Origin of the sequence: Cyanobium sp. NS01, assembly GCF_014280235.1 — a bacterium.
Classification (GTDB): domain Bacteria; phylum Cyanobacteriota; class Cyanobacteriia; order PCC-6307; family Cyanobiaceae; genus NIES-981.
This window is the reverse complement of record NZ_CP047940.1, coordinates 440,987-496,762: the sequence shown is the minus strand read 5'-3', so window position 1 is coordinate 496,762 and position 55,776 is coordinate 440,987. Positions and strand designations below refer to the sequence as shown.

Below are 55,776 nucleotides of genomic sequence, written 5' to 3'. Positions count from 1 at the left end.
TCTACGAGGGCGCTGAAGAGAAGCTCAAGCAGCTCGGCACCGGCCTGCTGGAGAAGCTGGGCATCGGCGGCAGCAGCTGGGAGCAGGAGGAGCGGGAGCGCTTCCGCGGCACCATGGTGCCCGTGGAGAACCAGCTGGCCCCAGGCGTGCCCGCCGCCCAGGAGCAGCGCCGCATCCAGCCCGCCAGCAGCCAGGCCTTCGTGCCCGAAGCTGAGCTGGATTACGTGGAAGTGGAACAGCGCCGCGATCGGGCCCCCCTGCGCCAGCGTCGCTACCTCGACGACGACCTGCTCGATTCCGAACCGGAGCGAAGGCCGCTCACCAGAAGGGAGCTCGACGAGCCCCTGGATCGCGAGCCCGAACCGCTGCAGGACCCCTATGGGCGCGAGGCGCGCCGCGAGCGCGGCTACGGCGCCCCCCGCCGCCGGCCGGCCCCACCCAGCAGTTCCGAGGTCCTGGACGTGGATGCCGAAGACCTCGACGATCCCTGGTGATACGGCTGCTTTGGTGAGAGGCCTGCTGTCAGTCAGTCGGCCTTGAAGCTGAGCGAGGCCGAGTTGACGCAGTAGCGCTGACCCGTGGGGGCAGGCCCGTCATCGAACACGTGTCCCAGGTGGGCATCGCAGTTGGCGCAGCGGATCTCGGCGCGCACCATGCCGTGGCTGCGGTCGATCAGGGTGGTGATCGCGCCGGGCTTCACCCCATCCCAGAAGCTGGGCCAGCCGGTGCCCGAATCGAATTTGCTGGCGCTGCTGAACAGTTCGGCGTCGCAGCAGACGCAGTGGTACATCCCCTGGCCCTTGTGGTTCCAGTAGGCACCGCTGAAGGGCCGTTCGGTGCCGCCCTGGCGCGCCACCCGGAACTGCTCGGGGGTGAGGCTCTGGCGCCACACCTCCTCACTGGTGGTGCGGGCCAGGCCACTCTCCACGCCGCAGGCGGAGGACTGGGGATCAGGGATGGCCGCCATGGGAACCACGCAAGGGAGCCCAACCCTAGGAATCGGGCTGGGAGCCCGGCAGCCCCGGCGGCAACAGCTCCAGCACCAGGTCGGCCAGGGAGGCCACCGCCCCGGGGCGTCCGCGCAGCTGGGCCAGCTCGTGCCGCATGGCCGCCAGCCGCGCCGGGGAGGCCAGCCAGTCGGCGGCCTCGGCAGCGATCTGCGCCGGCGTGATCGGCCCCACCCGCTCAGGCACCACCAGCCGCCCGGCCGCGATGTTGGGGGAAGCCAGGAAGCCGCGCTGACGCAGGCGCCAGAGGCTGAGCAGCGTTCCCAGCAGCGGGCGCAGCAGCGGCAGCCGTGCCAGCAGCCCCGCCAGGCCATCCCAGGCCTGCATCACGCCGAGGTGCTGGGTGGGCACCAGCACCAGCATCGGCACCGCCAGGGCAGCCAGTTCCGCCGTGTTGGCCCCCACCGTGGTGAGCGCCAGGCAGCACTGGCTGAGGCTGGTGTGGGCCGGGCTCTGGCGCTCCAGGCGGATGCGGGTGCCGGCGGCCGTGATCAGGGCATCGCCCTCCAGGCTGAGGCTGGGCGGGCCGCCGCGGTAGGCCGCCGCGATCGGATTGGCCGGGCTGGCATGGCGCAACAGCCCCTCCACGCCGATCGTGGGGGCCAGGGGGAGCAGGAAGCGGCAGTCGGGCTGCAGCGCCGCCAGGCGATCAGCCGTGTCCAGCAGGAAGGGCACACCCACCTGCAGCTTGGCGGGCTTGGAACCGGGCAGCAGGGCCACCCAGTGGCCCGGCGGCAGGGGAGCGTCGCTGCGGGCACTCTCGGAGAGGTCCGCCATCAGGTCCCCCACCACGCTGCAGCGGGAGCGCCAGCGCCTGGGCAGCCGGTCCGCGGCGCGGGGGCCCATGGCGGCAATGCGGTCGTTCCAGCGGGGCCAGCGGGCCACCCACTCCGCATAGGTGAGATGGCGATAACCGAGGCGGGCCGAGAGCAGAACACTCCAGAACTGATCCCCCCCCAGAAACACCACCACCCCCTGGCGGGGCCAGGGGCCGAAGCGCCGGGGCCGCAGCAGCAGGCTCCAGAAGCGCCGTGCCGGCAGCGTGCGCTCGAACAGTCCCCAGCTGGCCGCGGCCCGGTGCTCCGTGCCGGTGCCATTGGGACACGGCACCAGCACCAGGTGAAGCCCGCAGAAAGGCTTGGGGCCCGCGGAGCCCAGGCCCAGGCGGCGGTGCAGGTGCTGGGCCAGGGGCCTCACCCAGGTGCTCAGCTCACCGGGGCCGTTGCTGACCAGCACGATGGCAGCGGCGGCAGTCCCAGGGGGGGTGACGGGCGCCGCAGTGGCCCTGGCCACAGGCAGGAGAAGAAAAATGCGGATGGCGAGACTTGAACTCGCAAGGCCGAAGCCACACGCCCCTCAAACGTGCGTGTCTACCAATTCCACCACATCCGCTTGATGCCACCAAAGGTTGGGCTGGGCCCATCCCGGTGCTGCGACGAACCGAGCCGGCCCATCGGCCCAGCACAATACCTAACGCTCCTCCCCGCGCCCGCCAGGGAATGCCGCAGTGAGCGCTGATACAGTCCGCCCTGGCCTGTACCAGCTGAGCGGCGGCGGATGTCCATCGGCAAAGTGCTGATCGCCAACCGCGGCGAGATCGCCCTCCGCATCCTGCGCAGCTGTCGGGAACTTGGCATTGCCACCGTGGCGGTGTACAGCACCGTGGACCGCAACGCCCTGCACGTGCAGCTGGCCGATGAGGCCGTGTGCGTGGGTGAGGCACCGAGCTCCAAGAGCTACCTGAACATCCCGAACATCCTGGCGGCCGCCACCTCCCGCGGCGCCGATGCGATCCATCCCGGCTACGGCTTTCTGGCCGAGAACGACCGCTTCGCCGAGATCTGCGCCGACCACGGCCTCACCTTTGTGGGCCCCTCCCCCGAAGCGATCCGCTCGATGGGCGATAAGTCCACCGCCAAGATCACCATGCAGTCGGTGGGAGTGCCCACCATCCCCGGCAGTGAGGGCCTGCTGGAGCACCCTCGCCAGGCCGCCGAACTGGCCGAGGCCATGGGCTATCCGGTGATGATCAAGGCCACCGCCGGCGGTGGCGGCCGGGGCATGCGCCTGGTGCCGGACGCCGATCAGCTCGAGAGCCTGTTCAAGGCCGCCCAGGGGGAAGCGGAGGCCGCCTTCGGCAATCCGGGCCTCTACATGGAGAAATTCATCGACCGCCCCCGGCATGTGGAGGTGCAGGTGCTGGCCGATCGCCACGGCAACGTGGTGCATCTGGGGGAGCGCGACTGCTCGATCCAGCGCCGCCACCAGAAGCTGCTGGAGGAGTCGCCCAGCGTGGCCATCGATGCCGAGCTGCGCCGTGAGATGGGGGAGGCAGCCGTGAATGCGGCCCGCACCATCGGCTACGAGGGGGCCGGCACGGTGGAGTTCCTGGTGGATCGCGCCGGCCGCTTCTATTTCATGGAGATGAACACCAGGATCCAGGTGGAGCATCCCGTCACCGAAGTGGTGACCGGCGTGGATCTGATCGCCGAGCAGCTGCGCATCGCCGGTGGGGAGCCGATCTCCGTGAAACAGGAAGACATCAGCCTGCGGGGCCATGCCATTGAGGTGCGCATCAACGCCGAGGACCCGCGCCAGAACTTCCGGCCCGCTCCGGGGCGCATCACCGGCTGGCTGCCGCCTGGAGGCCCTGGCGTGCGGGTCGACAGCCACGTCTACACCGGCTACGAGATCCCCCCCTTCTACGACTCCCTGATCGGCAAATTGATCGTGTGGGGGGTCGACCGCGACCACGCCCTGCGGCGCCTGCGCCGGGCCCTTTCAGAGTGCGCCGTCACCGGAATCCCCACCACCATCGAGTTTCACCTGCAGCTGCTGGATCGGCCTGAGTTCCAGAGCGGTGACGTGCACACCAAGTTCGTGGAGCAGGAGATGCTGCCGATGGTCTGAGGCCCGCTCAGGCCACGGCGCTGGCATGGCGCATCGCCTGGGTCACCAGACCCTGCTGACCCACCAGCAGCTCCCGCACCAGGCTGATCAGACCCACCCACACCACCGGCGTCACATCCACCCCGCCGATCGGCTGGATCAGACGCCTGGTGGCCGCCAGCAACGGCTCGGTGGGGGCCCCGATCAGCCGCATCGCCCCCTGGCTGAGGTCCACCTGGGGATACCAGGTGAGCACGATGCGGAACAGGAACAGCAGCGTCCAGAGCGCCAGCGACAGGCCCAGAAGCAGGTGGGCCCAGGCCAGGGGGGAAGCGGGTAAGGCCGTCACAAAGCTCTAAGCAGCGGTGAGCTGAGCGTAGGAACTTGCGGTCACTGCTTAGGATTCCGCCACGCCCGAAGCCATTGCCCGGCCCCGCCCCATGACCCCTTCCCTCGCCAACTTCCTCAGCAGCCTCGCCTGGGGCGCGGTGATCGTGGTGGTGCCCATCTCGATCGCCCTGGTGCTGATCAGCCAGACGGACCAGGTCGATCGTCGCTCCTGAGGCCCGCCTGGCCGAAGCAGATGCTCCCAGGGGGGGCCTGATCCTGGCCAACTGCCTAGAGTGATGCGCAGCACCTGGGTGAGACTTCGTGGTCAATGCCAGCCTTAACTGGGCCAGCATCGTCGGCATTGTGCTGGCGGTGGGTGGCGCGCTGCTCTATTTCATGCGCAGCTTCAAGCCGGCCCTCGCTCGCGACTACGACGTGTTCTTCGCCGCCGTGGGCCTGCTCTGCGGCGGCATCCTCTTCTTTCAGGGCTGGCGGCTGGATCCGATCCTGCAGTTCGGCCAGTTCCTGCTGGCCGGCACCACGGTGTTCTTCGCCTACGAAAGTGTGAGGCTGCGCGGCGTGACCACCGAACAGGCCCGCCGCTCCTCCTATTTCGACGACGACGAACCTCCGGTGCCGGCCGGGCCCTACCGCCCCCGCATGGGAGGGCGTCCCTGGGACGACCCCGACGCTGAGCGCTTTGATGAACCAGAGCCGGTACGCCGCCGCATCCCGAACCGGGAGGCGGAGGACGACCTCTACAAGATGCGCCGCTCCAGCCGGGCGGCCATCCCCGAACGGGCGGCCAGCAGGCGTGGTGAAGGCCTCCGCTCCGAGGGCCCTCGCCCTGAAGCCGGCCGCTCCGAACCCGAGGCCTGGGATACCCGGGAACCCGCCGGGGAGCGCAGCCGCTACAGCGCCGGCGGTGGCAGGCCCGCCACCGATTTCGGGGCACGCCGCCGCGATCGCGACGCCATGAGCGAGCCCCGGCGGGGCTCCAGGCCCGTACCCACAGCCGAGCCCTCGCTCCGCTCCAGCCGCCGTCCCGCCGCGGGGGGCCCCAGCCCCGCCCCAGCCGCCGCATCTGAGCGGCCGGGGATTCCGCAAGGCTCGCCGATCCGCTCCAGCAGCGCCGCTGCCGGGCCGGCCGCCAGTGACATCAGCGACGCCGACTTCAGCCCGATGCGCTCCCGGCAGGCCCCGACGGCGGGCCCCAGGGCAGGCGCACCCAGCGACTCCAGGCCACGGGACAACGCCTCCCGATTTGACGACTGATCCCCTACCGACACCATCACTGAATCCGTGCGCCAGCTCTGGGTCGGGGTCTTGGTGGTGGTGCTCAACCTTGGGCTGGGCGGCTGCAGCGGTGGCTGGTTCGGCCGCCGGCCGGCCTCCCCAACCGGCTTCGGGGCCCAGGGCAACCGCCTGGATCCAGCCCTGAGCGGCAATGGCCGCTATCTGGCCTCGGTGCTGGAGCATCAGGGTCGCGCCAGGGTGGTGCTGCAGGAGCAGCCCGGGGGCCGGGTGCTGCCGCTGCGCCATCTGCGCGGCCGCGAACCCCACAGCTCCCCTTCGCTGAGCTGGAATGGCCGCTATATGGCTGTGCTGGTGCAGCAGGGCCCGCGGCGGGTGGCCCTGCTGGAAGACCGCCTCACCGGACGCCTGGTGCGGCTGCCGCTGCCGGCCAACGCCGCGCCGGTGCGACTGAGCCTCGCCCCCGATGCCAGCCGCCTGGCCCTGCAGCTGGTGCGGCAGGGGCGCTGGCAGGTGGAAGTGCTGGAGCTGGGCGGTGTGATTGAGCCAGACCTCCCGGGTGGCAGCCCGGCGGTCGGGGGCGGGGCGGATTCGCAGAACCCCGGCGGAGGCGGCTGAGCCCATGGCACGCGGGCTCCTGCTGATGCTGCTGGCGGTGGTGCTGGTGGGCTGCCTTGGGCCCCAGCCCCGGCCAGACAACAGCCTGAATCGCCAGCTCGAGCAACTGGGCACCAGCCGTGACCCCTCCCTGAGCGGCCCCTGGCTGGCCCTGATCAACGGCGAGGGGGGCAGGGAACGGGTCAGCCTGATCGACCTGCGCAACCGGCGTCCGGTACCTCTGCCGGGGCTCAACCGGCCGGATACCCAGCCGATCAGCGTGTCGGTGGATGGCCGCGGCGAGCAGCTGGCCCTGGTGCGCCAGCTGGAGGGCCGCACCGAGCTGGTGCTCTACCGCCGCTCCAGCCAGAGCCTTCGGCTGATTGCCATGGCCCCCGCCGGGGTGCCTCGCCAGGTGCAGATCCGTGCCGATGGCCGTGAACTGGCGGTGCAGGTGAGCCGCAGCGGGCTGTGGCAGGTGGACCTGATCCAGCTGCCCTGACGGGCCAGGGATGGGGCGGCAACGGCTGGGCCCTCAGGGCACCAGGCCGGCCCAGTGCAGGAAGGTGTCGCCACTGAGGGCCTCAATGATCAGCACAGCCACAAAGCCGAGCATGGCGAAGCGGCCGTTGACCCGCTCGGCGTAGGCACTCCAGCCGAAGGCGGGCACATCGGAGCTGGTGGCGCTGGTGGCGTTGGCGGCGCTGGGGGCTGGGCTGGCGGCGCTGCCGCTGGCACTGTCTTCTGGGGTGGTCATCCTTTTGAGGTGCTCATCGACGCGGGCCGGACATCAGGCTCCGCTCGCAGGCTGGCCCACGTCATAGCCGGCCGCCGGCAACAGCCGCCAGTTGCCCTGGCCATCGAGCTCCAGCACGGTGTCGTGGAAGGCCGTGAGCGTGGGACGGTGACCGACACTCACGAAGGCCATCTCCCGTTCCAGCAGCAGGTCGTAGAGGTGGCGCTCGGTGGCCACATCCAGGGCGCTGGTGGCCTCATCCAGCACCACGAAGCGCGGACTGTTCAGCAGCAGACGGGCAAAGCCAAGCCGCTGCTGCTCACCCAGGGACAGCAGCCGTGGCCAGTCCTGCTTGATGTCGAGGTCGGGGTAGCGGTGCACCAGCTCCGGCAGGCGCACCTCATCGAGCACATGCCGCAGCTGTTCGTCGCTGAAGCGATTCGCCGGCAGGGGGTAGCAGAGCTGCTCCCGCAGGCTGCCGAGCAGCATGTAGGGCTTCTGGGGGATGAACAGGAGATCCCCTTCCTTAGGACGCTGCACCGTGCCGGCCCCAGGGGGCCACAGCCCACTCACCAGGCGCAGGAAGGAGGTCTTGCCGCAGCCGGAAGGGCCCACCACCAGCAGGCGCTGATGGCGATCCACCTCCAGGCTCAGGTCGTGGATCAGGGTGCGGCCCGTGCCGGGGGGCACCAGGTCCACATGGCTCACCAGGATGGAGTCGCCAGGGACGCCCTGCCCGGTCAGGAACTCCCCGGTGAAGGTGGTCGCCATGGCACCACTGATCTCCTCCACCTTTCCCTGGAACCCCTCCAGCCGGCTGATCGAGGCGGAGAAAGAGGCCAGCCTGTCGATGTTGTTGACGATGTAGCTGACCGAGAACAGCACCTGCGAAAAGGCAATGCTCGCCTGGCCAAACACGCCGAAGTCCACCTCCCGGGCGAAGTAGATCGGAGCGATCACCAGCCAGGGGAGGAAGCGGGAGAAGTAATCGTAGGAGCGCTGGATCACACTGATGAGTGCTTCCCAGATGATCAGGCGGTTGTAATTGCGAATGGCGCCACCCAGCCGCCGCTCGGCCTCCCTCGATTCCTGCTTCTCTCCGCGGTAGAAGGCAATCGATTCGGCATTGTCTCGAATGTGAACCAGGCCGTAGCGGAAGTCGGCCTCCAGTTTCAACTGCTGAAAGTTCAAGGCCACCAGTTTTCGGCTGGCAAACACGATCACCGCCGTGCCGCCCACCGAGTAGATCAACAACCACAGCGCCAGCTGGGAGCTGATGCTCCACAGCACCACAATGAAGCTGAAGAAGGTGAGCAGGGCCGACATCACCTCAACCGTCACACTCAGGCTGGTGGTAGTAAAGCTGGCGGTGTCCTGGGAGATCCGTTGGTCAGGATTGTCAATATCTTCAGCAGACTCATCATTCGGATTGAGCAGGTAATAGGCCCGATTCGAGAGATAACGATTCAGCAGCCTGCCGCTCAGCCATTCACGCCATAGCAGGCCAAGCCTGGGAATGAGATAGCTCTGCATCGCCCTGATCGGCAAGGCGAGCACCAGGCAGAAGGCGTAGATTCCAACAATTTTCCAGAAGTTTTCCTGGTCATAGCCCACCAGGGCATTGTCCACATTGCGGGCAATGAAGCTGATGCCAACGTTGATGCCATTGATCACAAGGATCAACAGGATGATGATGCCAAGCAGCACCCAGGGCAACCAGCGCCCCTGACGCAGCTTGCTGCGGAAGGCGCCGAAGCAGCCCAGGCCGGCGGCCATGGTCACCATCACGGCCGGACCGAAGGGACTGCGCCACAGCGACGCCACCTGCTCGGGCACGCCCGGCAGGAAGCGACTGCGCAGCTCGGGAATCAGGGCACCCGTGAGGGCCACGGTGCCGGTGAGCAGCAGCAGGGTGAGGCCGACGACCACGGCGACCAGGGCCACCACCAGCAGCAGAAACTGCCAGCTGCGCGTCTCCTCCACCGGCAGGAAGTAGGGCTGCGCCAACCGTTGCAGCCGGCCCAGCTGAAGGCGAAGAGCCTGGAAGGGTTTCATGGAGGTGCACAGATCTCCGAATTGTGCCTGGTGCCAGGGCTCAGCCGGGAGGCCAGGCGAGGGGCCGCCCCCCGATCACGTGCACATGGAGATGAAACACGGTCTGGCCGGCTTCCGGCCCGCTGTTGATCACGGTGCGAAAGCCCGTGAGCCCCTGCTGCCGCGCCACCCTGGCCGCCACCACCAACAGGTGCCCCAGCAGCGGGGCGTCCTCGGCCTCAGCCGAGGCCAGCGAGACGATCGGCTGGCGGGGAATCACCAGCACGTGCACGGGCGCCTGGGGGGACACGTCGCGAAAGGCCAGGCACAGGGCGTCGTCGTAGACGGCGTCACAGGGAATCTCGCCCCGCAGGATGCGGCCGAAGATCGTGTCGGCCACGGGCTCGGCCGAACTGGCGCTCTGGGAGGGCGGATGGGACACCGGTGGCACTGCCGTTCAGTTGATCCAAGGCGATGTTGGCACGCTGCAGCAGCGCGGCGCTGCGGGGCCTGGAGGCCCGGCAGGTGACCGTGGAGGTGGACATCGGGCCCGGGCTGCCGGCGCTCCAGATGGTGGGCCTGGCCGACGCCGCCGTGCAGGAATCGCGGGAACGGGTGCGTTCGGCCCTCCGCCACAGCGGCTTTCGGGTGCCCCTGAGCCGCGTGGTGGTGAACCTGGCGCCAGCCGATCTGCCGAAACAGGGGCCGGGGCTCGACCTGCCGATCGCCCTCGGGCTGCTGCTGGCCAGCGGCCAACTGGAGGCCCGGCTGGTCGAGGGCCTGTGGAGTGTGGGGGAACTGGGCCTCGACGGCGGCCTGCGGCCGGTGCGGGGGCTGCTCTGCGTGGCCCTGGAGGCCCGGCGGGCGGGAGCCCGGGGGCTGCTGCTGCCGGCCGCCAATGCCGGCGAGGCCGCCCTGGTGAGCGGGCTGCCGGTGTGGGGGGCCACCGACCTGCGCAGCGCCGTGGCCCTGGTGCAGGGGGGCGAGGCCCCCCCAGCCGCGGCACCCGGTGCCGGCCAGGCCTCTCGTCTCGGCGGCGGCACCGACCTGGCGCAGGTGCAGGGCCAGCCCCATGGCCGCCGAGCCCTGGAGATCGCCGCCGCCGGCGGGCACCATCTGTTGCTGGTGGGCCCACCCGGCAGTGGCAAGACCATGCTGGCCCGCTGCCTGCCGGGGTTGCTGCCACCGCTGCAGCGCTCCGAAGCGCTGGAGCTCACCCGCATCCATTCGGTGGCTGGCCTGCTGGGGGAAGGGGACGGCCTGATACGGCAGCGGCCGTTTCGCAGCCCGCACCACAGCTGTTCAGGGGCAGCCCTGGTGGGCGGCGGCAGCGTCCCCCGCCCCGGCGAGCTGGCCCTGGCCCACCACGGGGTGCTCTTTCTTGATGAGCTCACCGAGTTCAGGCGCTCGGTGCTCGACCTGCTGCGCCAGCCCCTTGAAGAGGGCGAGATCTGGATCCACCGGCTGCGCCAGCGCACCCGCTTCCCCTGCGCCATCAGCCTGGTGGCGGCCACCAATCCCTGCAGCTGCGGTTGGTTCGGCGACCCCGACCGGGAGTGCAGCTGCGGCGAGGCGGCCCGTCTGCGCTACTGGCAGCGCCTCTCAGGACCGCTGCTGGATCGCCTCGACCTCCAGGTGGTGATGCGCCGCCCTGAGGCCTCAAGCCTGGTGGTGCCCTACCGCGGCCCAGCCCCGGCAGGACACAGCAACCACGGGGTCGAGGCCAGTGACCAGGTGGCCGCACGGGTGGAGGCGGCGCGCCAGCGCATGACACTGCGCAATCCAGGGGGCCTCAGCAATGGCCGGCTGCCCGCCCAGCAGCTGCCCCAAGTGCTGCAACTGGAGAGCGCCGCCCTCGACCTCTGGGAGGCCGCCCTGGCGCACAGAAAGCTCACCGCCCGAGGCGGCGAGCGGGTGCTGCGGGTGGCTCAGACCATCTGCGATCTGGAGGCCCGGCAGCGCATCCCGGCGGCAGCCGTGGCGGAAGCGCTGACCTACCGCAGTTTTGAGGGGCTTGGCGGGGCCTGAGGCCCCGGCCAGGGCTCCCTCAAGGGTTCAGCGAACGGCGCGGCAGGGGCGATCGCCATAGGGCTGGACGCCCACCAGCGGGGGCTGGAAACGGCGCTCCTCGTCAGGGTTGCCGAGGGCGTGGCCCAGGCTGTCGCCGAACCAGAGGGCAAAGGCACGCATCCGAACCAGGAATGAAGCAGCCATGGCAGGCACCTCAGGGGGAATCAACCCAGCCTGATCGCTGCGCGGACTGAGCGAAACCAGTGTTTGTACCCGTTTCGGGCCTGGCCGGGCCGATCAGCGACGGCGGCGGCGCTGCTGGGCCTTGCGCTTGTACTTCTCGGTGGGGGTCTCGTGGTGGCGGAGCCGCTTGAGGTCGGCAAAGATGCCCGCCTTGGACACCTGGCGCTTGAACCGGCGCAGCGCCGATTCGATTCCTTCGTTTTCGCCGACGGTGACCTGGGTCATGAAGCGGGAGCGCTGGCACAGAGTTGTTGAGCGTAGCAAGCCCCCCCAGGGGGGTGTCAGCCATCGGCGGGAGGCAAGGCCTCAAGGGGAGGCTCTTCAGGAGCGCTCGGCTGGTCGGCCACCTCGCCCGGCCAGGTGTCGCGGTAGAGGTAGATATGGCCGAGCCGGCGGCCCTGGAAAGCACGACGCTTCAGCCCCCAGCCTGGCTCAAACACGAGCTGCAGAAAGCCGCTGCCGGGGCCCTGGGTGCGGGCCACCACCATTTCAGGACCCACCCCCGCCTTGGTGGGCACCGCCAGGAGCAGGTTGTCGCCATTGCTGCGAATCACGCTGAGGCGGTAGCCGGAGCCGAGATCGGAGCCACCCACCCGCAGGGAGTAGCCATTGGCATCGAGGAAGCGGCCGCAGATGCCGGTGAAGTCGAAGCTGGACAGCAGAGGTTCCACCAGAGCCGGCTGGGAGCCGCTCAAGGCGAAGCAAGGGCGGGTGTCGCGGATCTGCTCGTAGATGTTGAGCTGGGCCCGCTCACCGTTGCCGATCGGCGCAGCCACCAGCACGAAACTCTGGGGGTTCACCTCAGTGGCCTCGAACAGGGACGCCGCAACTGCCGGCGGGGCAACCGGGCCGAGGGCCGCGGCACCGACCAGGGCCAGGGCGCTGCTCAGCAGACGAGCCTGGAAAGGGGGCAGTGCGGACATCTCCATCACAGCTCGGACCAGAACGATGGTCATGGTATGCAGCCAGGCCCCGGGGCACCAGGGGCGGGGGCCAGAGCGAAGGCTGTTCGGCCCTCAAGAGAGGCTTGAGCCGAAAGCCACCCGTTCAGGGCGCTGGGCGATTGATGCGGATCGCCACCAGCAGCGCCGCCAGGGTGCCAGGGGCGCTCATGCCCAGAATCCAGCGGGTGGGGGTGATTCCCAGATCAGGATCGCCATAGGCCAGCTCGAACACGGAGCCTGTGGCGGCAATGCCCAGCAGGCAGGCCAGGGCCAGAAAGATCCCGGCCAGGGGCTTCATCGGCATGGGCTGTCAGCGGATCGGGTGAACGGCTTGGCGGTCGAAGCCCTTCTGCTGGAGCTCCTCAGTGAGGCTGAGCTCATCGGTGACGCGATCCACGAACAACACCCCGTTGAGGTGATCCATCTCGTGCTGGATGCAGCGCGCCAGCAGCCCATCGGTGTTGAGCTTCTGGGGCCGTCCCATCTCATCGCGGAAGCTCACCTCCGCCGCGGCAGGGCGCACAACATTGAGATAGACGCCTGGAATGCTCAGGCAGCCCTCCTCGTAGGTGTCGATGGCACCGCCGAAGGAGCGGATCTCGGGATTGATCAGCACCAGCGGCGGCGTGGCCGGGTTTTCGGGATCGAGATCGATCACCAGCAGCTGCCTGTGCACCCCCACCTGGGGAGCAGCCAGGCCGATCCCCTTGGCGGTGTACATGCTGCGCAGCATGTTGCGGGCCAGCTCTCGCACCGATTCATCCACCTTGCTGATGCGCTTGGCCGGCGTGCGCAGCACGGCATCGCCCAGGGTGTGAATCTGCAGGGGAGGTTCGTCCAGGGCCTCCTTGGGCACCTGAACCGTACGGCTGTTGCGTTCCGCCGAGCGCGCCATCTGGGCGAAGCTGCGAGCCAAGGCCCCTTCCTGTGAAGTTGATGTCAGTTTAGGGCGACAGGCCCTGCAGTCCGGAGCAAGCCCCTTGACCCCCCGCCAGGTCCCTGACTCCCTGCCGGCGGCAACCGCGGTGGGCCGCACCGCCGGTTTTCTGGAGCCCCGGCTCTGGGGCCCGCATCGGCTCTGGCTGGAGCAGCGGCCCCAGGAACAGGGGCGCACCACTCTCATGTTGCGTTGCGGCGACACGGGACCGGTGAGCGAGCTCACCCCGCCGCCCTGGAACCTGCGCAGTCGCCTGCATGGCTACGGCGGCGGGGCCTATGCCATCGCTGGCGGGGATCTGGTGTTCGTGCACGACGGGGATCGCTGCCTCTGGCACCTGCCCCTCGATCCGGCCTCGGGACGCCCCCTGGCGGAACCACGGCGCCTCACCCCGCCTGACCGGGGCGATGGCTCCGGAGCGGAAGCTGCCGTCCTCGCCGATGGTCTGATCGACCAGGGGCGCCGGCGCTGGATCGGGGTGCTGGAGCAGGACGGCCGCGACCAGCTGGTGAGCGTGCCCCTGCCGGGCCCCCTGGCTGGCGACCAGCCAGGAGGCCACCTGCCCCTGCCGCTCCACCAGGCCGAGGACTTCTGCGCCTACCCCTGCCTGAGTCCCGATGGGGGCCAGCTCGCCTGGGTGGAGTGGCAGCAGCCGTTCATGCCCTGGCAGCGCAGCCAGCTGTGGCTGGCGGAACTGGATGGGCAGGGAACGCTGCTGCAGCCGCGCGTCGTGGCGGGTTCGGGACCTGGCGATCCCCGGGGGATCTCGGTGTTCCAGCCCCTCTGGATCGGCCCCCACGCGCTGGTGGTGGCCTCGGATGAGAGCGGCTGGTGGAACCTGCAGCGGCTCGACACCGCCCAGCCGGGGCCGCCGCGCTGGCAGCCGCTGCTGCCGCTGCAGGCCGAGTTCGCCCTGCCGCAATGGGTGAGCGGCCTGCGCACCACCGCCTGGGATGGGTCCGTGCTGGTGGCGGCGGCCTGCCGCTCCGGCAGCTGGGAACTGGGCCAGGTGGCCCTCGAGGGCCCCAAGGCCGGCAGCGCCGCGGCCTGGCAGCCCCTGGCCATGCCGTTTGACGATCTGGCGGGCCTGGATGCCGCCGCTGGCTCCGTGCTGGCCCTGGCTGCCAATCCCACCACCCCGCAGGGTTTGCTGGAGCTGGAGCTGGCCGGCGGCAGCTGGCGCCACACTGCCGCGGCCCCCGCCCCCCTCAAGGCCGAGCAGATCGATCCACCCCAGGCCCTCTGGTTCGAGGGCCACGGCGGGGCCCGCACCCATGCCTGGTTCCACCCGCCCAGGGGGGGCGCCACGGCTGCTTCCCCCCTGCTGGTGAAGGGCCACAGCGGCCCCACCGGCATGGCCCGCCGGGGCCTGCAGCTGGCCATCCAGTTCTGGACCAGCCGCGGCTGGGGGGTGGTGGATGTGAACTACGGCGGCTCCACCGGTTTCGGCCGCGCCTACCGGGAGCGGCTCGATGGCCAGTGGGGCGTGGTGGATGTGGCCGACTGCGCCGCCGCCGCCGAGGCCCTCGTGGCCGCAGCCGCGGCCAGCCGCGAGCGGATTGCCATCGAGGGCGGCAGCGCCGGTGGCTTCACGGCCCTGGCAGCCCTCTGTTTCACCGAGGTGTTCCAGGCGGGGGCAAGCCGTTACGGCGTTGCCGATCCGGCGGCCCTGGCCCGGCAGAGCCATCGCTTCGAGGCGCGCTACCTCGATGGGCTGATCGGCCCCTGGCCCGCAGCCGAAGCCACCTATCGCGCCAGGTCGCCCTTGGAGCACGCCGGGCAGATCCACTGCCCGGTGATCTTCTTTCAGGGCCTGGAGGACACCGTGGTGCCACCCGAGCAGACCGACAGCATGGCCGCCGCCCTGGAAGCCCGGGGAGTGCCGGTGGAGGTGCACCGCTTCGCCGGCGAAGGCCATGGTTTCCGCAGCGGCAGCGTGCAGGTGCAGGTGCTGGAGGCCACGGAGGCCTTCTTCAGGCGTCACTTTGCGTGACGACTCCAGCCGGCACCCGGACAGGTGGCCTGGCGACGACTAGCAACAGTTCAGCCTCATCACTGCTCGCCATGTCCCGCCTGCTGCGCTTGGGCCTTGCCCTGGTTCTGGGCTCCGCACTCCTGATCGCGGGCCTGCTGCTGCTGCCGTTCTCGCAGTGGATGCCCGGCGTCACGGTGGGCGACATCCCCACCAGCGCCGTGGTGAACGGCAGCGCCTTCAACCGCCTGTTTCCCACCCCCGGACCCGGCGAGGAGCTGGTGTTCACCCAGGAGAAGCGGGGCTTCAGCCAGGCCCGCCTCAAGCAGGGTGGTGAGGCCCTGGCCCTGCTGGCCATCTCCGACACCACCACGGCGCCTGAGGCGCGTGAGAAGTTCCGGAGCAGCGCCGACAGCCTCAAGGGCTGGCCCCTGGTGGAGCAGGGCCAGCAGGCCAGTGCCCTGCTGGTGGCCGAGCGCTTCCAGGTGAAGGTGATCGGCCAGGAGAAGGGGCTGGACCTCACCCAGCGCCATGAGCTACTGGAAGCCTTCGACCTGCCCGGCCTGGCCGCCCTGCCCCAGCCCAAGGGAACCCGCCAGGCCCTCAAACCGGCCCGGCCGGCGCTCGATCCCGCCCCGAACCCCGCATGAGCCGCACTGTTCTGGAACGACTGGAGCGCCTGCCCCGGCGCAACCTCACCGTGCTGGCCCTCAAGGGCATCAGCACCCTGGTGCCGGGAACCTGGCGGAACACCACCCAGCCCGAGCTGCTGATCGCCGAGGTGCTGGGCAGCAGCGATCCCCAGCTGATCGCCCAGGTGCGTGCCCGCGCCGACACACTCAGCCGCGCCCGCCATGAGGGCTATGGCCGCGCCCTCAGCCTCTACGACGCCGTCAACCGCTCCCAGAAGGCCAGCGGTGGGCTGCGGCTGGCGGCCAACATCGGCGCCGCCCTGCCCCTGGTCAAGGGCCTGGCCAACCTCACCCCCGCCAGCGACACCCTGCAGGCCACCGACCTGGCCCTGAAGGTGTCGGCCGAGCTGCTGGCCTTCACCCAGGTGAATGGCCTGCCGGGAGACAGCTTCGGCGACTTCAGCGCCTCCCTGGCCGACTACGCCGGCGAGGCCCGGGTGCGGATGGCGGCCATGCTCTGCTTCGACGCCCTGCTGCCCCTGGGCGATCGGGCCCTGGAGCGCCTCGACGATCTGCTCGGCCAGGTGGGCAGCGGCGATCTGAACCAGCTGCCGGGCTACCGGGCCATGGCGCCGCTGATTCCCGGCCGCGGCGAGCAGGCCCACCTGGGCTTCCTGCGGAGCGGGGTCGACTCCTGGCTGGGCTGGGCCGGGGGCTTCGTGAGCAGCCTCGGCCTCAGCGGCCAGAAGGCCGTGCAGGCCCTGGAGGGCAGCCTCGGGCCCTGGCAGGGACGCTTCGAGCAGCTGGCCACCTTCCTGGATGCCTTCACCGACACCTACCAGCACACCGGCACCCAGGCCGTGGCCAGAAGGCTGGTGGAGCGCGCCGCCGCCGAGATCTGACGCCCCCTCCAGGCCCGAAACCGAGCCCTAAGATCCCGAGGTCAGCCAGAACCGGCTGATGTGATGGGCCTGCAGGCGTTGGTGAGTTCGGAACTGATCGCGCGGGGTTCGGTTGTGCTCGGGGCCTGGGGTGCCGTGCTTCTGGAACGGGGCGCCTGGCTGCTGCTGGCCCTGGGCCTGCTGGCTCTGCTGCTGCTGCTGGCCGGCTGGGTGGCGCGGCGCCTGTCGCTGATGGTGTGGGGCATTCCCGAGGCGCTGCTGGCCGGGGTGCTCGGCCTGCTGCTGGCGCCGGCGGGAGTCCTGCCCTGGTTGCCCCAGCCGGTGATGGACATCTGGGCAGAGCTGCCCCAGGTGCTGCTCACCCTGGTGTTCGCCTGCCTGATGCTGGGCAAGCCCCTGCCCACCCTGGCCGGGCTGTGGCGGCCGGTGTCGGGGCAGGTGTCCCTGGCGCTGGTGCTCGCCTTCGGCCAATACCTCGTGGGGGGCCTGGTGGTGCTGTGGATCCTCGAACCGCGGCTGGGGGTGAGCCCGGTGATGGCCTGCCTGATTGAGGTGGCCTTCGAGGGTGGGCACGGCTCCGCCGCCGCCATGGGGCCGAGTTACGCAGCCCTCGGCTTCCCGGGTGGCCAGGCTCTGGGCCTCACCCTGGCCTCCGCCGGTCTGGTGGCCTCCACCCTGGTGGGGGGCCTGGTGGTGCTGCTGGGCCGGCAGCGCGGCTGGCTCTCGATCGACAACGCCGCCAGTCTCAGCGCGCTGCCCCGCACCGGCGGCCTCGAACCCAAGCCACGCCCTGGCGCCTCCGTCTGGCTGGTGAATCTGGCCCTCTCGGGCTGTGCGGTGCTGGTGGGGCTGGCCCTGCTGGCGCTGCTGCGGCTGGGTGGCGCCCTGGTGGGCGGCGGCATCGACACCGTGGTGGAAGACCTACCCGTGTTCCCCTTCGCCATCCTGGGATCGCTGCTGGTGCGGCTGCTGCTGGAGCGCACGGGCCAGGCCGGCCGGGCCTCGGCGCCGGTGCAGACGCGGCTCAGCACCCTCTCCGCCGACCTGCTGATCACGGCCGCCACCGCCGGACTCGACCTGGCCTTGCTCCGTGCCGACTGGCTGCCCCTCTCGGTGCTGATCGGTGCCGGCCTGGTCTGGAACCTGGCGGTGGTGCTGCTGCTGGCGCCGCGGATCCTGCCCCGCGACTGGTTTGAGCGGGCAGTGATCGAGTTCGGCCAGGCCACCGGCGTGGCGGCGAGTGGCCTGGTGCTGCTGCACATGGCCGATCCCTTCGACCGCAGCAGCGCCCTGCAGGCCTTTTCAATCAAGCAACTGATGCTGCAGCCTTTTCTGGCCGGTGGTGTGATCACCGTGGTGGCGCCCCTGGCCGTGGCCGGCTGGGGGTTGGCCACCTGGACCGGCCTCTGTCTGGCGATGGTGCTCGTGTTCGCCACCACGGGCATGGTGCTGGCCGGAGCGCGGCCCCAGCTGCCGGCCTGAGAGCGGGCGGCCGAGCTCTCGAGCCATCAGGCCGGCCGCTGCTCGCCGTAGTGCAGAGCCGCCATGGTGTGCGCCACCCGGTCCATCTCCTCGCCCGAGAGCTGGGGCGGCTCACCCAGCTGCAGGGCCTGCAGATACATGTGGGCGAGGGTTTCCACCTCGATCGCCAGGCCCAGCGCCTGCTCGGGAGTGCCTCCCAGGGTCACCTGGCCGTGCTGGGCCAACAGGCAGGCGCGGCGCCCGCTCAGGGCCTGCAGGGCCAGATCGGAGAGCTGCTGGCTGCCGAAGGTGGCATAGGGCGCACAGCGGATGTCCGGCCCACCAGCCATCACCACCATGTAGTGGAACGGGGGAAGGCCGCGGCCATGGCAGGCCAGGGCGGTGGCCTGGATCGAATGGCAGTGCACCACAGCGTTCAGCTCCGGCCGGCTGCGTAGCAGGTCCGCATGCAGCCGCCACTCGGAGGAGGGCCTCAGACCCTGCGGACGCGACACGGCATCCAGGGGCTGGCCATGGACATCGATGGCGCACAGGTCCGCGGGCTCCATCCGTTCGTAGGGCGTGCCACTCGGGGTGATCAGCAGGCCCCCGGGGATCCGGGCTGAGAGGTTGCCGGAGGTGCCCTGGTTGATCCCCGCACTGTTCATCCGCCGGGCCGCCAGCACCAGGGCCTGGCGCAGCTCGAGCTCCGGGCTGGCCATGGGCGGAGACGCGGGAATCCCGAGGCTAAAGACCAGCGGGGCTGGCCTCTACTGCAAACCTCCCTGAGCCCCCGCGCGGCCCGAACTGCCCGAGCCGCCCGCACCGCCCAGGTCCCCATAGAGCCCCACCAGGCCGGCCTCGCTGGCCGGGGCCACGCCCCGTTCGGTGATCAGGGCTGTCACCAGCCGGGCCGGGGTGACATCGAAGGCCGGATTGAAGCCCTCGCTGCCCTCCGGAGTGAGGGCCACCGTGGCGGATTCCATGGCAGCGGACCTGGTGGCAGCGGACTCTCCAGCAGCGGCGATGGCGCCGGTGTTGAGCAGGCGACCGCTGATCTGGGTCACCTCACTGCCGGAGCGGGCCTCGATCGGAATCTCCGCGAGGCCGTCGCGCAGGCTCCAGTCGATGGTGGAGCCCGGCAGGGCCACGTAAAAGGGCACGCCGTTGTCGTGGGCGGCGAGGGCCTTGAGGTAGGTGCCGATCTTGTTGCAGACATCGCCGCTGCGGGTGGTGCGGTCGGTGCCCACGATCACGGCGTCCACCAGGCCGTGCTGCATCAGGTGACCGCCGGCGTTGTCCACGATCACGGTGTGGGGCACGCCCTCCCGGCCCAGCTCAAAGGCGGTGAGGCTGGCTCCCTGGTTGCGGGGCCGGGTCTCGTCCACCCACACGTGCAGGTCCAGGCCGGCGCGGTGGGCCTTGTAGATCGGCGCCAGGGCCGTGCCCCAGTCGACCGTGGCCAACCAGCCGGCATTGCAGTGGGTGAGCACCTGGAACGGCCGCCCCTGCCGTTCGAGCGCTCGGCCCGCGGCCAAGGCCTGAAACAGCGCCAGGCCGTGGTCGCCGATGGCCGCGCACATGGCCACATCCTCCTCGGCGATCGCCGCGGCCTCGAGACGCGCCACCTCGGCCCGCTCTCGTTCCGGCAAGGCCTGCACCCGCTGCCGCACCCGCTGCAGGGCCCAGCGCAGGTTCACGGCCGTGGGCCGGGTGGCATTGAGCTGGTCGTAGGCCTGGGCGAGGGCGGTGTCGCTGGGGTCGCTCTGCAGGGCCAGCATCAGCCCATAGGCCCCCGTGACACCGATCAGGGGCGCCCCCCGCACCACCATCGTGCGGATCGCCTCGGCCGCCGCGTCACAGCTGCTGAGCTGGCGGGTGGTGAAGCGATGGGGCAGCAGGGTCTGGTCGATCACCCCCACCGAACGGCCGTCGGGCTCCAGCCAGATGGTGCGCCAGGCCTGGCCGTCAATGTTCATCGTTGGGAAGGGCAGTGGGAGGGGCGGGCCTGTAGCCCAGCTGCTGGAAATCAGCCCGATACATGCGGCTGAGCGCCTGCAGGGCAGGCCCATCGAGATCGACCTGCCGATAGTGCCGCTTCGAGGCGTTGATGCGCGGCGCCCCCGCCTCGAGCCTGGCGTCCACATCGAGCAGTGTCAGCACCGTGTTCACATCGTCGGCAAAGCGTTCGAACCGTCCCAGGAACTGGGGTTGCACAGCCCTGATGCGCCGCAGCTGGGGCGCGAAGCCAGCATGCCGGCGGTAGAGATCCTGGGCCTGCAGTGCCTCCACCACCTGCGGCAGGCTGGGCTTCTCCTCCAGCAACCAGAGCCGAAAGCTGGCGATCACACCCCGCTCGGCGGGCTGCCGGTAGCGGCGCTGATGGCGCCCCGCCATGTCCACGTAGTAGTTGCAGGCGCTGATGAAGCGATCCACCGGGTGCCGCACGAAGGTGAAGCGGAACCAGCGCTGCCAGTCACTGGGCAGGCCCTTGCTGGAGTGATGCTGGTGGCGGTGGGGGAAACCGAGCAGGCGCTCGATGGTCTGCCCCCCGGTCTTGGGAATGTGCAGGAACAGCGCCTTGCGCTCGGGAAGCAGCAGCATGGGAGAGGGAAGGTGGGCCCGGGGGCCCGATCTCAGCTGTGCTCGCGCAGGAAGCCGATCGTGCCCTCCAGTTCCTCCGCGAAGCGGTCGATCTCCTCGGGGGAGGTGGTGAAACTGAGACTGGCCCGCGCCGAGCCGGGGATCCCGTAGAGCCGATGCAGCGGTTGGGTGCAGTGGTGGCCGCTGCGGATGCAGATCCCGGCCGAGTCGAGCAGAGCCGCCAGATCATTGGCGTGCAGGCCCTCCACGGTGAAGGCGGCGAGGGCACCGCGATCGGGCTGCTGGTCTGGAGTGGGCCCCAGGATCGTCACCCCGTCGATGGCGTTGAGCCGCTCGAACAGGCGGCGGGTGAGCTGTTGCTCCCAGCGGTGGATCCGCTCCAGCCCGATCGATTGCAGATAGTCGAGGGCGGCCCCCATGCCGATCGCCTCGCCGATCGCCGGGGTGCCCGCTTCGAACTTGTGGGGCAGTTCAGCCCAGCTGCTGTGGTCAAGAAACACGTCCTGGATCATTTCGCCGCCCCCCAGGAAGGGCGGCATCGCCTCCAGCAGGGCCTCGCGGGCCCAGAGGAAGCCCATGCCCGTGGGGCCGCACAGCTTGTGGGAGCTGCCCACGAGGAAGTCGCAGTCGAGACGGGCCACATCCACCGGCAGGTGGGCCAGGCTCTGGCAGGCATCCACCAGCAGCAGTGCCCCCACGGCATGGGCCAAGGGCGCGATCTCGGCGATCGGTGTGAGGCAACCGAGGGTGTTGCTCACCTGCACCAGGCTCACCAGCCGGGTGCGGTCATTGAGCTGGGCGCGCAGATCGTCGAGGTCGAGCTCGCCGGTGGCCGTGAGGCCCACATGGCGCAGCACACAGCCGGTGCGGGCGGCCAGCAGCTGCCAGGGCACCAGATTGCTGTGGTGCTCCATCACCGAGAGCAGAATCTCATCGCCCGGCTTGAGGTTGGCCTCGCCCCAGGTGCGGGCCACCAGGTTGATCGCCTCGCTGGCATTGCGGGTGAACACGATCTCCCGGGGGCTGGCCGCACCCACAAAGGCGGCCGTCTTGGCCCTGGCGCCCTCAAAGCCCTCCGTGGCTCTGGCGCTCAGCTGGTGGGCGCCCCGGTGCACGTTGGCGTTGTCGTGGTCGTAGTAGCGCTGCAGGGCCGAGAGCACCTGCCGCGGCTTCTGGCTGGTGGCGGCGTGATCGAGATAGATCAGCGGCTGGCCGAGGCAGGCCGTCTGGGCGAGCAGGGGAAAGTCGGGCCGCGTCTGCAGGGCCAGGTTGTCAGGCGCCATCACGGCCGGCTCCGCTCCCGCAGGGCTGGAGAGCGGGGCGCTGTCGGGGCTGGCGGCAGCCTTGGCGATGGCGGAGGTGATCGGCATGGAGCTTCAGGCTTCTCCCAGCAGGCTCTGGAGCGGGCGATGGCGGGCGGCGGCGGCGGGCAGCTCGCGCAGCACCTCCTCACAGAAGCCGCGCTTGAGCAGGGCGGCGGCCTGGGCGGCGGCGATGCCACGGCTCTGGAGGTAGAAGAGCTCCTCGAGCTGCAGGCGACTCACGGTGGCGCCGTGGGCGCACTTGACGTCATCGGCCACGATTTCCAGTTCGGGCTTGGTGTCAATCCTGGCGCGGTCGGAGAGCAGCAGGTTGCGGCTCAGCTGGGCCGCATTGGTCTGTTGGGCCACCCGGGGCACCTGCACAGCACCGTTGAACACGCTGCGGCCGCGATCATCGGCCACCACCTTGTGCAGCTGGTCGAGGCTGCCGGCCGGGCCCTCGAAGCACACATGGCTATGGGTGTCAGCCACCTGCTCGCCATCGACGAGCTGCAGCCCGCGCAGGCAGGCGTGGGCGGCGCCATCGGTCTGCACCAAGCGGGGTTCTTGGCGCAGCAGCGCCCAGCCAGAGCTGCCGTTCACCAGCTTCAGCTGGCTTCCGGAGGCCTGGCGGATGGCCGTGTGGGCCAGCAGGGTGGCCTGGCCGCCCTTGCCGATGGCCAGGCTGCCGAAGTTGAGGCGACTGTCGGTGGCCATCGCCACCTCGATCACCAGGCTCAGGGCCTGGGGGCCGGCGGCGGTGATCAGCAGAAACAGATCGAGGCTCGCCCCCGGCTCCAGCACCAGCAGCAGCCGCCTGGCACGCAGACCCTCGCCGGCACCGGCCTGCCACAACAGCTCAAGGGGATCGGCGCAGCCGCTCACCCGCAGGGCCAGCAGGGCCGGATCAGCACCGGCATTCAGCCGCACCGGCCAGTGCTCACTGCAGCCGGTGGCCGCCAGCGAGCGGCCCTGCTCGGCAGCCGCCGCCTCGGCGGAAAGGCGGCTGATGCCGGCCGGCAGCGTCTCCAGATCCCAGCAGCTGGTGGCGGGTGCAGCGAGGCACTGGGGCAGGGTCTGCAGCGCCGAAAGATCGGTGAAGCGCCAGTCCTCCTGGCGGCGGGTGGGCAGCGCTGCCCCGGCCAGGGCGCTGAGCCAGGCCTCGGTGCCGGCAGTGGGAGCAGGGGCCACAGGAGCCCGGGAGCTGGCCACCATCAGCCCACCTCCAAAGGCTGGCGCTCGGCAGCTGCCTCGAGGCGGGCGACCTGCTCGTCCACCCAGTCGTAGCCGGTGCGCTCAAGCTCAAGAGCCAGCTCCTTGCCACCGCTGCGCAGGATGCGGCCAGCCGCCATCACGTGCACATAGTCCGGGGTGATCACCTCCAGCAGGCGCTGGTAGTGGGTGATCAACAGGGTGGCGTTGTCGGGGCTGGCGAGCTGGTTGACGCCGCCGGCCACGATGCGCAGGGCATCGATGTCGAGGCCGGAATCCGTTTCATCGAGGATGGCCACCACAGGTTCCAGCAGGGCCATCTGCAGGATCTCGTTGCGCTTTTTCTCACCGCCGCTGAACCCCTCGTTGACGCTGCGATCGAGAAAGGCGGGGTCCATCTGAACCACCGCCAGGCGCTCGCGCACCAGATCCTCGAAGGCGAAGGTGTCGAGCTCCTCGGCACCCTGCTGGCTGCGGCGGGCGTTGGTGGCCACCCGCAGGAACTCAAGGTTGCTCACCCCGGGAATCTCCACCGGGTACTGGAAGCCGAGGAAGAGGCCGATGCGGGCCCTCTCTTCCGGATCCAGCTCCAGCAGGTTGTCGCCGCGGTAGTGGACCGAGCCGCCGGTGACGGTGTAGGCGGGGTGACCGGCCAGCACCTTGGAGAGGGTGCTCTTGCCGCTGCCATTGCGGCCCATCACGGCATGCACCTCACCGGCTCTGATCGTGAGGTTCACCCCCTTGAGGATGGGCTGGTCCTCCACCGAAGCCTGCAGGTCGCGGATCTCTAGGAGTACGGGGGCGTCTGGGCGAATCACGGAAAATCAGAAACGGAACGGGGGGCTGGACGGTGCTGAGCTGGACTGAACAGTTGGAGCCACAGGGGAGAGGCGGTGGAGAGGCCTAACCCACCGATCCCTCCAACTTGAGGGCCAGCAGCTTGTCGGCTTCGGCGGCAAACTCCATCGGCAGCTGGTTGAACACATCGCGGCAGAAGCCGCTCACCATCATCGACACCGCCTCTTCAAAGCCGATCCCGCGGCTCTGCAGATAGAAGAGCTGGTCTGCCGAGATGCGGCAGGTGCTGGCCTCGTGCTCCACAGCGGCCTCGGGCTGCTGACAGCGGATGTAGGGGTAGGTGTTGGCAGCAGCCTGATCGCCGATCAACATCGAATCGCACTGGCTGTAATTGCGGGCACCCAGGGCTTTCGGGCCGATCTGCACCAGGCCGCGGTAGCTGTTGGAGGAGTGGCCGGCGCTGATACCCTTGCTCACGATCGTGGAGCGGGTGCGGGGGCCCACATGCACCATCTTGGTGCCGGTGTCAGCCTGCTGACGGTTGTTGGTGAGGGCCACAGAATAGAACTCACCGACGGAATCAGCTCCCTGCAGAACGCAGCTGGGGTATTTCCAGGTGATGGCTGATCCGGTTTCCACCTGGGTCCAACTGATCTTGCTGCGCTCGCCGCGGCAATGGCCCCGCTTGGTGACGAAGTTGTAGATGCCTCCTTTCCCATTCTCATCGCCGGCATACCAGTTCTGCACGGTGGAATACTTGATGGAGGCGTCATCGAGGGCCACCAGCTCAACCACTGCAGCGTGCAGCTGGTTGGTGTCAAACATCGGTGCCGTGCAGCCTTCGAGGTAACTCACGGAGGCACCCTCCTCAGCCACGATCAGGGTGCGCTCAAACTGGCCCGTATCACCGGAGTTGATGCGGAAATAGGTGGACAGCTCCATCGGGCACGCCACACCCTTGGGGATGAAAACAAAAGAGCCATCGCTGAAGACGGCGGAATTGAGTGCTGAAAAGAAATTGTCATTGGTGGGCACCACCGTGCCCAGGTAGGCCTCGATCAGTTCGGGAAAATCCTTGACGGCCTCGCTGATCGAGCAGAAGATCACACCGTCTTCGGCGAGCTTTTCGCGAAAGGTGGTGGCAATGGAAACGCTGTCGAACACGGCATCCACAGCCACGTTGGAAAGCCGCTTCTGCTCACCCAGGGGGATGCCGAGCTTGTCAAAGGTTTCCAGCAGCTTGGGATCCACCTCATCGAGGCTGGCTTTTTTCTCCTGCTGTCTGGGGGCGGCGTAATAGATGATCTCCTGGTAATCAATGCCCGGGAAGCCCAGTGCCGCCCAATCGGGCTCCTGCATCTGCAGCCACTGCCGGTAGGCACGCAGACGGAAATCAAGCAGAAACTGAGGCTCCTCTTTCTTGGCGGAGATCAGCCGAACCACGTCCTCGCTGAGGCCCTTGGCAATCTTATCGGTTTCAATGTCAGTGACGAAACCATACTTATACGGCTGAGAAACAAGTTCTCCGACGGTGGCTGTAGACATGTTGGGAAAAGCGGTGGATCAGCCGGCGGCGAGGGTTTTGATTTCTTCGATGCTGATGGACTGCTTCTCACCGCGGAAAGGGTTGTCTTCGGTCAGGAACAGCATGCAGTGGCACTCCTTGCGCTCCCGCATCGGCACACAGGGGCAATTCCAGAAGGCCTGCGCCACCTCAGCCTCCTTGTCTTCGTAGTGGCGGCAGGGGCAAAGGGCACCGCCAAGGTCCTCCTTGTGGCGGGCCAGGCCCTCCAGCACCACCGCCGTCACCCCCGGATCACTGCAGAAGTAGGTGCCGGTGCGCTGGGCGTAGGTCTCAGCAAACTTCCGGATCACCTCCAGGCTCTCGGGGCTGGGTGCGGAGCTGGCGGCGGCGGCATCAGACATGGAGGGGAAAGAGCGACAGAGGGAGGGCAGAAGAGGGCTGACAGGCGTGGCAGCAGGAACCCGGGCAAGAAAGCGAGGACGCTGGGCGCTGATCTCAACGGGCCGAAGTGCCGGCTTGAGCAAGGAGACTCAGGATCGGCTCTGAAGCGGCCAACCTGACCAAAACCGCTGATTACGAAACCCTTAGGTTTCCTTTCCCGCAGCTTAGGGCACAGATCCTGGGGGTGGGTGCTCTCCCATTGTGCCGCCCAGGTGAGGGCCGGCGAGTCTGGCCACCCAATCGCCGCGAACCCGTGGCATCGTGTTGGGACCCGGTGTGAGTGATGCGATGACCCATCGCCTACCGCACCCCGACCACTGCAATCGTTTCAGGTTCAGCCCCGGATGGCCTCGCCACTCCAGTCATCAGTGACACCTCCGCGGCTTGCTTCGCGTCTGTGGGCCGTTCACCAGCCCCTGGCGCCGCAGTGAACAGCGCCGACACCACACCCTCCTCCACCCGGGAGGCGGCCCTGGCCCTGCTCCTGCGCCATGGAGAGTCCACGGCAGCGGCACTGGCCCGGCGGCTGGATGTCTCCGTGCAAGTGATGCGGCGCCACCTGCGCACCCTGGAGGAGGAGGGGCTCGTGCACTCCAGCCTCAGTGCCGCCGGTCCTGGGCGCCCGAGCAACCAGTGGCATCTCACCGCCCAGGGGCAGGGCAAGTTTCCAGACGGAAGCGAGGATTTTGCCCTCGGTCTGCTCCAGTCGATGACCGAGTCGCTCTCCGAGGAGACCGTGAACCTGCTGCTCTGCCAGCAGGGAAGTCAGAAAGCCCAGTCGTACCGCCGCCATGTGGGGGCAGGCAGCCTGAAGGAGCGGCTTGAGCGGCTCGTGGACCTGAGGCGGCAGGAGGGCTATGTGGCCGAGTGCAGCCCCGATCCCGATGGCCACTCCTGGGTGATCCAGGAATTCCACTGCTCCGTGATGCGGATCGCCGAGCAGTTTCCCTGCGTCTGTGATCAGGAACTGCGCCTGATCCGCGAAACCTTCCCCGACTGCGTGGTGGAGAGGGTGCAGTGGCGGCTGGAAGCAGGGCACTCCTGCGGGTTCCGGCTCCAGCCCGCCGTCGCCTCCTGAGCACGCCCGCCATGCCCGCTTCCCCCAGGCAAGGGATGCAAGGTCCGCTCAGCGCCAACGAGCTGGCCGAGCTGGAGGCCACCCTGCTCCCCGCCCTGGAGCGGCATCACCTCAGGCTTCTGGCCCATGGCCTGCGCACCCTCCAGGCCATCGCCGCACGGCGGGAGGGGTCGCCCCCTGATCGGACTGCCCTGAACCACTGGGCCTGCGGGGTACCGCAGCTGCGCGACGACCCCTCCTTTCGGCACACCTTTCTGGATCAGCTCGAGGCCGCAGGCCGCCAGCTCGAGTCAATCGCGTCGGGCCTGGGCAGCACGGCCCTGGCCCTGGAGCTCCCTGAGCTGTGCCGGAGCGCCAAGGCCGCCGCAGATCAGCGCCTCAGGATCGATGACGCTGGTTCCTGACCACCACCTGCCCCCGGGCTGAGTCGATCAGCTCACCAGCAGCACCACCCCGGCCAGGGCAGCCAGGGCCGCCAGCCAGCCGCTCAGCAGTGGCCTGTCTCCCTCCAGCGGCGCCAGCAGCACGGCCATCACCGGCGCCGTGGCCAGCAACGACACCGCCAGTCCTGCTGGCAGGCGGCTCAGGGCCACTTGTTGCAGGGCGATCCCGCCGACCGTGCCCAGCAGGGTGGCCAGCAGCACCAGCCCCCAGAGGGAGCGCATCGAGCCGGTACTGCGGGCGCAGGCGCCGGCGGGCCGTCGCCAGCGGCCCACCAGGCCGGGCAGCAAGGGCAGCATCACCAGGCTGGCCGCAGCCAGGCGCAGGCCCGTGGCCGCCAAGGGGCTGATCGCACCGCCCTGGAGGGCCGCCCGGGCCAGAAGGGCGCCGGCACTGCCGCAGACCATCGCCGCCGCGGCCAGCAGCAGCCCGGCCGCTGCCGGCGGCCCCGCAGCGCCGACTGCGGCAGGGGAGCCCTGACGGGCCACCAGCACCAGGGCAACGCTGATCAGGCCGATCCCGGCCCACTGCTGCGGGCCCAGGGCCTCCCCGAGCAGGAGTGCCGCCGCCGCTGCGGTGAGGGCGGGGCCGCCGGCCTCCACCGTGAGGGTGCGGCGGGTGCCCAGGCGCCGCAGAGCCGCGAAAAAGAGGCTGTCGCCCGCCGCGATGCCCAGCACCCCACTGGCGGCCAGCAGGGCCAGGCCTGTGCCGGGCAGGGCGGAGAGCCCGGGGGCGCCCACCACCAGGGCCAGGGGCACGGCCAGCAGGGCCAGGGCCAGCAGGTTCTTGAGCAGGTTCAGCCGCGCCGCCCCCAGGGAGGGGGGGAGCCGTCGCCACAGACTGCTGGCGAGGGTCCAGCCGAGGGCGGCCCAAAGCGCCGCCGCCACGCCGATCACCACCTCGTTTCGTCCGCTGGCTTGCGATCATCGTGCCAACTGCCCTGCCCGCGTGACTGACGCCATCGCCGATGCCCTCGGCTTCTTTCGGCTGAGCTGCGGCCGCTGGCGCTCCCAGCGCAGCAGCCACCACCTGCTCCATCGCCGGGCGGAGGCGGGCGGCTCCTGGATCGAGGTGGTGGAACTCGCCGCTGACGATCCGCGCCTGATCGCCATCGCCGCGTTGCACGGCCAGCCCTCCGGCGGGCTGGTGGGGGGCTGCCGCGTCACCTGGAACGCCTCGATGGCCTGGGACCAGGCCGGCGAGGCCCATGAGGGTGAGAGCGTCTTCGGGCTGATCCCCACCGATGCGGCAGGCCGCCAGGGGCTGCTGCTGCGCGACAGGGGTTACGCCGAAACGGCTCCCGTGGCCGGCCACTTCGCCATGGATGAGCGCGATGGGCTGCTGCTCACCACCAGCTACGAGACGATGAACAGCCTGGAGCGCTTCAGCTTTGCCGGTCCCAACGTGCGGCTGCGCACCAGCACCGTGGAAGGCCTCTCCAACACCGCGTCGTTCTGTGTGGAAACCAGGATCCTGGCTGATCCCCGGCCCGCCGCCACGGCGGGCAAGGAGCGCCTCAACGCCGGCCAGAGCCTCTCACCGCTGGGCTGGTAAACGTTACGGACTGTGAGTCCTGCCGGGACTGCGGCGGTGGGGCTGGGGCGGCACTTCTACGATCACGGCCGACGGATGCTGAAATCGCGTGGCCCTGCCCCTCCTGAAGTACGCACCCACCACCCAGAACTCGCGGGTGGACCCTCTGCGGGTGGGTTCTGATGAGGATCCCAAGGCTGCGGCCATGGACAAGGCCATCGACCGCGAAGATCAGAATTTCGTGATCGAAGCGGCCTACCGCCAGATTTTCTTCCATGCCTTCAAGGTGGACCGCGACCGCACCCTCGAGTCGCAGCTGCGGGACGGCCAGATCACGGTGCGGGACTTCATCCGCTCCCTGTGTCTCTCCGACACCTTCAACCGCAGCTTCTACAACCTGAACAGCAACTACAAGGTGGCCCGTCACCTGGTGGAGAAGCTGCTGGGCCGCCCCACCCATGGCAAGTCTGAGGAGATCGCCTGGTCGGCCGTGCTGATGACCCGAGGGGTCAAGGGGATGGTGGACGACATCCTCGATTCGGAGGAGTACCTGGGCAGCTTCGGCTACGACACCGTGCCCTACCACCGCAACCGGGTGGTGGGCAGCCGGGATCTGGGCGAGACCCCGTTCAACATCACCAGCCCCCGCTACGACGCCTACTACCGCAGCATCCTCGGCTTCCCCCAGGTGGTGTACACGGGCACGGCCAAGGCCTACCCAGAGCGCTCCCGCCAGCGCCGTGGCGGCTTCCCCGAGGACTATCTGCCCTGGGTGCGCAGCCTGCCGGCAATGCGGGCCAGCAGCGCGGCTTCCGCTGCCGACATCAACTACCTGGCCAAGGTGCCTTACCGCAGCATCGGCCGCTAACGCGACCGCTCAAAACGCAGAAACCAAGCGGCCCAGGGCCGCTTTTTTCATGGCGGTTGGCGTGACCCTGGGCGGCTGGGGTGGACTCCGCCGGCAGGGCCGCCGTGATCCCCGGCGGGACCGGAGCGTGAGTCCTGGTCAGTGGATGCTGACCCCACCAGAGCGGACGGGCCCGCCAGGTGAAAAGTGCATCACACTGATCCCAAACGAAACCTTACGCAGTGAGCCAAGCCCTGTCCTCGTTGGCCCGTATGACGCTCCGGCAACTCCGCCAGATTGCCAGCGATCTGGGCGTGACCCTCTACAGCCGCAAGTCCAAGGATGAGCTGGTCTCTGAGATTGGGGCCCGCAAGGACGACCAGCCAGATGAGGGGTTCGACCAGGTGCAGGGGAATGCTGCTTCCCAGGCCGAGACTCCATCGCTGAAGTCGATTGAGGCCGACATGCCGCCGGCCCCCCGGCCCACGGCTGACACCAGCGTGGTGTTCCTGCCCCGCGACCCGCAGTGGGCCTACGTGTTCTGGGACATCACCGAAGCCGATCGCAACGCCGCCTTTGCCGCAGGGGCCAACCAGCTCTGCCTGAGGCTTGCCGATGTGACCGGCCTCTCGGGCGGCTCCGCCCACCCCCATACCCTGCAGGAGGTGGTCGTCGACAGTCACGCCACCGAGTGGTACCTGCCTGTTCCCCTGAGTGATCGCGATTACCGGGTCGAGCTGGGCTACCGCAAGGGCTCGGCGGGCGGCTGGATCTCGCTGGCCTTCTCCTCTGTTGCCCGGGTTCCGGCCCTCCACCCCAGCGACCAGATCCTCGACCAGTTCGTCCCCTTCACGCTCGAGACCGGTGCGACGGCTCCAGCAGCGATCAGTGCCGCTGCAACGCCGTCGACCTCCCCTGCAGGAGCTGATCAGGATCTGCACGAGCGGCTCTACCAGAGCGCCACATCCCAGTGGCGGCAGATCAGGCGGGGTTCCGAGGCCTTCCATGAGCTCGACACGGCAGGCTTTGAGAGCGGCGGCCTCAATGCCTCCGGCGCCGGCATCTGGGCCAGCGGCCGCAGTGAGTCCGGCATCGGAGGCGTGGCGCCGCGTCAGCGCTCCTTCTGGCTGGTGGCCGACGCCGAGCTGATTGTCTACGGCGCCACTGACCCCTCGGCCAAGCTCGCCATCGGCGGCGAGGACGTGCCCCTGTCTGCCGACGGCACCTTCCGGGTGCAGGTGCCCTTCCGCGACGGCCGCCAGATCTATCCCATCGAGGCCGTGGCCGCAGACGGCGATCAGAGCCGCAACATCACACTCGAATTCAGTCGCACCACTCCGGAAGACAACAGCAACCCGGCCGACCAGGCTGTAGCCGAGTGGTTCTGACCTGACTTGGCTGTGCCCACCCCCGCCACACCGATGCGCCTTGTGGTTGCCATCACGCCCCTCGCCGGGGCCCTCGCCTTCCCGGTGGCGGTGCCCCTGGTGCTGCGCTGGGTGGGATTGCCAGCAGCGGTGCTCACGGCCGTGGTGGTGGGTACCCTCTGGTTTGTGCTGATGCTGCGTACGGCTGAGATGCCCTCTCACCACTAGGTTCCAGGCCCTGATTGGGCGCTTGAGGCAACACTGCTGCCAGCCGTGGACATCAGGAAATGGCGGGTGAGCTTCTGACGACCACCACCAGGGTCCGCCGTGGTCTGAGCCTGGCCCTGCTGGCGGCCTCCGGGCTGCTGGTGGGCTGCACAGCCGTGGCCACAGTCGGCGGTGCCCCTGAACCAGAGCCGCCCCTGCCCCAGGGCTTCACCGTGGCGTTCAACCACCGGTCGGGCAACCGCTACCGGAGCCCGGTGAGCGGCGAGTGGCGCCAGGGCGATGACCTGGAGGCCATGCTGCTCAACGCCATCAGCTCCGCCCGGCGCAGCATCCTGGTGGCGGTGCAGGAACTCTCCCTGCCCAGGGTGGCCGAGGCCCTGGTCGCCCAGCAACGGCGGGGCATCAAGGTGCAGGTGGTGCTGGAGAACACCTACAGCCAGGAGTGGTCGGAGCAGCATCTGGCCGATCTGTCCCCCCGGGAGCGGCGACGGCATCAGCAGCTCCAGGCCCTCGGCGGGGGGGATGCGGTGGCGATCCTGCGGCGCGGCGGCGTGCCGATGCTGGACGACACCGCCGATGGCAGCGCCGGCAGTGGTCTGATGCACCACAAGTTCCTGGTGATCGATGAGGCGGTGGTGGTCACGGGCTCCGCCAACTTCACCGCGTCCGGACTTCATGGCGATGCGGGCGCCCCCCAGACCCGCGGCAACGTGAACCACCTGCTGCAGATCGAGAGCCCGGAGCTGGCCGAGCTGTTCCGCGCTGAATTCCATCGCCTGTGGGGGGATGGTCCGGGGGGCGCAGCCGACAGCCGCTTCGGCCTGGGCAAGGACAGCCCCGGGCTGCAGAGGGTGCGGGTGCGAGGCACCCCCGTGGCGGTGCTGTTCGCGCCCCATCGGCGCCGCGATCGCGCCAATGGCGTGGAGCAACTGGACAGCCTGCTGAAGCAGACGCGCCGCAGCGCCGATCTGGCCCTGTTCGTGTTCTCCGATCAGCAGCTGGGCAACACCCTGGGGCAGCTGCACCGCCGCGGCGTGGCGATCAGGCTGCTGGCTGACCCGGGCTTTGCCAACCGCTCCTTCAGCGAAGTGCTGGATCTGCTGGGGGTGGCCTTGCCCGATCACCGCTGTGCCCTGGAGGCAGGCAACGCCCCCCAGCGCCAACCCCTGGAGGGAGTCGGCACCCCGCGCCTGGCCAGCGGCGACAAGATGCACCACAAGCTGGCGGTGCTCGATCAACGCACCGTGGTCACGGGCTCCTTCAACTGGAGTCCGAGTGCCGCCCACCAGAACGATGAAACCCTGTTGATCATCGAGTCGCCCCAGCTGGCGGCCCATTTCACTCGGGAAATCGATCGCCTCTGGAAGGGGGCGGAACTCGGCATCTCCGCTCGGCTGCAGCGCAAACGCGACCGCCAGCAGAGACTCTGTGGCCGGGGCCGGCAGCGGCTGGTCCAGGATGGCCCCGTACGATCTGGCTAGACAGGCTCCACCGCTGATGGACTCAAGATCCGCCGCCAAGGCTGAATCGACCACCCTTGATGCGATCCAACTGATGTTGCGGGATCTTCAGACCCGCCATGACGAAATTCGCCACCGGGCTGCATTCCGGGGCTGCACGAAGGAACTGCTGGACGTGCAACAGGAGCTGGTGGATTACCTGCTCACCAAAAAGAGCCAACTGATGGGTCAGAGTGAGAGAGAGAGCCTCACCAACCGCAACTACAACGCCTTCCTCTGAGCCCACAACCGACACCGCCCCCTGCCCAACCGGCCCCTGCGTGGTGGTGGTGGGGGCAGGACCGGCGGGCAGCTGCCTGGCCCTGCTGCTGGCCCAGCGCGGTGTGCCGGTGACCCTGGTGGAGGCGGCCTCCAGGCTGGAGCGCCAGTTCCGCGGCGAAGCCCTGATGCCCCATGGCCTGGAGGCCCTCGAGGCGATGGGGCTGGCACGGGAGCTGGGCGATCTTCCCCACCGTGCCCTGGCGGGCTGGCGCTTCTGTCTCGATGGCCGGCCCCTGTTCCGGGTGGCCGAGCCCATGGAGGGGGAAGGCCAGCCCGGCTGCCTCCTGGTGAGCCAGCCGGCCCTGCTGGCTGCCGTGATCGCCCGCCTGCGGGCCCTCGGCAACGCCCGCGTGCTGCTGGGCCAGCGGGTGAGCGGACTGATCAGGCAGCAGTGCGGCCGGATCAGCGGCGTGCAGCTGGCCGGGGGCGAGCAGCTGCCGGCCAGCCTGGTGGTGGCCTGCGACGGGCGCCAGTCGAGCCTGCGCGAGGCGGCGGGGCTGGAGCTCAGGCGCAGGGCCAGCCCGATCGACGTGCTCTGGTTCGCTCTGCCGGAAGCCGGCCCCGATCCCCTGGCGGGCGATTTCACCACGATGGTGGGCGCCGAGGGCATCTTCAGCGCCTTTGTGTCCGCCAGCGGTGGCCTGCAGCTGGGCTGGGTGCTGCAGGCCGGCGCCACCGAGCCCAACGTCTCGCCGCGCCAGTGGCTGGAACGCATGGCCCGCCAGAGCCCGCCCGAGCTGGCCGCCGCGCTGCGTTCCCAGCCCGGCGAGCCGGCGGAACCGATGCGGCTGCGGGTGGAGGTGGGCCTGGCGAAGCGGTGGTGGTGCCCTGGCCTGCTGTTGCTCGGGGATGCCGCCCACCCGATGAGTCCGGTGCGGGCCCAGGGCATCAACCTGGCGCTGCGGGATGCCTGGGTGGCCGGCCAGCTGCTGGGGGAGGCCCTGGCCAGCGCCCCGGCCCAGCACACCGCGCCGGCCAGGAGTCTCGATGCGGTTCTGGCCCGCATCGAAGCGCTGCGGCAACCCGAAACCCTTGGCCTGCAAGACCTGCAGGCCAAGGAGACCGCCCGCGGCCTCTGGCTGCAGCGGCAGAGCGGCCTGCGCCGCCTGTTGCAGGCGAGCTCAGGCTGGCTGGCGCCACCACTGGCCCACCACTGGCAGCGCAGCCAGGAACCCCTGCGCCAGGGGATCACCGACCTGGCCAGCCTGGGCCGCTGATCGCTCCGCAGAGGACGTGGCCACCAGGCGGAACGGACAGCTGCCGAGCCGACCATCAACCGCGGCTGAGATCCACCGTAATGATGGTGAGGCTTACGGCACAGCCAGCCCTGCCATGAATCGCCATGACCTGCTGCTGGTTCCCGCCCTTGCCGCGCTGGCCTTGACCGTCCTGTTCCAGGGCCCTGTCAGGGCTCGCGACCCTGACTACCCCAGCCAGGAGCTGCTGCGCCAACTGCAGCTGGACACGATCGCCTGCGGCCGCGACAACCTCGCCCCCGACTGTGATCAGGCCCGCAGCACCGCCGATCCCCTGCTCGACCATCCGAGGCTGAGCGGCAACTGCAAGGACGCGCTCTGGCAGATCAGCCAGGACGCGGTGGTGGTGCCCCGCAACGACTTTCAACGCCGCGAGCGGCTGATCGGCGAAGCCACCGACATGATTCGGTTCTGCCGGCAGCTGAGCCAGCCTCTGCGGACCACCAGCCCGCCGTCCAGGCCCCAGGCTCCTGGCCGGGGATTCGGCCTCGTGCCGGGCTCCTGAACAATCAGACAGCCGTGGGGAGCGGGCCTAAAGCGCGCTGGCCTGGCCCTGGCCAGAGCGGCCTGAGGCCGAGAGATCCAGCAGCTGCCGGGAGGTGGAATCCATGAACGGCAGCGTCCAGTTCAGCTGCACCACCGCTTGATCGGCGAGTTGGCAGAGGCGATTGCTCTGGCCGGCCGCCTCGCAACTGGCCGAGAGGCCCAGCAGGGCATTGGTGAGCTTGCCCCGCAGACAACTCTCGGCGCCGCCCCGGCTCAGCACGGCCTCGGCGGCCTTGCGGGTGTGCTGAACGGCCTGGTAGTAGGGCCTGGCCTTGGCCCCACCCGCCGCGCAGACAGCCTGCGCCTGAGCCAAGCCTCCTCCGACCCCCAGGGACGTGAGGCTCAGGGCCGCCACAGCCAGACCCCTTGCGGCCAGAAGCCGAGCCAGGCGGCCAGCGGAGGCATGGACAGCCATGAAAGGCATCGTCGGCAATCCATCCAACCTAGCCAGAACGCACGGCGGGGTCAGGCATTGGGGACGACCCAGGCGGCCACTGGGGCCAGCGGTAGTTTGGTGGCCCCCAAACCGGTGCCCCATGGCCATCACCGTTCGGCAGGTGCGCCTCGCCCAGCCGTTCAGCGACCAGCGACCGGGCACCTCCGGCCTGCGCAAGAGCAGCCGCCAATTTGCCACTCCCCATTACCTGGAGAGCTTCATCGAGGCCATCTTCCAGGTGCTGCCAGGCGTGGAGGGCGGCACCCTGGTGCTGGGGGGCGATGGTCGCTACGGCAACCGCCACGCCATTGAGGTGATCTGCCGCATGGCGGCCGCCCATGGCCTGGCCCGGGTGATCACCACCACGGAGGGGATTCTCTCGACCCCGGCCGCCTCGCACCTGATCCGTGAACGCCAGGCGATCGGCGGCATCATCCTCTCGGCCAGCCATAACCCCGGCGGCCCCGAGGGGGACTTCGGCGTCAAGCTGAACGGAGCCAACGGCGGGCCGGCACCCGAATCCCTCACCGACGCCATCTATGCGGTGACCCAGCGGCTGGAGGGCTATCGCATCGCCGAAGCGTCCAGCGAAGACTCCGCCAGCGAGGACTCCGCCAGCGCCGACACCGAACCCGCCCGGCGGCTCGAGTCTCCTGGCCAGTGGACGCTCGGCGCGCTGCAGGTGGAGGTGATCGATGGCGTGGAGGGCTACGCAGCCCTGATGCAGCAGCTGTTCGACTTCGACGCCATCGCCGCTCTGCTGCGCTCAGATTTCCCGATGGCCTTCGATGCCATGCATGCGGTCACGGGTCCCTACGCCAGCCGCATCCTGGAGGGCCTGCTGGGGGCTCCGGCGGGCACGGTGCGCCATGGCGTTCCGCTTGAGGATTTCGGCGGCGGCCACCCGGATCCCAACCTCACCTACGCCCATGAGCTGGCGTCCCTGCTGCTTGAGGGAAACGATTACCGCTTCGGGGCCGCCTGTGATGGTGACGGCGACCGCAACATGATCCTGGGCAACCACTGCTTCGTGAACCCCAGCGACAGCCTGGCGGTGCTCACCGCCAACGCCGGCCTGGCTCCGGGCTACGCCGGCGGCCTGGCCGGGGTGGCCCGCTCCATGCCCACCAGCGGCGCCGCCGATGTGGTGGCCAAAGAGCTGGGCATCGACTGCTTCGAGACCCCCACCGGCTGGAAGTTCTTCGGCAACCTGCTCGATGCCGGCCGGATCACCCTCTGCGGCGAGGAGAGTTTCGGCACCGGCAGCCACCACATCCGGGAGAAGGATGGCCTCTGGGCCGTGCTGTTCTGGTTGCAGATCCTGGCCAGCCGGCGCTGCTCGGTGGCGGAGATCATGGCCGCCCACTGGGCACGCTTCGGGCGCCACTATTACTCCCGCCACGACTATGAGGCCGTGGACAGTGGGGCGGCCCAGGAGCTCTACGGCCGGGTCAAGGCGATGCAGCCCTCCCTGCTCGGCCAGGGGTTCGCCGGCCGCAGCATCCAGCTGGCCGACGACTTCGCCTACACCGACCCGGTGGATGGCTCCGTGAGCGGCGGCCAGGGTCTGCGACTGCTGCTCGATGACGGCAGCCGCGTGGTGTTGCGCCTCTCCGGGACGGGCACCAAGGGGGCCACCCTGCGGGTGTATCTGGAGAGCTACGTGCCGCCGGGGGGGGCACTGCAACAGGATCCCCAGGTGGCACTGGGCGACCTGATCCGTGCCATCGATGGGCTGGCTGAGATCCGCAGCCGCACCGGCATGCAGCAGCCCACGGTGATCACCTGAGCGATCATCAGCTCAGCGATCACCTCAATGCAGATCCGGCCTCCGCCTCGGGGGGCGGGTCGTCATCGCGGCGGCCGCCGAACCAGCGCTGCTCCAGCCCTTTCACCGTGACATAAAAGGGCGGCACAACCCCGAGCGAGAGCACAGTGGCGACCAGTAAGCCGCCGAAGATCACCGTGCCCAGCGACTGCTGACTGTTCGCTCCAGCCGTGCTGGCCAGCACCAGGGGCAGAAAGCCGGCCAGGGCCGCGATGGCCGTCATCAGGATCGGGCGCAGCCGGGATTCAGCCGCGGCGATGGCCGCTTCCGCCGCCCCCATGCCTTCCTGCAGGTGCAGCTCTGCCACCTCCACAATCAATATGCCGTTCTTGGCCGCCAGCCCGATCAGGGTCACCAGCCCCACCTGGGCATAGATGTTGAGATCGATCGAGCGCAGGGCCAGAAAGGCCAGGGCTCCGAGCATGGCCAGGGGCACCGTCATCAGGATCACAACGGGCGTCACATAGCTCTCGTACTGGGCGGAGAGCACCAGATACACAATCAGCACCCCAAGCCCGAACACCAGCACACTGGCGTTACCGGCTGAGAGCTGGAGCGCCGCAATACCGGTGAAGGCGTAGCCGATGTTGTTGAAGTCAAGCCTGGTGAAGATCTTCTGGATGGCTGCCAGTGCCTGCCCGGAACTCTTTCCCACGGCCTCTGCACCCTGGACCAGGATCGTGCGGTAGAGGTTGTAGTGGCTGATCACGGGGGGGGCGCTGGTCAGTTCACTAGTGGCGAACTGAGACACCTGCACCAGGTCGCCATCCTCGCTGCGCACGTAGTAACTCAGCACATCATCCAGCTCGCCGCGGCCGGCGGCATCGGCCTGCACATAGATGTTGCGCGCCTGGCCACTTTCATAGGTGAGTCCTGAAAAGTTACCCCCGGCCAACACGGCAATCGTCTGCATCGCCTGCTGGAAATCCACATTCAGGCTGCCCATGATCGAGCGGTCGATCTTGAGGCCAAAGGCCGGTGCACTGGGGATGAACTGGGTGTAGAGAGTGGAGAAGAAACCACTTCCCTGGCCGCTGGCCACCAGTTTCTGGGCCAGGCCATCGAGCTCATTGAAGCTGTAGGAGCCGTTGGAGAGATCGTTGAACTGAAAATAGAAGCCACTCTGGGCCGAGAAGCCGGGAATCGCCGGCGGCTGGGCAGCCCGTGCAAGGCCGAGGCTGAGTTTGGAGAGCTTCGCATTGAGGCGATCCACAATGGCAGGGGCTTTGTGATCCGTACCGGAGCGCTCCTCGAGTGGCCTGAGTCCGAAGAAGAAGAGGCCCTGGTCAGGGCTGCTGCCATTGAAGCCGGCACCACTGATGATGCCGGCGCTGGTCACATCCTCCTCCTGCTTGAGCACGGCGGCGATCTGTTCACCCAGCTTCTGGGTCTGACTGAGGGACGCTCCATTCTGGAGCTGGTAAAAACCCAACCCGAAACCCTGATCTTCCTCAGGGATGAAGGCTGTGGGCAGTGCGCCGAAGGCCACCACGGTGAGGGCGATGCCCCCCAGCAACGCCCCGAGGATGAGCCTGCGGCGACGGATCAAGATGGCGATCAACCCCGCATAGCCTTTCTCAAGGCGGGCGAAACCGCTGTTGAACAGCGAAAAGATCGCCCCAAGCCGGCTGCCGGCAATGCCGAACACCAGCACACCGGCCACGTAGGCCCCCGGCCCGAAGGAGGCCGCACTGAAACGCCCGAAGGCCAGGCCCACCAGCACACCAGCCAGGATCCAGCCCCATCCCCTCGGCTGCGGCGGCTTGTCGGCGCGCAACACCAGGGCCGCCAGCATCGGCGAAAAGGTGAGCGCATTGAAGGCGGAGATGGCGATCGAAAAGGCGATCGTGAGCGCGAACTGTCGATAGATGATGCCGATGCCGCCTGGGTAGAACGCCACAGGCACAAACACAGCCATCAGCACCAAGGCCGTGGCGATCAGGGCGCCGATCAGCTCTCCCATGCACTCCAGCGCGGCCTGTCTGGGGCGCAGCCCGGATTCGATGTTCCTGGCCACAGCCTCGATCACCACGATGGCGTCATCCACCACCAGACCGGTGGCCAGCACCAGCCCCAGCAGGGTGAGTTGGTTGATCGAAAAGCCGAACACCTTGATGAAGGCGAAGGTGCCCACCAGGGAGATCGGGATGGCCAGGGTTGGCACCACCGTGGCCCGCCAATCCTGCAGGAACAGAAACAGGATCACAAGCACCAGCACAATGGCCAGGCCGAGAGCATCCACCACACCATCCACGGCCGCCTCGATGAATTGACCCACGTCGTAGATCTGGGTGAGGATCACACCAGGTGGCAACCGGTCGGTGAATTCAGCCATCAACGCCACCACCGCCTGGGACACCTGCAGGGCATTGCTCTCCGGTGTCTGATAGACGCCGATGGTGATGGCAGGATGCGCCTCAATATCCACGCCCTGGGTGGCGAAAGTGTTGAAGCCATACCTGGCCTCGCCCACATCCTGTAGGCGCAACAGATTGCCCTGGGGCGACCGGCCGATGATCAGTTGATTGAGATCATCAACCGAAACCAGATTGCCGTTGTTCTCCACCAAGATGGGATAGGTGAAGGCCTGATTCCCACTGGCGGGTGGCCCTCCCACCAACCCGCCGATCGCCACCGTGTTCTGGCTCTGCACAGCAGACACCACCTGGTCAGCGGTGAGCTGATTGGCTGCCAGCCTGACGGGGTCCACGAACAACCAGAAGGCTGGGTTGCTGCCTCCAAACAGGGTGACCTGAGCCACTCCTGGAACACGGCCGAGCTGGTAATAGAGCTGCTCGTAGATCAGGCCATTCAGATAGGCAGCATCAAATTGCCCCTCTGTGGAGGAAACCTGATAAGCCAGAAGAATAGAAGGAGTGGTCTGAATAACAGACACACCCGTGCTGGACACCTGGGATGGCAATTGAGGCATTGCCAGGGACACCCTGTTTTGCACATTGACTTGGTCAATGTTGATATCGGTTCCCTCATCGAAGAACACATTCACGGTGCTCTGACCGGTATTCGTCGTGAGCGAGGAAATGTAGGCTGCATTGGGCACCCCGTTGATATGCTGCTCGAGCACATTGGTCACCGCCTGCTCGGTGACCAGCGAGTTGGCCCCTCCATAGGTGGCCGTGACCTGAATCTGGGGTGGCGCAATGGCCGGCAGATTCTCGATCGGCAGAGTTGGAATCGCAATCAACCCGATCAGCACGATCAGGATGCTGCAAACCGTGGTGAGGACCGGCCGCTTGATGAAACGATCTGAGAGTGACATGAACCCTCAGCTGGCTGCAGCAATGCTGACAGGCATGCCGTTGCGTAACAGGGCTGTATTGCTCACCACCACCCGATCACCTGCAGAGATACCAGACAAGACCGGATAGCTGTTGCCCTGCAGCGGCCCCAGCTTGACGGCGGTCTGCACAACCACTGTCGTGGAGGGGGGCAGCTTCTCCAGCCGCTCGCGGGTGGCCTCGGGAATGTCTTTCGAGCCGCGGATCTTTGGCAGAATGGTGCTCAGTTGCGCAATGCGGTAAACAAACGGCTGCTGGGCCTGCATCGACACGGCTTGCACCGGGACGGCCAGCTGCTGACTCACCTCGGTGATGATCCGGTTCTGCACAAACTGGCCGGTTTTCAGCTGGTCAGCGGAATTGGGGAACTCCGCCTTCACCAGCACAGTGTTGGGGGACGCGCTACTGCCGCTGACGCCGAAGTAAGGCGAGATGAACACCACTCGGCCGGTGGCGGTGACGGGCGGGTTGCCTTGGGTGCGCAACTGCACCTGCTGGCCCAGACGGACCCGGGAGGCCTGAATCGCAGGCACATCCATAAGGGTCCAGAGCCGCTGGTTATCAACAATGCCCGTGATCGCCTGACCCTTGCGCACATAGTCGCCGAGTTTCACGGAATCAAGATCACCAATTTCACCAGCAATGGGAGCCCGCACCACCTTGTAGCCGAGGTTGGCCGCCTGGACCTTGACCTGGTCGCGACTCTCAATCGCCTGGGTGACATAGAAATCCCGATCTTTGGTGGACACCGCACCCTGCTGATTCAGAAAGATGTAGCGCTCCGCATTCACCTGGTTCTTGCGAGCTTCGGCCTGGCTCGCATCCAAGGTGGCGGTTTCCTGAGCGTTGTCGAGCACCAGAATCGGCTGGCCGGCCTCAACCCGCTGGCCCTGGGTGGCCAGGATCCGGACGACCCGTCCCTCGGCCTCAGGTCGCAAGGCCACATCCGTGGTGGACGACAGCCGGCTCATCACCTCAATCGCAGGCGTGAAGGTGTCCTTGCCCAGGGTGGCCACCTGCACCTGCAGCGGTGAGCGGGCCTGGGGAGGCCGCGCCGCGCAGGCACTGCCCAACAGCACCACAGCAGCAACAGTGACGCGGAGCACAGGTGGTTGGCAGCTGCCCAAAGGTAGTCGGGAGGGGCGCCCCTGGCCCTGTTCTTTGCTGAGACGTCGCGCTCAGCGGCGCAGCCGCCTGCGATTGCGGTAGGCAGGGTCGGTACAGGCGGTCTGCAGTTGGCGAACGGATTCGATCGCCAGGCCGCTCAGCCCCCCGGCCGCAGCCAGCAGGCGGCGGAGCCAGTGCAGATCCTCGGGGTCGATCTCGTTGGGGGTGTTGGCCACGATCGATTCCATGAAGATGCCGATGGCGCCACCGATCACCACACCCACCACCAGAGCGATCAGAACCTTGCGGCCATTCATCCCCGGCGAACGACGCGGGGCTGGGAGCTGGGGATTGGGATGGGTCTCACGCATGGTCGGGCTTCAGGGTTGCAGCCCTGGGGTAGGCCCGGACCCTGCCTCAGGCCCAGCATCGCCGCCCATCAGCGCCTTGACAACCACATAGAACACCGGCACCACCAGCAGCGAGAGCACGGTGGCCACCAGCAGACCGCCGAACACCACCGTGCCGAGGGAGGCCTGGCTGCGGGCACCGGCGCCACTGGCCACCACCAGGGGCAGGAAGCCGAACAGCGAAGAGATGGCCGTCATGATGATCGGCCGCAGCCTGGACCGGGCCGCATCCCGGGCTGCTTCCAGGGCCCTGGCGCCGGCGGCCATGCGCTGGTTGGCCAGGTCCACGATCAGGATGCCGTTCTTGGCAGCCAGGCCGATCAGCATCACCAGCCCCACCTGGGCGTAGATGTTGAGCACCTCGCCGCGAATGGCCAGGAAGGCCAGGGCGCCCAGCATGGCCGTGGGCACGGTCATCAGGATGATCAGCGGGTCGGCGTAACTCTCGTACTGGGCCGCCAGCACCAGATAGACCACCAGGATGCCCAGGGCAAAGATCACCACCGCCAGGGCGCCGGCCTTCACCTCCTCCCGGGAGATGCCTGTCCAGTCAAAGCCCAGGCCCTGGATGGATTGAGCCTCAAAGATCTGGCGCATGCCGTTGATGGCCTGGCCGGAACTCTTTCCCGCCGCTGGCTGGCCATCGATCTTGATCGAGCGGTAGAGGTTGAAATGAGGCACCACAGCAGGGCCCTCGATCGATCGCACCGTGAAGAATTCGGAGAGGGGCACCTGTTCGCCGGCACTGTTGACCACATAGAGAGACTTGAGGCGCTCGGGGGTGGCCCGCGTGATGTCGTTGGCCTGAACGAACACCCGGCGCACCTTCCCTTCCTGGAAGGTGTCATTCACGTAGAGGCCACCGAAGTTGATGCTGAAGGAGCGCATCGCCTCGCCGAAGTCGACCCCGAGGGAAGCCAGCCGATCCCTGTCCACATCGATCGCCAGCTGAGGGGCCGCCGGCGAGAACTGGGTGCGCACGGGCGGTGCGGAGCTGAAGGTGGGATCGGCGTTGGCCGCCTGAATGATCTGGCCAGCCGCGGCGGCGAATTCCGGCAGATCAAAGCGCCCCCCACTGCGATCGAGCAGCTGGAACTCAAAGCCGCCGGACTGGCCATAGCCAGGAATCGAGGGGGGCTCCACCACGACCACCCGTGCCTCCTGGATCTCCTGGGCAAAGCGCCGGTTCAGCCGCGCCACAATCGCCTCCACGGATTGATCCGGATTGGTCCGCTCGCTCCAGTTCCGCGTTCCCAAGAAGAACAGACCGTTGTTGGGGGCATTGCCGTCAAAACTGGCGCCACTGAACAAGGCCGCCGTTGTGATCTCCTTTTCCTCCCGCATGATCGCGGCCACCTTGGCATTGATCCGATCCGTGACCTGAATCGAGCCCCCATCCGGCGCTTGCAGCACGCCGATGGCATACCCCTGATCTTCCACCGGCACGAAGCCAGCAGGGATGGCACTGAAGGCCACCCCAGTGAGCACGATCCCTCCCGCCAGCACAGCCATCACCAGGCCTCGACGACCCAGCACCCAATCCAGCAGGCCGTGATAGCGACGCTCGAGGCCGGCGTAAAAGCCGTTGAAGCGCCGGAAGATCACTGGAGTCAACCAGCCCAGGGTGATGCCCAGAGCGGTGAACAGCACCACCACGATTGGGCTGGTGCCCCCGGCCAGCAGCAGCCCGCTCACGGCGCCACCGATCACAAACGGCAGGCGCAGAGGCAATCCCGTGATCAGACGCAGCGAATACCCCACCACCAGGCCCACCGCGAGGGCCACCAAGGTGCCGAAAACACCGCTACCTGCGCTGAGCACGCCGTAGACGAAACCGATGGCCCCACCCGCGATCGCATAGGTGCGCCGCCCCGGGGACTCACCCTCTTGGGCCAGCAGCAGGGCCGCCAGCATCGGCGAGAAGGTGAGGGCATTGAAGGTGGAAATCGCCACTGAAAAGATGATCGTGGCGGCAAACTGCTTGTAGATCGCCCCGGTGGCGCCGGGGAAGAACAGCACCGGCAGGAACACTGCAAACAGCACCACCGAAGTGGCGATCACCGCGGAGAACAGCTCATCCATGGTGCCCATGGCCGCCTGCACTGCCGTCTTGCCTTCGGCTTTCTTGGTGGAGGTGTCTTCGATCACGGTGATCGCATCATCCACCACCAGGCCAGTAGCCAGGATCAGGCCGAATAGGGTGAGCTGATTGAGTGAGAAACCGAAGACATTCACCAGGGCAAAGGTGCCAATCAAGGCCACGGGGATAGCGATACCCGGCACCAACGTGGCTTTCCAGTCCTGGAGGAACAGAAACAGGATCAGCACCACCAGCATCACCGCATCGCGCAGTGAACTCACAACTCCTTCAATGGAGGCGTTGATGAAATCAGTGCTGTCGTAGATCTTCTCCATCTTCAGGCCCACGGGCATGGTGGCCTCGAACTCATCGAGCACCTCCTTGATCCCCTTCGATGTATCCAGGGCATTGGTGCCGCCCAACTGATACACCGCCATACCAATGGAAGGAACACCATTGATGTCGGTTGCCTGGAGCGCATAATTTTCTCCCCCGAGGCTGGCCTCACCCACATCCCGAAACCGCACCACACCACCTTCAGGCGTGTTGCGCACGATCATGTTGTTGAACTCCTCCACGTTGATCAACCGACCCTGCAGCTGCACGGTGAAGGTGAATTGCTGTCCTGCAGGGGCAGGCTCGCCACCGATCTGGCCCGCCGGCACCAAGCGGTTCTGGCTCCTGAGGGCATTCACCACATCGTTGGAGGTGAGCCCGAAGGCAGCCAGCTTGTCGGGATCGAGCCAGAGCCGGAAGGCGAGGCGGCGTTCGCCAAAATAGGTGAGTTCTCCAACACCGGGAACGCGCCGGATGGAATCGGTGAGATTCTGATCAAGCAAGCCACTGATGGTTTCAGCGGAGTAACTGATCTTGTCTGGATCTTCGCTTACAAAGTTATAGACAAGAAGAATCTGGTTGGAGGCCTTGTTCACCACCACGCCAGACTGACGCACCTCTTCCGGCAGTGAAGGGTTGGCCAGGGCCACCCTGTTCTGCACATTCACCTGGTTGATATCCGGATCCGTGCCGCTGTTGAACGACACCGTGATCTCACTGCGGCCATCGGCGGAGCTGCTGGAGCTGATGAAGTCCATCCCCTCCACCCCGTTGAGCTGCTGCTCAAGCACGTTGGTGACGCCCTGCTCCACCGTGATGGCATCAGCGCCGCCGTAGAGGGAGCTCACGTTCACCGTGGGCGGGGCGATGTCGGGGAGGCTCTCGATCGGCAGCACGGGGATCGAGATCAAGCCGGCGATCACGATGATCAGGCTGCACACCGTGGTGAGCACCGGCCGAACGATGAAGGAGTTGGAGGGCGACACAGGGGAAGATCGGCAGGTCCGGAAAGCTCAGCGGTTCAGGAGCTCAGGGGTTCAGTTGAGCTTCACCGGGGTTCCGTGGCGCAGGTTCAGCAGGTTGGTGGTGATCACCTGAGCTCCGGGCCCCACCCCCTCCAGAACGGCATAGCGGTTGTTCTGGAGGGGGCCCAGCCGCACGGGGGTCTGCAGGGCGAAGCGGGTGCTGGGGGGCAGCTTGCTCAGCTGTTCCAGGGGGGCTTTGCCGGGCTGGCGGCGCAGGTCGCTGAGGGTGCCGAGGCGATACACAAAGCTCTGGCCGGACGACTGGGTGACGGCCGCGAAGGGAACCGCCGGCAGGGTCTGACGGTCCAGCTCCACCAGGGTCTGGAGACGCAGGCCGGTGCGCAGGGTGCCGGTGGGATTGGGCAGCGCCGCCTTCACCAGCAGGCCCTGGCTGGAGGAGGTGACCACAGGATCGATGAAGTCAATCCGGCCCCGCACCAGGGTGCCACTGGCATCGGGGCGGCGCACGGTGACGGCCTGGCCCACCCGCACCCGGGCCGACTGCACCGCCGGGATGTCGATCCGCATCAGCAGCCTGTCGTTGCGGATCACCTTGGTGAAGGGGGTGCCGGCCTGCACCACATCCCCCTGCCGCACCTCCAGATCACTGACCACGCCGGTGATCGGTGCCTGCAGGTTGCTGAAGGCGAGGTCGGCCTGACGGGCCTTGACATCCTCGTTGGCCTGCAGGCAGCGGGCCTTGAAGCTGTCGCGCTGCAGCGCACTGGCCGCCCCCTTGGCAGCCAGGAAGTCGAAGCGGCGGAAATCGATGCAGAGGTTGTCGCGCTCCTCGCTGGTGGCGGCGAGCTGGGCGCGGGCCTGGGTCTGGTCAAGCTGCAGGATCGGCTGGCCCTGCTGGACCAGTTGCCCCTCCCGCACCAGCAGGCGGTCGATGCGGCCCGTTACGCGGGTGGCCAGGGACACCTCCTCGAGGGCCTCCAGGGTGCCAATGGTGTCGACGGTGTCCTGGAAGGGCGCCGACTCCACTGGCACAGCGGCCACCCCAACCACCCGGGGTGGCGGCGGCGGTGGCTGGGCACAGCCCGCAAAGATCACGCCCGTGGAGAAGAGCACCAGCACCACAGCTCCCCGGGCCCCATGCCGTTCCCGCAAAAGAAGCCCAAGCCGTTGCTCCACAGTCTGGAGGATGGCGGTGACGGATGCCTGCCGCCGGGACAGGCACCAGGATCGTCCACAGCCCACCCTTGCCGCAGCACCCTTTGAGCGACCTGTTCAGCCATCACGGTGAGCAGCAGCGCCGGGCCCTGGCGCCGCTCGCTGATCGCCTGCGCCCTCGGGTCCTGGAGGAGTTCGTGGGCCAGGAGGCGATCCTGGGGCCCGGGAGGCTGCTGCGGCGGGCCATCGCCGCCGACCGGGTGGGCAACCTGATCCTGCACGGCCCCCCCGGCACTGGCAAAACCACCCTGGCGCGGATCATCGCCGGCAGCACCCGCGCCCACTTCACCAGCCTCAATGCCGTGCTCTCGGGAGTGAAGGACCTGCGCAGCGCCGTGGAGGAAGCCCGCAGCCGACTCGAACAGCACGGCCTGCGCACCCTGTTGTTCGTGGACGAGGTGCACCGCTTCAACACCGCCCAGCAGGACGCGCTGCTGCCCTGGGTGGAGAACGGCACGGTGACCCTGATCGGCGCCACCACCGAAAACCCCTACTTCGAGGTGAACAAGGCCCTGGTGAGCCGGTCACGGTTGTTTCGACTGCAGCCGCTGGAGGCCCCCCAGCTGCGGCAGTTGCTGGAGCGGGCGCTCCGCGATCCTGAGCGAGGCTATGGCCAGCTGGCGGTGCAGCTCAGCCCCGAGGCCGCCGATCACCTGGTGGATGTGGCCGGTGGCGACGCCCGCAGCCTGCTCAATGCCCTCGAACTGGCGGTGGAGACCACCCCGCCTGGACCCGAGGGGACGATCCCGATCGATCTGGCGATCGCGGAGGAGTCGATCCAGCAGCGCGCCGTGCTCTACGACAAGCAGGGGGATGCCCACTTCGACACGATCAGCGCCTTCATCAAGGCACTGCGCGGCAGCGACGCCGATGCGGCCCTGTTCTGGCTGGCCCGGATGGTGGAGGCGGGGGAAAACCCCCGCTTCATCTTCCGGCGAATGCTGATCGCGGCCGGGGAAGACGTGGGCCTGGCCGATCCCCAGGCAGTGGTGGTGGTGGAGGCCTGCGCCGCCGCCTTCGAGCGGGTAGGCCTGCCCGAGGGCCTCTATCCCCTGGCCCAGGCCGCGCTCTACCTGGCCTCCACCGAGAAGAGCAACAGCGTGCTGGGGTTTTTTGACGCCCTCAAGTGCGTGCGCCAGGCCAACCGCCAGCAGGTGCCAGCCCATCTGCGCGATGGCAACCGCGATGGCGAGGCCTTCGGAGACGGCATCGGCTACCGCTATCCCCACGCCTACGCGGAGCACTGGGTGGCGCAGCAATACCTGCCGGACAGCCTGCAGGGACAGCTGTTCTGGCAGCCCGGGGGCCTCGGCTGGGAAGGGGGGCGGCGGCAGCGACTGCAGCAGCGCCGTGCCGCCCAGCTCGCCGCCGCCGCTGAGAACGCAGCCGAGGGGGGCGAGATCCTCAGCGGCAGTCCCGAGGACCCTCAGCTGGAGCGCTGGCTGCAGCGGCAGGCCGGGGCCGAGGGCGCCCGCCTGGATCAGCTGCGGCGACGGTTCTGGGCAGGGGCACGCTGGCAGCGTCACGACCGGGTGCTGGTGCTGGAGGCCCACTCCCTGCTGTGGGCCCTGGATCCGCTGGAGGCCACCCCCGAGGGCGGGGTGGTGATGACCGTGGCGAGCGAGGCCGAACGGGAGCGGCTCGGCGCCCAGCTGCAGGTGCTCGATGCCCTGCGCCGCCCCGAGATTCTGGTGGTACCGCCCCACCACCCCACAGCCCTGCTGCAGGCCCTCGGCGCCGGGGCCTCAGGGCGTTTCGAGTGGATCGCGGCGCGTCATCCCTGGCGACAGGCCAGCGCTCCGGTGCTGGCCGACTGGATCGGAGCCCTGGTGCCCTTGCTCAGCGCCGGTGGCCAGGGCAGGCTGCTGTTCAGCCAGCCACGGCTGGGGCCTGCGGAGGCACTGCAGCGCAGCTGGCCCAGCGGGGCCCCACCGGCGGCGCTGGCCAGGATCGTCAGCGCCGAGCGGCAGGCCCTGGCCCCCAGCCAGCCCCCCCTCGCAGCGGTGGAGGAGATCCTGCAGGAGCACGGAGCGAGCGTCGGCCGGGAGTGCTGGGACGAGGCCCTCCAGCTCAGCCTGGACAGCGGCCGCATCGAGCGCTGGCTGGCGCCTGAGAGCCGCTACCGCGAGGGCCTGCGGGCGCAACTGGGTGCGGCCGGCGCGGCGGCGGCCCTGGAGACGATGGCCACGCTGCTGCGCCAGAACCTGGGGCGGCCGCTGCCCCAGACCCTCAGCCACACCCTGCTGCTGGTGGAGGCACCCCAGGGCGTTTGAACAGCAAAAAGCCCCGGGGGTAACCCGGGGCTGAAAGAAGCACTTGAAGCAGGCCCTGGGGCCCGGACTCACCAGAGGCCGCGGATGGGCATGGGCTGAGCCATCGGAGCGGGGGCGGGAGCCGTGGTGCGCACTTCGGCCACGGGGTCGGCCATCTGGTTGGCCTGGATGCAGGCCGGCAGGAACACATACCAGGAGAGCAGGGAGGTGCACTGGGCATCACCCTGGCAACGTCCCTCGGCGCAGACGTTCTGGGCGCCGGTGTAGGTGCCGCAGAAATCAGCCAGGCGCATGTCGGTGGGCAGGGCGGTCATGATGCCGGCCGAGGAGATTTCGCCGTCGCGGGCGTCCTCGATGATCGCCGAGCGCAGCGCCTGCACGGCATAGGTGTTCATGCTCCAGTACGGGAAGTAGCTGGTGGACTGGTTCTTGAGGAACTTGACGCCGTCGTCGGAGTAGAGGAAGCGGGTGACGCCGACCAGGTCCACGTCGTAGGTCTTCTTCATGCCGTCACGCACCTCATCGGCCGTCCAGCCGGAGTTCTGGAGGCCGCCCTGGAGGCCGCGGTCGGTGACGTCGCCGGTTTCCAGGTAGGTGTCCACAGCGCCCTGGTTGGTCGACCACACGGCGCCACCGGAGTTCCAGCGAACAGGCAGATCGTTGTCAACAGCAGCTGAAACGGGCAGGGCGGAAGAAGTCAGGGCCGCACCAACGAACAGTCCGGCCAACAGGCTCTTGATCACGAGAGTTGAGTCAATTCATTCATCAAAGTAGCCTTCGCTGCCACCCTTGCCCGCAAGGCGCAAGACGCGTCAACAAACCGACACCCTCGCTCCAAGCGGCCTGGCACGGCGGACCATCGAGCCACCTCCTATCGGGGCGAGCCCGTAATCTCTCCCCAGTGTCTGTTACCTGCACGATGGCCCTCGCGATCGGCGATGCCGCCCCGGATTTCACCCTGCCCGACCAGAACGGCACACCCGTGAGCCTGGAGAGCCTCAGGGGCCAGAGGGTGGTGGTGTACTTCTATCCCAAGGACGACACCCCGGGCTGCACCAAGGAAGCCTGCAACTTCCGCGACCAGTGGAGCGCCTTCGCCGACCACGGCATCGCCGTACTGGGGATCAGCAAGGACGGCGCGGCCAGCCACGCCAAGTTCATCGCCAAGTACACCCTCCCCTTCACTCTGCTCAGCGACGCCGAGCCCTGCCCCGTGGCCACGGCCTACGAGAGCTACGGCCTCAAGACCTTCATGGGCCGGGAATACATGGGCATGATGCGACACACCTTCGTGATCGATGCCGAGGGCAAGCTGGAGCGGATCTACACCAAGGTGAAGGCCGACAGCATGGCCGACACCATCCTCAGCGACCTGGGGCTGGCCTGAGCCGGGCCAGGGCCCGCAGCGCCAGATCCGGCTCAGCGTCACGGCCCAGCAGGGCGGCGAGTTCAGCTCCATCCCCGCCGGTGATCCAGAGCGAGCAGCCAGGCGAGAGCTGGCAGGCCTCCCGCCAGGCCAGCTCCACAGCCGCGGCCAGGCCGCGCAGCACACCTGAGCGGATCGCCTCAGCGGTGTCATGGGGCCAGGGATCAGCAGGGAGCTGGCCGCAGCTGGCTGGCAGGGTGGGCAGCTGGGCCGTTGCGGCGGCCAGGGCCCGCCACTGGAGCGCCGCTCCGGCGAGGATCCGGCCGCCGGCGAAACGCCCGTCACCCCCCACCCGGGTGAGGCTCAGGGCCGTGCCGGCGTCGGCCACCAGCACCGGCCCAGCGCTCTGCTGCCAGGCCTGCCAGCCCACCAGGGCCCGATCGACGCCCAGCCAGGGGGGCGCCGCAACGAGCGGCACCTGCTTCAGCCCCAGCCGCGTGGTGGGATCCAGTCCTGACTGGGCCGCCACGGGACCCACGGCCGCCCAGGCCGTTGGCGCGTGGCCCGGACCCGCCTCGGCTCCGGGGGCAACACTCCAGCAGCGCCACTGATCCAGGCTGCCGCGGGCCCAGTGCCAGCGGCTGTTGCCGATCAGCAGCCAGAGGCCTGGCGCCTCCTCCGCCGGATCAGATGCCCTCACCCATCAACCCGGGCAGATGGATGCCGCACTCCTGCTGAAGCCCACCGAAGCGGCTGGAACGGCCAGGGCTGGAGCCGTCGTCTGGACCACTGGAGTGCCAGTCACCGACGCTGGAATAGCCCTGGGCAAAGAGGGGGTGCTGGGGCAGCTGATGCTTCTCCATGTAGTAGTACACGTCTCGATTGCTCCACTGGAGCAGGGGCCGCAGGGCCCAGCGGTTGCGCACGGCGTCGAGCACGTCCATGCCGCGGCGGTGCTCGGTCTGGGATCCGCGCACTCCGCTGGCCCAGCAGGCCACTGCGAGCTGCTGCAGGGCCAGGTCCAGGGGCTCGACCTTGCGGATGCGGTGGTAGGTCTCCATGTCCTCCACCCGGCCTGTCTCCCAGAGACGGCCGTGCAGGGCCTCCATGCGGGCGGGGCTGAGGCTGGCCTGGGCCACGTGCAGGTCGATGCTGAGCAGCCCGAGGAGCTGTTCGGCATAGAGGTAGGTCTCGGCGGGGAGATAGCCGGTGTCAACCCAGATCACGGGCACCCGGACATGGCGCTGCTGCCCCAGGGCACTCACCATGTGCAAGAGCACGGCCGATTGGATGCCGAAACTGGTGGTGATGGCGAAGCCGTCGCCGAACATGTCCAGCGCCCAGGCCAGCTGTTCCAGGGGGGACAGCCCCACCAGACAGCGCCGGGACGGCTCCAGAGACACCACCTGGCCGTTGCGGTCGGTGGGCAGGGTTGGGGCCTGTGCAATCACCATCGGCTCATCATCGCTCCTGGGCCAGAGCACTGGTTAGGGTTCCGGCCGTGTGTGGGCGCCCCCCTACCGAGCCATGACGGCCACCACCGTGACCTCCCAGCAGCGCCCTGCCGCCCAGGCCAGTGGCCCGGTGCTGATCGTGGGTGGGGGCTTCGCCGGTCTGTACACCGCCCTGGCTCTCGCCGAGCAGCGGCAACCGCCGCCGGTGCTGCTGCTCGAGCCGAACGATCGGTTCCTGTTCCTGCCGCTTCTCTATGAGTTGCTGAGCGGCGAGCTGCGCGGCTGGGAGATCGCGCCCCGCTACGACGCCTTGCTGGCCAGCAAGGGGATTGCCTGGATGCGCGATCGGGTGAGCCACATCGACAGCACGGCCCGACAGGTGACCACCCGCGGCGGCCGCCGCCTGGACTTCGGCCAGCTGGTGCTGGCCACCGGAGGAGACACCAGCAGCTTTGGCATTCCAGGGGTGGAGGCCCATGCCCTCAGCTTCCGCAGCCTCGACGATGTCGAGCGCCTGCAACAGCTGGTGCAGCAACTGCGCGCCCAGCAGCGCCCCCTGCAGCGGCTGGCGATTGTGGGGGCAGGCCCGAGCGGCGTGGAGCTGGCCTGCAAGCTGTCCGACCTGCTGGGCGGCACAGCCCTGGTGGAGCTGATCGAGCAGGCCGGCGAGCCGCTGCAGCAGGCCAAGGCCTTCAACCGGGAGCAGGCGGTGCGGGCCCTGCAGCTGCGCGACGTGCGGCTCCGTACCCACACCCGGGTGCGGGAGGTGGGAGCCAGCCGACTGGAGCTGGAGGGGCCCACCGGAGCCGAAACCCTGGCCGTGCAGGCCACGATCTGGACCGCAGGCCTCGCCTTCCAGCCGCCGACGATTGAACCGGCGCCGACGAGCGACCGCCGCGGCCGATTGCTGTGTGACGACACCCTGCGCTTGCAGGGCTACACCGATCTGTTTGCAGCGGGGGATATTGCCTGTGTGAAGAGCGGTGAGAACGACCTTCCGGCCAACGCCCAGGTGGCCTTTCAGCAGGCCACCTGCCTCGCCGCCAACCTGGTGCGCGCCAGGGCTGGGGAACCGCTGGAGCCCTTCGGGTTCCGCGACCTGGGCGAGATGATGAGCCTGGGCGTGGGCGACGCCAGCCTGGTGGGGGGCGGGGTGACCCTGGCCGGCCCGGCCGCCTTCCAGTTGCGTCGCCTCGCCTACCTCACCCGGCTGCCCGGCCGCAGCCACCAGCTGCGGGTGGCCGCCGGCTGGCTGGCCGACTGGAGGCCTGCAGCCGCTGGCATGCATGGCAGCTGAGCGCCCGCGGGGCCTGTTGCTCGATGCCATGGGCACCCTGATCGGCCTGCGCAAATCTGTGGGGCACACCTACGCCGAGGCGGCCTGCCGCCATGGGCTGAGCCTCGAAGCTGAGGCCCTGAACGCGGCTTTCCGAACGGTGTTTGCGGCTGCGCCGCCCCTGGCCTTCCCCTCGCTTCAGGGCGCTGCGCTGCGCCAGGCCGAGCAGGATTGGTGGACGGCACGGGTAAACGCCACCCTGGAGGCCGTGGGGGTGGAGCGCCCCCCCGCAGAGCTGGGGCCTGAGCTGTTCCACTGCTTTGCCGATGCCGGCCTCTGGCAGCCCTATCCCGAGGTTCCCGCCCTGCTGCAGCGCTGGCACAGACAGGGCCTGAAGCTGGCGGTGGTGAGCAACTTCGACAGCCGCCTGGAGCCCCTGCTGGAGCAGCTCGGGCTCCGAAACTGGCTGCACGCCGTGGTGGTGTCGAGTGCCGTGGGAGCCGCCAAACCGGAGCCCGCGCCGCTGCTGCTGGCCCTGGAGCAGCTGGCATTGCCTGGCTCAGCCGTGTGGCACGTGGGCGACAGCCACGACGACGCCGCGGCGGCCGCCGCGGCGGGACTGCGCTGTGTGCGGGTGCAACGACCGTGAGACAGGGGGTGCTCTCGGGGCGGACCGTGGGGCTGAGGCCCGCCCAGCGGCGGCGGCTGGAGCAGCTCTGCCACCGGCGGCACCCGGAGGATGGCGTTGCCGAGCTGCTCTGCCTGCAGCGGTTGGCGGCCGAGAGTCGGGAGTTGAACCTGCCGCTCACCTTGGTGGTGGATGGGCGTGGGCTGTGCCGGCTGCTCTGGGTGGGCCCGCTGGAGCAGTCGGGCCAGCTGCTGGAGAAGCTGCCGGGCTCCCAGCGGCGCCAGGGCCGCGCCCTGCGGCTGCTCACCTGCTGCGGCCGGGCCCGCCATCTGGACCCCGGCAACCAGGAAGGGGTGGTGGGGCTCGACCTCCAACCCCAGCTCTGGCTGCGCTACGGCGACCAGGCCGAGGCTGGGGGCCACTGGAAGGGCGCCCTGTTCGTCCCCAGCGGCCAGCAGGGCCAACCCTGGAGCAGCGAACAACTGGGGGAGCTGGGCGCCCTCTGCGCCATCGACCCCGGCCTCTGGGCCCTGTCCACGGGCGAGGCAAGCAGCACTGCCGCCGAGCCCGCAACGGTGCGGAGCACCGGCGGCCAGGAACGGGTGCTGCTGCTGGCCCTCACGCCGGGCGACCGGGCCGCCGCCCAGCGGCTGATCGGGGAACTGGAGGGGCTGGTGCGCAGCGCCGGCGCCCTGCCCGTGGGGGTGGTGGAGCAACGCCGCAGCCAGGTCTCGCCCCACACCGTGTGGGGCGAGGGGAAGCTGGCGGAGGCCGCCCTGGAAGCCCGGCGCCTGGGGGCCAGCCTGGTGGTGACGGATCGGGAGCTGAGCCCACTGCAGGCGCGCAACCTGGAGCGCCTGCTGGACCTGCCGATCAGCGATCGCAGCGAGCTGATCCTGGACATTTTCGCCCAGAGGGCGGCCAGTGCGGCCGGGCGCCTCCAGGTGGAACTGGCCCAGCTGCGCTACCGCCTGCCCCGGCTCAGCGGGCGCGGTCGCAGCCTCTCGCGCCAGGGGGGTGGCATCGGCACCCGGGGGCCGGGCGAAACCCAGCTGGAGAAGGATCGCCGCGCCATCGCCCGGCGGATCGAGCGCCTGCAACGGGATGTGCGTCAGCTGGAGGCCCACCGGGCCAGGTTGCGGAGCGGAAGGCAGGCCCTCAAACGATTGGCCCTGGTGGGTTACACCAACGCCGGCAAGAGTTCCCTGCTCAACGCCCTCACCCGGGCGGAGGGAACGGAGCCGGTGCTCGCCGCCGACAAGCTCTTCGCCACCCTTGATCCCACCACCCGCCGGCTCGGCCTGGGCGGGGCGGGCGGCCTCCCCGGCGAGACCCTGCTGCTCACCGACACGGTTGGATTCATCCGCGAACTGCCCCCCGCGCTGATGGAGGCCTTCCGCTCCACCCTGGAGGAAACCCTCGACGCCGATGGCCTGCTGCTGCTGGTGGACCTGAGCGATCCGGCCTGGCCGGAGCAGCGCCGCACGGTGCTGGCCATTCTCGAGGCGCTCGGGGCCGCCATGCCGCACCGTCTGGTGGCCAACCAGATCGACCGCTGTGCGGCCACCGAGATCGAGCGGGCCCAGGCCCTTGAGCCCGATGCCCTGTTCGTGTCCGCCACCGAGGGGCTTGGGCTGCAGCGGCTGAAGGAGGCCCTGCGGGGCTGGCCCCCGCCAGTAGGTGGGGGGGCTGTGGCAGCATCGAACGCTACGGGCGAAGGCGCCCTTCCCTTCCCTTCACCCCATCCCGCCCCCCTCCCTGCCATGGCGCTACAACTCGGCGATACCGTTCCCGATTTCACCCAGGAATCCCAGCTGGGTCCGATCCACTTCTATGACTACGCCGGCGAGAGCTGGGTGGTGCTGTTTTCCCATCCCGCCGACTACACCCCCGTCTGCACCACTGAGCTGGGGGAAGTGTCACGCCTGCGCCCTGAATGGGAGAAGCGCAACGTCAAGACCATCGCCCTGAGTGTCGACTCCGCCGAGAGCCACAAGGGTTGGATCGGTGACATCAACGAAACCCAGAGCACCAGCGTCGACTACCCGATCCTCGCCGATGCCGACAAGACGGTGAGCAATCTCTACGGGATGATCCATCCCAAGGCGCTCAACAACCTCACGGTGCGCTCGGTGTTCATCATCGACCCCAACAAGAAGCTGCGCCTGCAGATCAC

Annotated in this window: 56 protein-coding genes, 1 tRNA gene and 1 pseudogene (2 of these 58 only partly in view); 28 read left to right on the top strand and 30 right to left on the bottom strand. The window is 68.5% G+C overall.

All coding sequences use genetic code 11. From position 1 onward, the window contains the following. On the top strand, positions 1-494 hold the 3' end of the coding sequence (locus CyaNS01_RS02525) for a PRC-barrel domain-containing protein (RefSeq protein WP_186698596.1). It extends 517 nt beyond the left edge of the window; the window shows 494 of its 1,011 coding nt (coding positions 518-1,011); the start codon falls outside the window, past its left edge; the stop codon is at positions 492-494. Positions 495-526: 32 nt separating this feature from the next. Here CyaNS01_RS02525 and msrB read toward each other — a convergent pair whose 3' ends face one another. The 3 genes from msrB to CyaNS01_RS02510 form a co-directional block, all read right to left on the bottom strand. Then, positions 527-967, bottom strand: coding sequence for a peptide-methionine (R)-S-oxide reductase MsrB (gene msrB, locus CyaNS01_RS02520; RefSeq protein WP_186698595.1), 441 nt, complete (start codon positions 965-967; stop codon positions 527-529). A 25-nt stretch (positions 968-992) separates the two neighbouring features. Continuing rightward, positions 993-2,306, bottom strand: coding sequence for a glycosyl transferase (locus CyaNS01_RS02515; protein ID WP_370561754.1), 1,314 nt, complete (start codon positions 2,304-2,306; stop codon positions 993-995). A gap of 11 nt (positions 2,307-2,317) precedes the next feature. Continuing rightward, positions 2,318-2,399: transfer RNA gene (locus tag CyaNS01_RS02510), tRNA-Leu, on the bottom strand. A gap of 165 nt (positions 2,400-2,564) precedes the next feature. Here CyaNS01_RS02510 and accC point away from each other — a divergent pair. After that, the gene (accC, locus tag CyaNS01_RS02505) at positions 2,565-3,917 is read left to right on the top strand and encodes an acetyl-CoA carboxylase biotin carboxylase subunit (protein WP_186698591.1); all 1,353 of its coding nucleotides are present in this window, start codon (positions 2,565-2,567) and stop codon (positions 3,915-3,917) included. Between the two features lie 7 nt (positions 3,918-3,924). Here accC and CyaNS01_RS02500 read toward each other — a convergent pair whose 3' ends face one another. Then, positions 3,925-4,245 (bottom strand): YggT family protein, encoded by a 321-nt coding sequence (locus CyaNS01_RS02500; protein ID WP_186698589.1) that lies wholly within the window; start codon positions 4,243-4,245, stop codon positions 3,925-3,927. A gap of 91 nt (positions 4,246-4,336) precedes the next feature. On the opposite strand from CyaNS01_RS02500, the gene psbX reads away from it, so the two are divergent. The 4 genes from psbX to CyaNS01_RS02480 all read left to right on the top strand — a co-directional run bounded on the left by psbX (position 4,337) and on the right by CyaNS01_RS02480 (position 6,579). Beyond that, on the top strand, positions 4,337-4,459 hold the full coding sequence (gene psbX / locus CyaNS01_RS02495) for a photosystem II reaction center X protein (protein WP_186698588.1): 123 nt from the start codon (positions 4,337-4,339) through the stop codon (positions 4,457-4,459). 88 nt (positions 4,460-4,547) lie between these two features. Further along, complete coding sequence (locus CyaNS01_RS02490; RefSeq protein WP_186698586.1) at positions 4,548-5,501, top strand: Ycf66 family protein; 954 nt, start codon at positions 4,548-4,550, stop codon at positions 5,499-5,501. Positions 5,502-5,528: 27 nt separating this feature from the next. Continuing rightward, positions 5,529-6,098, top strand: coding sequence for a Tol biopolymer transporter periplasmic protein (locus CyaNS01_RS02485; RefSeq protein ID WP_225875762.1), 570 nt, complete (start codon positions 5,529-5,531; stop codon positions 6,096-6,098). Between the two features lie 4 nt (positions 6,099-6,102). Further along, a complete protein-coding gene (locus tag CyaNS01_RS02480; RefSeq protein WP_186698584.1) occupies positions 6,103-6,579 on the top strand; it encodes a hypothetical protein in 477 nt (158 codons plus the stop codon). 33 nt (positions 6,580-6,612) lie between these two features. Here CyaNS01_RS02480 and CyaNS01_RS02475 read toward each other — a convergent pair whose 3' ends face one another. From CyaNS01_RS02475 to CyaNS01_RS02465, 3 genes are read right to left on the bottom strand one after another with little or no spacing between them, the layout of a single operon-like run. After that, on the bottom strand, positions 6,613-6,834 hold the full coding sequence (locus tag CyaNS01_RS02475; protein ID WP_186698582.1) for a chlorophyll a/b-binding protein: 222 nt from the start codon (positions 6,832-6,834) through the stop codon (positions 6,613-6,615). 33 nt (positions 6,835-6,867) lie between these two features. Beyond that, positions 6,868-8,868, bottom strand: a complete 2,001-nt coding sequence (locus CyaNS01_RS02470) for an ABC transporter ATP-binding protein/permease (RefSeq protein ID WP_186698580.1) — start codon at positions 8,866-8,868, stop codon at positions 6,868-6,870. A 40-nt stretch (positions 8,869-8,908) separates the two neighbouring features. Then, positions 8,909-9,289, bottom strand: coding sequence for a histidine triad nucleotide-binding protein (locus CyaNS01_RS02465; protein WP_225875761.1), 381 nt, complete (start codon positions 9,287-9,289; stop codon positions 8,909-8,911). A 32-nt stretch (positions 9,290-9,321) separates the two neighbouring features. On the opposite strand from CyaNS01_RS02465, the gene CyaNS01_RS02460 reads away from it, so the two are divergent. After that, positions 9,322-10,875, top strand: coding sequence for a YifB family Mg chelatase-like AAA ATPase (locus CyaNS01_RS02460; protein WP_186698578.1), 1,554 nt, complete (start codon positions 9,322-9,324; stop codon positions 10,873-10,875). 27 nt (positions 10,876-10,902) lie between these two features. Here CyaNS01_RS02460 and CyaNS01_RS02455 read toward each other — a convergent pair whose 3' ends face one another. From CyaNS01_RS02455 to def, 5 genes are all read right to left on the bottom strand, one after another. Further along, entirely contained in the window at positions 10,903-11,061 is a 159-nt protein-coding gene (locus CyaNS01_RS02455; protein ID WP_186700902.1) for a hypothetical protein, read from the bottom strand. Between the two features lie 93 nt (positions 11,062-11,154). Further along, entirely contained in the window at positions 11,155-11,325 is a 171-nt protein-coding gene (gene rpsU, locus CyaNS01_RS02450) for a 30S ribosomal protein S21 (protein ID WP_006172073.1), read from the bottom strand. A 56-nt stretch (positions 11,326-11,381) separates the two neighbouring features. Further along, positions 11,382-12,029, bottom strand: a complete 648-nt coding sequence (locus tag CyaNS01_RS02445; protein WP_225875760.1) for a DUF3747 domain-containing protein — start codon at positions 12,027-12,029, stop codon at positions 11,382-11,384. A gap of 118 nt (positions 12,030-12,147) precedes the next feature. Beyond that, on the bottom strand, positions 12,148-12,348 hold the full coding sequence (locus tag CyaNS01_RS02440) for a hypothetical protein (protein WP_186698574.1): 201 nt from the start codon (positions 12,346-12,348) through the stop codon (positions 12,148-12,150). 6 nt (positions 12,349-12,354) lie between these two features. Continuing rightward, the gene (def, locus tag CyaNS01_RS02435) at positions 12,355-12,960 is read right to left on the bottom strand and encodes a peptide deformylase (RefSeq protein WP_186698572.1); all 606 of its coding nucleotides are present in this window, start codon (positions 12,958-12,960) and stop codon (positions 12,355-12,357) included. A 64-nt stretch (positions 12,961-13,024) separates the two neighbouring features. Here def and CyaNS01_RS02430 point away from each other — a divergent pair, with 64 nt between their 5' ends. The 4 genes from CyaNS01_RS02430 (at position 13,025) to CyaNS01_RS02415 (ending at position 17,969) form a co-directional block, all read left to right on the top strand. After that, entirely contained in the window at positions 13,025-14,974 is a 1,950-nt protein-coding gene (locus tag CyaNS01_RS02430; RefSeq protein ID WP_370561639.1) for a prolyl oligopeptidase family serine peptidase, read from the top strand. Between the two features lie 71 nt (positions 14,975-15,045). Then, on the top strand, positions 15,046-15,603 hold the full coding sequence (locus CyaNS01_RS02425) for a hypothetical protein (protein WP_186698570.1): 558 nt from the start codon (positions 15,046-15,048) through the stop codon (positions 15,601-15,603). Continuing rightward, entirely contained in the window at positions 15,600-16,487 is an 888-nt protein-coding gene (locus CyaNS01_RS02420) for a hypothetical protein (RefSeq protein WP_186698568.1), read from the top strand. The genes CyaNS01_RS02425 and CyaNS01_RS02420 overlap by 4 nt, the downstream gene beginning before the upstream one ends. Before the next feature lie 63 nt (positions 16,488-16,550). Then, the gene (locus CyaNS01_RS02415) at positions 16,551-17,969 is read left to right on the top strand and encodes a sodium:solute symporter (RefSeq protein WP_225875759.1); all 1,419 of its coding nucleotides are present in this window, start codon (positions 16,551-16,553) and stop codon (positions 17,967-17,969) included. 26 nt (positions 17,970-17,995) lie between these two features. Here the strand turns inward: CyaNS01_RS02415 and CyaNS01_RS02410 are convergent, their stop codons facing one another. From CyaNS01_RS02410 to CyaNS01_RS02375, 8 genes are all read right to left on the bottom strand, one after another. Then, the gene (locus CyaNS01_RS02410) at positions 17,996-18,670 is read right to left on the bottom strand and encodes a class II aldolase/adducin family protein (protein ID WP_186698566.1); all 675 of its coding nucleotides are present in this window, start codon (positions 18,668-18,670) and stop codon (positions 17,996-17,998) included. Between the two features lie 48 nt (positions 18,671-18,718). After that, on the bottom strand, positions 18,719-19,927 hold the full coding sequence (mtnA, locus tag CyaNS01_RS02405) for an S-methyl-5-thioribose-1-phosphate isomerase (protein WP_186698564.1): 1,209 nt from the start codon (positions 19,925-19,927) through the stop codon (positions 18,719-18,721). After that, positions 19,917-20,552: a sulfotransferase family 2 domain-containing protein gene (locus CyaNS01_RS02400; protein ID WP_186698562.1), complete on the bottom strand. Its 636-nt coding sequence runs from the start codon at positions 20,550-20,552 to the stop codon at positions 19,917-19,919. Before CyaNS01_RS02400 ends, mtnA begins: the two co-directional genes overlap by 11 nt. Positions 20,553-20,584: 32 nt before the next feature. Further along, positions 20,585-21,835 carry a SufS family cysteine desulfurase gene (locus CyaNS01_RS02395; RefSeq protein ID WP_186700102.1) on the bottom strand — a complete coding sequence of 417 codons (1,251 nt, stop codon included), beginning with the start codon at positions 21,833-21,835 and terminating at the stop codon, positions 20,585-20,587. A 93-nt stretch (positions 21,836-21,928) separates the two neighbouring features. After that, complete coding sequence (locus CyaNS01_RS02390) at positions 21,929-23,068, bottom strand: SufD family Fe-S cluster assembly protein (protein ID WP_186698561.1); 1,140 nt, start codon at positions 23,066-23,068, stop codon at positions 21,929-21,931. Beyond that, positions 23,068-23,883, bottom strand: coding sequence for a Fe-S cluster assembly ATPase SufC (gene sufC, locus CyaNS01_RS02385; protein WP_186698559.1), 816 nt, complete (start codon positions 23,881-23,883; stop codon positions 23,068-23,070). The genes CyaNS01_RS02390 and sufC overlap by 1 nt, the downstream gene beginning before the upstream one ends. 85 nt (positions 23,884-23,968) lie before the next feature. Further along, entirely contained in the window at positions 23,969-25,408 is a 1,440-nt protein-coding gene (gene sufB / locus CyaNS01_RS02380) for a Fe-S cluster assembly protein SufB (protein WP_186698557.1), read from the bottom strand. A gap of 18 nt (positions 25,409-25,426) precedes the next feature. Beyond that, positions 25,427-25,789, bottom strand: coding sequence for a ferredoxin-thioredoxin reductase catalytic domain-containing protein (locus CyaNS01_RS02375; protein WP_186698556.1), 363 nt, complete (start codon positions 25,787-25,789; stop codon positions 25,427-25,429). Positions 25,790-26,256: 467 nt separating this feature from the next. On the opposite strand from CyaNS01_RS02375, the gene sufR reads away from it, so the two are divergent. Next, entirely contained in the window at positions 26,257-26,907 is a 651-nt protein-coding gene (sufR, locus tag CyaNS01_RS02370) for an iron-sulfur cluster biosynthesis transcriptional regulator SufR (protein WP_186698554.1), read from the top strand. A gap of 35 nt (positions 26,908-26,942) precedes the next feature. Continuing rightward, the gene (locus CyaNS01_RS02365; RefSeq protein ID WP_186698552.1) at positions 26,943-27,311 is read left to right on the top strand and encodes a hypothetical protein; all 369 of its coding nucleotides are present in this window, start codon (positions 26,943-26,945) and stop codon (positions 27,309-27,311) included. Positions 27,312-27,338: 27 nt separating this feature from the next. Here the strand turns inward: CyaNS01_RS02365 and CyaNS01_RS02360 are convergent, their stop codons facing one another. After that, complete coding sequence (locus CyaNS01_RS02360; protein WP_186698550.1) at positions 27,339-28,247, bottom strand: EamA family transporter; 909 nt, start codon at positions 28,245-28,247, stop codon at positions 27,339-27,341. 49 nt (positions 28,248-28,296) lie between these two features. On the opposite strand from CyaNS01_RS02360, the gene CyaNS01_RS02355 reads away from it, so the two are divergent. The 8 genes from CyaNS01_RS02355 (at position 28,297) to CyaNS01_RS02320 (ending at position 34,865) form a co-directional block, all read left to right on the top strand. After that, on the top strand, positions 28,297-28,902 hold the full coding sequence (locus CyaNS01_RS02355) for a phycobiliprotein lyase (RefSeq protein ID WP_186698548.1): 606 nt from the start codon (positions 28,297-28,299) through the stop codon (positions 28,900-28,902). A gap of 88 nt (positions 28,903-28,990) precedes the next feature. After that, a complete protein-coding gene (locus tag CyaNS01_RS02350) occupies positions 28,991-29,749 on the top strand; it encodes a phycobilisome rod-core linker polypeptide (RefSeq protein WP_186698546.1) in 759 nt (252 codons plus the stop codon). A 221-nt stretch (positions 29,750-29,970) separates the two neighbouring features. Continuing rightward, positions 29,971-31,116 (top strand): DUF4912 domain-containing protein, encoded by a 1,146-nt coding sequence (locus CyaNS01_RS02345; protein WP_225875758.1) that lies wholly within the window; start codon positions 29,971-29,973, stop codon positions 31,114-31,116. Between the two features lie 6 nt (positions 31,117-31,122). After that, positions 31,123-31,323: a hypothetical protein gene (locus CyaNS01_RS02340; RefSeq protein ID WP_186700901.1), complete on the top strand. Its 201-nt coding sequence runs from the start codon at positions 31,123-31,125 to the stop codon at positions 31,321-31,323. Positions 31,324-31,382: 59 nt separating this feature from the next. Then, complete coding sequence (locus tag CyaNS01_RS02335) at positions 31,383-32,804, top strand: phosphatidylserine/phosphatidylglycerophosphate/cardiolipin synthase family protein (protein WP_186698545.1); 1,422 nt, start codon at positions 31,383-31,385, stop codon at positions 32,802-32,804. Positions 32,805-32,820: 16 nt separating this feature from the next. Further along, positions 32,821-33,063: a hypothetical protein gene (locus CyaNS01_RS02330; protein WP_186698543.1), complete on the top strand. Its 243-nt coding sequence runs from the start codon at positions 32,821-32,823 to the stop codon at positions 33,061-33,063. Between the two features lie 49 nt (positions 33,064-33,112). Further along, the gene (locus tag CyaNS01_RS02325) at positions 33,113-34,321 is read left to right on the top strand and encodes an FAD-dependent monooxygenase (protein WP_225875757.1); all 1,209 of its coding nucleotides are present in this window, start codon (positions 33,113-33,115) and stop codon (positions 34,319-34,321) included. A 115-nt stretch (positions 34,322-34,436) separates the two neighbouring features. Beyond that, positions 34,437-34,865, top strand: a complete 429-nt coding sequence (locus tag CyaNS01_RS02320) for a hypothetical protein (protein WP_186698539.1) — start codon at positions 34,437-34,439, stop codon at positions 34,863-34,865. Positions 34,866-34,892: 27 nt separating this feature from the next. Here the strand turns inward: CyaNS01_RS02320 and CyaNS01_RS02315 are convergent, their stop codons facing one another. After that, positions 34,893-35,219 carry a hypothetical protein gene (locus tag CyaNS01_RS02315; RefSeq protein WP_225875756.1) on the bottom strand — a complete coding sequence of 109 codons (327 nt, stop codon included), beginning with the start codon at positions 35,217-35,219 and terminating at the stop codon, positions 34,893-34,895. Between the two features lie 223 nt (positions 35,220-35,442). On the opposite strand from CyaNS01_RS02315, the gene CyaNS01_RS02310 reads away from it, so the two are divergent. Next, on the top strand, positions 35,443-37,131 hold the full coding sequence (locus CyaNS01_RS02310) for an alpha-D-glucose phosphate-specific phosphoglucomutase (protein WP_186698537.1): 1,689 nt from the start codon (positions 35,443-35,445) through the stop codon (positions 37,129-37,131). 19 nt (positions 37,132-37,150) lie between these two features. On the opposite strand, the gene CyaNS01_RS02305 is transcribed toward CyaNS01_RS02310, so the two are convergent. The 5 genes from CyaNS01_RS02305 to CyaNS01_RS02285 all read right to left on the bottom strand — a co-directional run bounded on the left by CyaNS01_RS02305 (position 37,151) and on the right by CyaNS01_RS02285 (position 46,501). Continuing rightward, the gene (locus CyaNS01_RS02305) at positions 37,151-40,450 is read right to left on the bottom strand and encodes an efflux RND transporter permease subunit (RefSeq protein WP_186698536.1); all 3,300 of its coding nucleotides are present in this window, start codon (positions 40,448-40,450) and stop codon (positions 37,151-37,153) included. A 6-nt stretch (positions 40,451-40,456) separates the two neighbouring features. Continuing rightward, a complete protein-coding gene (locus CyaNS01_RS02300; protein ID WP_370561637.1) occupies positions 40,457-41,491 on the bottom strand; it encodes an efflux RND transporter periplasmic adaptor subunit in 1,035 nt (344 codons plus the stop codon). Between the two features lie 156 nt (positions 41,492-41,647). Beyond that, complete coding sequence (locus CyaNS01_RS02295; RefSeq protein WP_186698532.1) at positions 41,648-41,947, bottom strand: hypothetical protein; 300 nt, start codon at positions 41,945-41,947, stop codon at positions 41,648-41,650. 9 nt (positions 41,948-41,956) lie between these two features. Then, positions 41,957-45,388, bottom strand: coding sequence for an efflux RND transporter permease subunit (locus tag CyaNS01_RS02290; protein WP_186698530.1), 3,432 nt, complete (start codon positions 45,386-45,388; stop codon positions 41,957-41,959). A gap of 51 nt (positions 45,389-45,439) precedes the next feature. Then, a complete protein-coding gene (locus CyaNS01_RS02285) occupies positions 45,440-46,501 on the bottom strand; it encodes an efflux RND transporter periplasmic adaptor subunit (protein WP_225875755.1) in 1,062 nt (353 codons plus the stop codon). Between the two features lie 146 nt (positions 46,502-46,647). Between CyaNS01_RS02285 and CyaNS01_RS02280 the strand changes: the two genes are divergently transcribed. Next, the gene (locus CyaNS01_RS02280) at positions 46,648-48,876 is read left to right on the top strand and encodes an AAA family ATPase (protein ID WP_225875754.1); all 2,229 of its coding nucleotides are present in this window, start codon (positions 46,648-46,650) and stop codon (positions 48,874-48,876) included. A gap of 68 nt (positions 48,877-48,944) precedes the next feature. On the opposite strand, the gene CyaNS01_RS02275 is transcribed toward CyaNS01_RS02280, so the two are convergent. After that, complete coding sequence (locus tag CyaNS01_RS02275; protein ID WP_186698524.1) at positions 48,945-49,619, bottom strand: alpha/beta hydrolase; 675 nt, start codon at positions 49,617-49,619, stop codon at positions 48,945-48,947. 176 nt (positions 49,620-49,795) lie between these two features. Here CyaNS01_RS02275 and bcp point away from each other — a divergent pair, with 176 nt between their 5' ends. Further along, the gene (bcp, locus tag CyaNS01_RS02270; protein ID WP_186698522.1) at positions 49,796-50,263 is read left to right on the top strand and encodes a thioredoxin-dependent thiol peroxidase; all 468 of its coding nucleotides are present in this window, start codon (positions 49,796-49,798) and stop codon (positions 50,261-50,263) included. Here the strand turns inward: bcp and CyaNS01_RS02265 are convergent. Both CyaNS01_RS02265 and CyaNS01_RS02260 read right to left on the bottom strand, forming a co-directional pair. Next, a complete protein-coding gene (locus tag CyaNS01_RS02265) occupies positions 50,241-50,942 on the bottom strand; it encodes a type III pantothenate kinase (protein ID WP_186698521.1) in 702 nt (233 codons plus the stop codon). The two genes, bcp and CyaNS01_RS02265, sit on opposite strands and share 23 nt — an antisense overlap. Next, the gene (locus CyaNS01_RS02260) at positions 50,929-51,696 is read right to left on the bottom strand and encodes a phosphoadenylyl-sulfate reductase (protein ID WP_186698519.1); all 768 of its coding nucleotides are present in this window, start codon (positions 51,694-51,696) and stop codon (positions 50,929-50,931) included. Before CyaNS01_RS02260 ends, CyaNS01_RS02265 begins: the two co-directional genes overlap by 14 nt. Positions 51,697-51,769: 73 nt before the next feature. Here CyaNS01_RS02260 and CyaNS01_RS02255 point away from each other — a divergent pair, with 73 nt between their 5' ends. From CyaNS01_RS02255 to CyaNS01_RS14425, 4 genes and pseudogenes are all read left to right on the top strand, one after another. Then, positions 51,770-52,993, top strand: a complete 1,224-nt coding sequence (locus CyaNS01_RS02255) for an NAD(P)/FAD-dependent oxidoreductase (protein ID WP_186698517.1) — start codon at positions 51,770-51,772, stop codon at positions 52,991-52,993. Then, on the top strand, positions 52,983-53,621 hold the full coding sequence (locus tag CyaNS01_RS02250) for an HAD-IA family hydrolase (RefSeq protein WP_186698515.1): 639 nt from the start codon (positions 52,983-52,985) through the stop codon (positions 53,619-53,621). The genes CyaNS01_RS02255 and CyaNS01_RS02250 overlap by 11 nt, the downstream gene beginning before the upstream one ends. Further along, positions 53,540-55,201, top strand: a pseudogene (hflX, locus tag CyaNS01_RS14910) (GTPase HflX); the annotation flags it as partial. The gene CyaNS01_RS02250 and the pseudogene hflX, both read left to right, overlap by 82 nt. Before the next feature lie 162 nt (positions 55,202-55,363). Beyond that, on the top strand, positions 55,364-55,776 hold the 5' portion of the coding sequence (locus CyaNS01_RS14425; RefSeq protein ID WP_225875889.1) for a peroxiredoxin. Its footprint extends 223 nt past the window's final position; the window shows 413 of its 636 coding nt (coding positions 1-413); it begins with the start codon at positions 55,364-55,366; its stop codon lies off the right edge, out of view.

Excerpts from the sequence above, each read along its gene's own strand:
- CyaNS01_RS02295 (WP_186698532.1), bottom strand. The coding sequence starts at position 41,947 with ATGCGTGAGACCCATCCCAATCCCCAGCTCCCAGCCCCGCGTCGTTCG.
- CyaNS01_RS02390 (WP_186698561.1), bottom strand. The coding sequence starts at position 23,068 with ATGGTGGCCAGCTCCCGGGCTCCTGTGGCCCCTGCTCCCACTGCCGGC.
- CyaNS01_RS02420 (WP_186698568.1), top strand. The coding sequence starts at position 15,600 with ATGAGCCGCACTGTTCTGGAACGACTGGAGCGCCTGCCCCGGCGCAAC.
- CyaNS01_RS02410 (WP_186698566.1), bottom strand. The coding sequence starts at position 18,670 with ATGGCCAGCCCGGAGCTCGAGCTGCGCCAGGCCCTGGTGCTGGCGGCC.
- CyaNS01_RS02375 (WP_186698556.1), bottom strand. The coding sequence starts at position 25,789 with ATGTCTGATGCCGCCGCCGCCAGCTCCGCACCCAGCCCCGAGAGCCTG.
- CyaNS01_RS02255 (WP_186698517.1), top strand. The coding sequence starts at position 51,770 with ATGACGGCCACCACCGTGACCTCCCAGCAGCGCCCTGCCGCCCAGGCC.
- CyaNS01_RS02425 (WP_186698570.1), top strand. The coding sequence starts at position 15,046 with ATGTCCCGCCTGCTGCGCTTGGGCCTTGCCCTGGTTCTGGGCTCCGCA.
- CyaNS01_RS02365 (WP_186698552.1), top strand. The coding sequence starts at position 26,943 with ATGCAAGGTCCGCTCAGCGCCAACGAGCTGGCCGAGCTGGAGGCCACC.
- CyaNS01_RS02445 (WP_225875760.1), bottom strand. The coding sequence starts at position 12,029 with ATGGAGATGTCCGCACTGCCCCCTTTCCAGGCTCGTCTGCTGAGCAGC.
- CyaNS01_RS02335 (WP_186698545.1), top strand. The coding sequence starts at position 31,383 with ATGGCGGGTGAGCTTCTGACGACCACCACCAGGGTCCGCCGTGGTCTG.
- CyaNS01_RS02250 (WP_186698515.1), top strand. The coding sequence starts at position 52,983 with ATGGCAGCTGAGCGCCCGCGGGGCCTGTTGCTCGATGCCATGGGCACC.
- CyaNS01_RS02320 (WP_186698539.1), top strand. The coding sequence starts at position 34,437 with ATGAATCGCCATGACCTGCTGCTGGTTCCCGCCCTTGCCGCGCTGGCC.
- CyaNS01_RS02305 (WP_186698536.1), bottom strand. The coding sequence starts at position 40,450 with ATGTCACTCTCAGATCGTTTCATCAAGCGGCCGGTCCTCACCACGGTT.
- CyaNS01_RS02480 (WP_186698584.1), top strand. The coding sequence starts at position 6,103 with ATGGCACGCGGGCTCCTGCTGATGCTGCTGGCGGTGGTGCTGGTGGGC.
- accC (WP_186698591.1), top strand. The coding sequence starts at position 2,565 with ATGTCCATCGGCAAAGTGCTGATCGCCAACCGCGGCGAGATCGCCCTC.
- CyaNS01_RS02440 (WP_186698574.1), bottom strand. The coding sequence starts at position 12,348 with ATGCCGATGAAGCCCCTGGCCGGGATCTTTCTGGCCCTGGCCTGCCTG.
- CyaNS01_RS02470 (WP_186698580.1), bottom strand. The coding sequence starts at position 8,868 with ATGAAACCCTTCCAGGCTCTTCGCCTTCAGCTGGGCCGGCTGCAACGG.
- CyaNS01_RS02475 (WP_186698582.1), bottom strand. The coding sequence starts at position 6,834 with ATGACCACCCCAGAAGACAGTGCCAGCGGCAGCGCCGCCAGCCCAGCC.
- CyaNS01_RS02415 (WP_225875759.1), top strand. The coding sequence starts at position 16,551 with ATGGGCCTGCAGGCGTTGGTGAGTTCGGAACTGATCGCGCGGGGTTCG.
- mtnA (WP_186698564.1), bottom strand. The coding sequence starts at position 19,927 with ATGAACATTGACGGCCAGGCCTGGCGCACCATCTGGCTGGAGCCCGAC.
- msrB (WP_186698595.1), bottom strand. The coding sequence starts at position 967 with ATGGCGGCCATCCCTGATCCCCAGTCCTCCGCCTGCGGCGTGGAGAGT.
- CyaNS01_RS02310 (WP_186698537.1), top strand. The coding sequence starts at position 35,443 with ATGGCCATCACCGTTCGGCAGGTGCGCCTCGCCCAGCCGTTCAGCGAC.
- CyaNS01_RS02460 (WP_186698578.1), top strand. The coding sequence starts at position 9,322 with ATGTTGGCACGCTGCAGCAGCGCGGCGCTGCGGGGCCTGGAGGCCCGG.
- CyaNS01_RS02455 (WP_186700902.1), bottom strand. The coding sequence starts at position 11,061 with ATGGCTGCTTCATTCCTGGTTCGGATGCGTGCCTTTGCCCTCTGGTTC.
- bcp (WP_186698522.1), top strand. The coding sequence starts at position 49,796 with ATGGCCCTCGCGATCGGCGATGCCGCCCCGGATTTCACCCTGCCCGAC.
- rpsU (WP_006172073.1), bottom strand. The coding sequence starts at position 11,325 with ATGACCCAGGTCACCGTCGGCGAAAACGAAGGAATCGAATCGGCGCTG.
- psbX (WP_186698588.1), top strand. The coding sequence starts at position 4,337 with ATGACCCCTTCCCTCGCCAACTTCCTCAGCAGCCTCGCCTGGGGCGCG.
- sufB (WP_186698557.1), bottom strand. The coding sequence starts at position 25,408 with ATGTCTACAGCCACCGTCGGAGAACTTGTTTCTCAGCCGTATAAGTAT.
- CyaNS01_RS02330 (WP_186698543.1), top strand. The coding sequence starts at position 32,821 with ATGGACTCAAGATCCGCCGCCAAGGCTGAATCGACCACCCTTGATGCG.
- CyaNS01_RS02395 (WP_186700102.1), bottom strand. The coding sequence starts at position 21,835 with ATGGCGCCTGACAACCTGGCCCTGCAGACGCGGCCCGACTTTCCCCTG.
- CyaNS01_RS02400 (WP_186698562.1), bottom strand. The coding sequence starts at position 20,552 with ATGCTGCTGCTTCCCGAGCGCAAGGCGCTGTTCCTGCACATTCCCAAG.
- CyaNS01_RS02260 (WP_186698519.1), bottom strand. The coding sequence starts at position 51,696 with ATGGTGATTGCACAGGCCCCAACCCTGCCCACCGACCGCAACGGCCAG.